Source organism: Actinomycetota bacterium, from assembly GCA_040881665.1.
GTDB lineage: Bacteria > Actinomycetota > UBA4738 > UBA4738 > HRBIN12 > JBBDWR01.
In genome coordinates, this window is sequence record JBBECT010000004.1 from 775937 (window position 1) to 831983 (window position 56047).

56 protein-coding genes and 3 tRNA genes (2 of these 59 cut by a window edge) are annotated in these 56047 nt (G+C 68.9%); 36 read left to right on the top strand and 23 right to left on the bottom strand.

The genetic code is table 11. The features are described 5' to 3' along the window. Positions 1–961, bottom strand: partial view of an FAD-dependent oxidoreductase gene (locus WEF05_04705; protein MEX1101195.1) — the 5' portion only. Its footprint begins 191 nt before the window's first position; only the first 961 of its 1152 coding nucleotides appear in the window; its start codon is at positions 959–961; the stop codon falls past the left edge of the window. A 71-nt stretch (positions 962–1032) separates the two neighbouring features. Here WEF05_04705 and WEF05_04710 point away from each other — a divergent pair, with 71 nt between their 5' ends. From WEF05_04710 to WEF05_04720, 3 genes are all read left to right on the top strand, one after another. Further along, positions 1033–2082, top strand: a complete 1050-nt coding sequence (locus WEF05_04710) for a C45 family peptidase (GenBank protein ID MEX1101196.1) — start codon at positions 1033–1035, stop codon at positions 2080–2082. 122 nt (positions 2083–2204) lie between these two features. After that, entirely contained in the window at positions 2205–3647 is a 1443-nt protein-coding gene (locus tag WEF05_04715; protein ID MEX1101197.1) for an ATP-binding protein, read from the top strand. Between the two features lie 45 nt (positions 3648–3692). Then, on the top strand, positions 3693–4898 hold the full coding sequence (locus tag WEF05_04720; protein MEX1101198.1) for an adenylate/guanylate cyclase domain-containing protein: 1206 nt from the start codon (positions 3693–3695) through the stop codon (positions 4896–4898). Positions 4899–4934: 36 nt separating this feature from the next. Here WEF05_04720 and WEF05_04725 read toward each other — a convergent pair whose 3' ends face one another. Next, positions 4935–5327 carry a hypothetical protein gene (locus tag WEF05_04725; protein MEX1101199.1) on the bottom strand — a complete coding sequence of 131 codons (393 nt, stop codon included), beginning with the start codon at positions 5325–5327 and terminating at the stop codon, positions 4935–4937. A gap of 245 nt (positions 5328–5572) precedes the next feature. Between WEF05_04725 and WEF05_04730 the strand changes: the two genes are divergently transcribed. After that, a complete protein-coding gene (locus tag WEF05_04730) occupies positions 5573–7411 on the top strand; it encodes a glycoside hydrolase family 15 protein (protein ID MEX1101200.1) in 1839 nt (612 codons plus the stop codon). A gap of 19 nt (positions 7412–7430) precedes the next feature. Further along, positions 7431–8852, top strand: a complete 1422-nt coding sequence (locus WEF05_04735; GenBank protein MEX1101201.1) for an MFS transporter — start codon at positions 7431–7433, stop codon at positions 8850–8852. Between the two features lie 167 nt (positions 8853–9019). On the opposite strand, the gene WEF05_04740 is transcribed toward WEF05_04735, so the two are convergent. After that, positions 9020–10219 (bottom strand): DUF5050 domain-containing protein, encoded by a 1200-nt coding sequence (locus WEF05_04740; protein MEX1101202.1) that lies wholly within the window; start codon positions 10217–10219, stop codon positions 9020–9022. Between the two features lie 496 nt (positions 10220–10715). Here WEF05_04740 and WEF05_04745 point away from each other — a divergent pair, with 496 nt between their 5' ends. Beyond that, positions 10716–11198, top strand: coding sequence for a hypothetical protein (locus WEF05_04745; GenBank protein MEX1101203.1), 483 nt, complete (start codon positions 10716–10718; stop codon positions 11196–11198). 151 nt (positions 11199–11349) lie between these two features. Here the strand turns inward: WEF05_04745 and WEF05_04750 are convergent, their stop codons facing one another. The 4 genes from WEF05_04750 to WEF05_04765 all read right to left on the bottom strand — a co-directional run bounded on the left by WEF05_04750 (position 11350) and on the right by WEF05_04765 (position 14510). Beyond that, on the bottom strand, positions 11350–12309 hold the full coding sequence (locus tag WEF05_04750) for a metallophosphoesterase (protein MEX1101204.1): 960 nt from the start codon (positions 12307–12309) through the stop codon (positions 11350–11352). Positions 12310–12652: 343 nt separating this feature from the next. Beyond that, positions 12653–13981, bottom strand: a complete 1329-nt coding sequence (locus WEF05_04755) for an alkaline phosphatase (GenBank protein ID MEX1101205.1) — start codon at positions 13979–13981, stop codon at positions 12653–12655. Between the two features lie 359 nt (positions 13982–14340). Then, a tRNA-Asp gene (locus WEF05_04760) sits at positions 14341–14416 on the bottom strand. 21 nt (positions 14417–14437) lie between these two features. Continuing rightward, a tRNA-Glu gene (locus WEF05_04765) sits at positions 14438–14510 on the bottom strand. Positions 14511–14630: 120 nt separating this feature from the next. Here WEF05_04765 and WEF05_04770 point away from each other — a divergent pair. Continuing rightward, the gene (locus tag WEF05_04770) at positions 14631–14798 is read left to right on the top strand and encodes a hypothetical protein (GenBank protein MEX1101206.1); all 168 of its coding nucleotides are present in this window, start codon (positions 14631–14633) and stop codon (positions 14796–14798) included. On the opposite strand, the gene WEF05_04775 is transcribed toward WEF05_04770, so the two are convergent. Both WEF05_04775 and WEF05_04780 read right to left on the bottom strand, forming a co-directional pair. Beyond that, positions 14759–15163, bottom strand: a complete 405-nt coding sequence (locus WEF05_04775) for a DUF192 domain-containing protein (GenBank protein ID MEX1101207.1) — start codon at positions 15161–15163, stop codon at positions 14759–14761. The two genes, WEF05_04770 and WEF05_04775, sit on opposite strands and share 40 nt — an antisense overlap. Before the next feature lie 40 nt (positions 15164–15203). Then, positions 15204–15641, bottom strand: a complete 438-nt coding sequence (locus WEF05_04780; protein ID MEX1101208.1) for a VOC family protein — start codon at positions 15639–15641, stop codon at positions 15204–15206. A gap of 157 nt (positions 15642–15798) precedes the next feature. Between WEF05_04780 and WEF05_04785 the strand changes: the two genes are divergently transcribed. From WEF05_04785 to WEF05_04795, 3 genes are all read left to right on the top strand, one after another. Next, positions 15799–16227: a hypothetical protein gene (locus WEF05_04785; protein ID MEX1101209.1), complete on the top strand. Its 429-nt coding sequence runs from the start codon at positions 15799–15801 to the stop codon at positions 16225–16227. A gap of 80 nt (positions 16228–16307) precedes the next feature. After that, positions 16308–17195 (top strand): EamA family transporter, encoded by an 888-nt coding sequence (locus WEF05_04790; GenBank protein MEX1101210.1) that lies wholly within the window; start codon positions 16308–16310, stop codon positions 17193–17195. A 49-nt stretch (positions 17196–17244) separates the two neighbouring features. Then, positions 17245–17796 carry a hypothetical protein gene (locus WEF05_04795; GenBank protein MEX1101211.1) on the top strand — a complete coding sequence of 184 codons (552 nt, stop codon included), beginning with the start codon at positions 17245–17247 and terminating at the stop codon, positions 17794–17796. Positions 17797–17843: 47 nt separating this feature from the next. Here WEF05_04795 and WEF05_04800 read toward each other — a convergent pair whose 3' ends face one another. Next, the gene (locus tag WEF05_04800) at positions 17844–19412 is read right to left on the bottom strand and encodes a sulfatase (protein ID MEX1101212.1); all 1569 of its coding nucleotides are present in this window, start codon (positions 19410–19412) and stop codon (positions 17844–17846) included. A 248-nt stretch (positions 19413–19660) separates the two neighbouring features. Between WEF05_04800 and WEF05_04805 the strand changes: the two genes are divergently transcribed. Beyond that, positions 19661–20326 (top strand): hypothetical protein, encoded by a 666-nt coding sequence (locus WEF05_04805; GenBank protein MEX1101213.1) that lies wholly within the window; start codon positions 19661–19663, stop codon positions 20324–20326. A 166-nt stretch (positions 20327–20492) separates the two neighbouring features. On the opposite strand, the gene WEF05_04810 is transcribed toward WEF05_04805, so the two are convergent. The 3 genes from WEF05_04810 to WEF05_04820 form a co-directional block, all read right to left on the bottom strand. Then, a tRNA-Lys gene (locus tag WEF05_04810) sits at positions 20493–20567 on the bottom strand. A 10-nt stretch (positions 20568–20577) separates the two neighbouring features. Further along, entirely contained in the window at positions 20578–20745 is a 168-nt protein-coding gene (locus tag WEF05_04815) for a VOC family protein (GenBank protein ID MEX1101214.1), read from the bottom strand. A gap of 11 nt (positions 20746–20756) precedes the next feature. Further along, on the bottom strand, positions 20757–22394 hold the full coding sequence (locus tag WEF05_04820) for an NAD+ synthase (protein ID MEX1101215.1): 1638 nt from the start codon (positions 22392–22394) through the stop codon (positions 20757–20759). A 36-nt stretch (positions 22395–22430) separates the two neighbouring features. On the opposite strand from WEF05_04820, the gene WEF05_04825 reads away from it, so the two are divergent. After that, positions 22431–24251, top strand: coding sequence for a glycoside hydrolase family 15 protein (locus WEF05_04825; protein ID MEX1101216.1), 1821 nt, complete (start codon positions 22431–22433; stop codon positions 24249–24251). Here the strand turns inward: WEF05_04825 and WEF05_04830 are convergent. After that, entirely contained in the window at positions 24248–24721 is a 474-nt protein-coding gene (locus WEF05_04830; GenBank protein MEX1101217.1) for a hypothetical protein, read from the bottom strand. The genes WEF05_04825 and WEF05_04830 overlap by 4 nt on opposite strands. Before the next feature lie 100 nt (positions 24722–24821). Continuing rightward, positions 24822–26150, bottom strand: coding sequence for a glutamine synthetase family protein (locus WEF05_04835; GenBank protein MEX1101218.1), 1329 nt, complete (start codon positions 26148–26150; stop codon positions 24822–24824). Positions 26151–26245: 95 nt separating this feature from the next. On the opposite strand from WEF05_04835, the gene WEF05_04840 reads away from it, so the two are divergent. After that, positions 26246–28900: a hypothetical protein gene (locus WEF05_04840; GenBank protein ID MEX1101219.1), complete on the top strand. Its 2655-nt coding sequence runs from the start codon at positions 26246–26248 to the stop codon at positions 28898–28900. Here the strand turns inward: WEF05_04840 and WEF05_04845 are convergent. Then, positions 28897–30435: a sulfatase gene (locus WEF05_04845; protein ID MEX1101220.1), complete on the bottom strand. Its 1539-nt coding sequence runs from the start codon at positions 30433–30435 to the stop codon at positions 28897–28899. The two genes, WEF05_04840 and WEF05_04845, sit on opposite strands and share 4 nt — an antisense overlap. Positions 30436–30567: 132 nt before the next feature. Here WEF05_04845 and mscL point away from each other — a divergent pair, with 132 nt between their 5' ends. Continuing rightward, entirely contained in the window at positions 30568–30927 is a 360-nt protein-coding gene (mscL, locus tag WEF05_04850) for a large conductance mechanosensitive channel protein MscL (GenBank protein ID MEX1101221.1), read from the top strand. Here mscL and WEF05_04855 read toward each other — a convergent pair. Both WEF05_04855 and WEF05_04860 read right to left on the bottom strand, forming a co-directional pair. Continuing rightward, positions 30924–31235: an antibiotic biosynthesis monooxygenase gene (locus WEF05_04855; GenBank protein MEX1101222.1), complete on the bottom strand. Its 312-nt coding sequence runs from the start codon at positions 31233–31235 to the stop codon at positions 30924–30926. The two genes, mscL and WEF05_04855, sit on opposite strands and share 4 nt — an antisense overlap. Positions 31236–31253: 18 nt before the next feature. Then, positions 31254–31415: a hypothetical protein gene (locus tag WEF05_04860; GenBank protein MEX1101223.1), complete on the bottom strand. Its 162-nt coding sequence runs from the start codon at positions 31413–31415 to the stop codon at positions 31254–31256. Positions 31416–31596: 181 nt separating this feature from the next. Between WEF05_04860 and WEF05_04865 the strand changes: the two genes are divergently transcribed. Then, positions 31597–32229 carry a CGNR zinc finger domain-containing protein gene (locus WEF05_04865; protein MEX1101224.1) on the top strand — a complete coding sequence of 211 codons (633 nt, stop codon included), beginning with the start codon at positions 31597–31599 and terminating at the stop codon, positions 32227–32229. Here the strand turns inward: WEF05_04865 and glnA are convergent. The 3 genes from glnA to WEF05_04880 all read right to left on the bottom strand — a co-directional run bounded on the left by glnA (position 32217) and on the right by WEF05_04880 (position 34906). Then, positions 32217–33638: a type I glutamate--ammonia ligase gene (glnA, locus tag WEF05_04870; GenBank protein ID MEX1101225.1), complete on the bottom strand. Its 1422-nt coding sequence runs from the start codon at positions 33636–33638 to the stop codon at positions 32217–32219. The genes WEF05_04865 and glnA overlap by 13 nt on opposite strands. A 192-nt stretch (positions 33639–33830) precedes the next feature. Beyond that, positions 33831–33989 carry a hypothetical protein gene (locus WEF05_04875; protein ID MEX1101226.1) on the bottom strand — a complete coding sequence of 53 codons (159 nt, stop codon included), beginning with the start codon at positions 33987–33989 and terminating at the stop codon, positions 33831–33833. 248 nt (positions 33990–34237) lie between these two features. Then, positions 34238–34906 (bottom strand): winged-helix domain-containing protein, encoded by a 669-nt coding sequence (locus WEF05_04880; GenBank protein MEX1101227.1) that lies wholly within the window; start codon positions 34904–34906, stop codon positions 34238–34240. 46 nt (positions 34907–34952) lie between these two features. Between WEF05_04880 and WEF05_04885 the strand changes: the two genes are divergently transcribed. Genes WEF05_04885 through WEF05_04895 form a run of 3 tightly spaced genes read left to right on the top strand, consistent with a single transcriptional unit; the run spans position 34953 to position 36986 of the window. Further along, positions 34953–35780, top strand: a complete 828-nt coding sequence (locus WEF05_04885; protein MEX1101228.1) for an alpha/beta fold hydrolase — start codon at positions 34953–34955, stop codon at positions 35778–35780. Continuing rightward, a complete protein-coding gene (locus WEF05_04890; GenBank protein MEX1101229.1) occupies positions 35780–36016 on the top strand; it encodes a MoaD/ThiS family protein in 237 nt (78 codons plus the stop codon). The genes WEF05_04885 and WEF05_04890 overlap by 1 nt, the downstream gene beginning before the upstream one ends. A gap of 52 nt (positions 36017–36068) precedes the next feature. Beyond that, positions 36069–36986: a diacylglycerol kinase family protein gene (locus tag WEF05_04895; GenBank protein ID MEX1101230.1), complete on the top strand. Its 918-nt coding sequence runs from the start codon at positions 36069–36071 to the stop codon at positions 36984–36986. Between the two features lie 12 nt (positions 36987–36998). Here the strand turns inward: WEF05_04895 and WEF05_04900 are convergent, their stop codons facing one another. After that, positions 36999–37766: a phosphoadenylyl-sulfate reductase gene (locus WEF05_04900; protein ID MEX1101231.1), complete on the bottom strand. Its 768-nt coding sequence runs from the start codon at positions 37764–37766 to the stop codon at positions 36999–37001. Between the two features lie 224 nt (positions 37767–37990). Here WEF05_04900 and sat point away from each other — a divergent pair, with 224 nt between their 5' ends. The 9 genes from sat (at position 37991) to WEF05_04945 (ending at position 45764) form a co-directional block, all read left to right on the top strand. Continuing rightward, the gene (gene sat / locus WEF05_04905; protein MEX1101232.1) at positions 37991–39157 is read left to right on the top strand and encodes a sulfate adenylyltransferase; all 1167 of its coding nucleotides are present in this window, start codon (positions 37991–37993) and stop codon (positions 39155–39157) included. Positions 39158–39211: 54 nt separating this feature from the next. Continuing rightward, positions 39212–39544 carry a helix-turn-helix transcriptional regulator gene (locus WEF05_04910; protein ID MEX1101233.1) on the top strand — a complete coding sequence of 111 codons (333 nt, stop codon included), beginning with the start codon at positions 39212–39214 and terminating at the stop codon, positions 39542–39544. Positions 39545–39550: 6 nt separating this feature from the next. Next, entirely contained in the window at positions 39551–40057 is a 507-nt protein-coding gene (locus WEF05_04915) for a hypothetical protein (protein ID MEX1101234.1), read from the top strand. Positions 40058–40207: 150 nt separating this feature from the next. Further along, positions 40208–41284 (top strand): peptidoglycan DD-metalloendopeptidase family protein, encoded by a 1077-nt coding sequence (locus tag WEF05_04920; protein ID MEX1101235.1) that lies wholly within the window; start codon positions 40208–40210, stop codon positions 41282–41284. A gap of 119 nt (positions 41285–41403) precedes the next feature. After that, positions 41404–41937, top strand: coding sequence for a hypothetical protein (locus WEF05_04925; protein MEX1101236.1), 534 nt, complete (start codon positions 41404–41406; stop codon positions 41935–41937). Between the two features lie 183 nt (positions 41938–42120). After that, the gene (locus tag WEF05_04930) at positions 42121–42879 is read left to right on the top strand and encodes an HD domain-containing phosphohydrolase (GenBank protein ID MEX1101237.1); all 759 of its coding nucleotides are present in this window, start codon (positions 42121–42123) and stop codon (positions 42877–42879) included. A gap of 80 nt (positions 42880–42959) precedes the next feature. After that, entirely contained in the window at positions 42960–44237 is a 1278-nt protein-coding gene (mshA, locus tag WEF05_04935; protein MEX1101238.1) for a D-inositol-3-phosphate glycosyltransferase, read from the top strand. Between the two features lie 519 nt (positions 44238–44756). Beyond that, positions 44757–45587: a pyrroline-5-carboxylate reductase gene (gene proC / locus WEF05_04940; GenBank protein MEX1101239.1), complete on the top strand. Its 831-nt coding sequence runs from the start codon at positions 44757–44759 to the stop codon at positions 45585–45587. A 54-nt stretch (positions 45588–45641) separates the two neighbouring features. Continuing rightward, positions 45642–45764, top strand: a complete 123-nt coding sequence (locus WEF05_04945) for a hypothetical protein (GenBank protein MEX1101240.1) — start codon at positions 45642–45644, stop codon at positions 45762–45764. On the opposite strand, the gene WEF05_04950 is transcribed toward WEF05_04945, so the two are convergent. Next, entirely contained in the window at positions 45765–46556 is a 792-nt protein-coding gene (locus tag WEF05_04950) for a fumarylacetoacetate hydrolase family protein (GenBank protein MEX1101241.1), read from the bottom strand. It lies immediately after the preceding gene. A 107-nt stretch (positions 46557–46663) separates the two neighbouring features. Between WEF05_04950 and WEF05_04955 the strand changes: the two genes are divergently transcribed. From WEF05_04955 to pyk, 9 genes are all read left to right on the top strand, one after another. Further along, a complete protein-coding gene (locus tag WEF05_04955) occupies positions 46664–48142 on the top strand; it encodes a diguanylate cyclase (protein ID MEX1101242.1) in 1479 nt (492 codons plus the stop codon). Between the two features lie 115 nt (positions 48143–48257). Further along, complete coding sequence (locus tag WEF05_04960; GenBank protein ID MEX1101243.1) at positions 48258–49823, top strand: aldehyde dehydrogenase family protein; 1566 nt, start codon at positions 48258–48260, stop codon at positions 49821–49823. Between the two features lie 20 nt (positions 49824–49843). Further along, positions 49844–51142 carry an aminotransferase class III-fold pyridoxal phosphate-dependent enzyme gene (locus tag WEF05_04965; protein MEX1101244.1) on the top strand — a complete coding sequence of 433 codons (1299 nt, stop codon included), beginning with the start codon at positions 49844–49846 and terminating at the stop codon, positions 51140–51142. Positions 51143–51205: 63 nt separating this feature from the next. Next, positions 51206–52105, top strand: a complete 900-nt coding sequence (locus WEF05_04970; protein ID MEX1101245.1) for a CoA-transferase — start codon at positions 51206–51208, stop codon at positions 52103–52105. After that, positions 52102–52878: a CoA-transferase gene (locus WEF05_04975; protein ID MEX1101246.1), complete on the top strand. Its 777-nt coding sequence runs from the start codon at positions 52102–52104 to the stop codon at positions 52876–52878. Before WEF05_04970 ends, WEF05_04975 begins: the two co-directional genes overlap by 4 nt. A gap of 33 nt (positions 52879–52911) precedes the next feature. Further along, entirely contained in the window at positions 52912–53223 is a 312-nt protein-coding gene (locus WEF05_04980) for a hypothetical protein (GenBank protein MEX1101247.1), read from the top strand. After that, positions 53220–54524 carry an aminotransferase class III-fold pyridoxal phosphate-dependent enzyme gene (locus WEF05_04985; GenBank protein ID MEX1101248.1) on the top strand — a complete coding sequence of 435 codons (1305 nt, stop codon included), beginning with the start codon at positions 53220–53222 and terminating at the stop codon, positions 54522–54524. The genes WEF05_04980 and WEF05_04985 overlap by 4 nt, the downstream gene beginning before the upstream one ends. Beyond that, a complete protein-coding gene (locus tag WEF05_04990) occupies positions 54521–55696 on the top strand; it encodes an acetoin utilization protein AcuC (protein MEX1101249.1) in 1176 nt (391 codons plus the stop codon). Before WEF05_04985 ends, WEF05_04990 begins: the two co-directional genes overlap by 4 nt. Before the next feature lie 10 nt (positions 55697–55706). Beyond that, positions 55707–56047, top strand: the 5' end (the start) of a protein-coding gene (gene pyk / locus WEF05_04995; GenBank protein MEX1101250.1) for a pyruvate kinase. Its footprint extends 1084 nt past the window's final position; the window shows 341 of its 1425 coding nt (coding positions 1–341); it begins with the start codon at positions 55707–55709; the stop codon falls past the right edge of the window.

The following is a 56047-nucleotide window of genomic DNA, read 5'->3' on the forward strand; positions in this document are numbered from 1 at the left end:
TCGCGAAGTCGCCGTCGGGGGTCATCGTCCAGGGGTGCCGCTGTGTGCGCTCGATACGCGGTTCGACGGTCGGCATCCGCGCGGCGAGCCACGCGATCATCCGCTCTTCCTCGGCCCGGTCGGGCGGCCACGCTTCGACGTCCGGGAGCCACGGTTGCGACGATCCGGCGTCGAACGCGACCTTGTAGCCGATCCCGGGGACCGGATGTCCGTATACGCCGACTCCGTCGTCCGCTAGCCAGTCGGCGAGACCCGGGCGATCGACGAGCTGTGGGGCGTCGAGGAACGTCACCTGCGCCACCGACGGTGCGAGGGGAAGGTCGATACCGACGGTCCGCAACAGGTCACCCGACCATGGGCCCGCCGAGACCACGACCTGGTCGGCCCGCACCCTCCGCCTGTCGGTTACCACTACTGCCTCATCCCCCTCGACCTCGATCTCGACGCACCGCTCCGGCATCGACAGCGTCGCCCCCGCCGCTGCCGCGTCGACGCAAAGCGCTCGCATCGCGATATCGGCGAGCACGGTTCCCGCCTCCGCGTGGAACAGCGCTCGTTCGCGCTCTCGCGTCGCGAGCTCGGGAAACCGCCTCCTGACCCCGGTCGCGTCGAGCTCGTCGAACGCAACGCCGGTCGCGTCCATCGCTGCAGCCAATGCGTCGAGCTTCGCGTCGGGTCCGAGGTCCACCTGGCCGGTCTCGACCAACAGCGTGACGTCCTGGGATGCCTCGATGCGTCGCCATCGCGCAAGTGCCTCCCGCGCGAGACGCACATACCCCTCGTCGTCATAGGCCACCCGGACGGATCGCGATGCGCCGGTCGACGACGTGACCGGATGGCCGGTCCCCCACCTATCGATGCCGACGACGGTGCGTCCTCTTCGTGCGAGGGCTCCGGCGGTGGAGATCCCAACCACGCCGAGTCCGACCACGACGACATCGGCGCGCTCTGTCACCCTCATTCGACCATCATGCACTTGGTCCATGCCCTCGCCCTGACCCACGGTTCGGCCCACGCCGGTAGGCTCGGTCCATGCGGATGATCAGATCGTCCGGCACACCGTTCGAGCGCGGACGCACCGTAGGCACAGAGCTTCGCGCGGAGATCGAGCGATCCGTCGCGTTCACCATGTCATGGGCAGACGGCCTCGGTGCCGACCGCTCGCGCGTCGAGCAGCTATTGGCCCCGTACGATCGCGCAAGCAACGCCGTCGTGCCCGACCTGATGGAGATTTTGGTCGGCATGGCGGCCGGCTCGGGCGTCGATCCCGCCGCGCTGCGAGCGGCCAACGCCTTCGAGGAGCTCTACGGCGTGCTCGACCCCGAGGCGATGGGCGCCCCCGTCGAGCGGTGTACCGACGCGCTCCTCCAGGGTTCCGACGGGCCGATCCTGGTGCATCAGGAACAGTGGTACGCAGGAGACGCGGACAGCGTCGCCATCGTGATCGATGAGCCCGATGACGGCATCGCGGTGGTCGCCCCCGTGGTGGCGTCCGGGCTACCGCTGGTCGGCATGAACGCCACCGGAGCTGCGCTCGGCGCGATGTCGCTCACGGCGAGCGACGAGCAGGCCGGCGTGCCTCGCATGTTCATCGCGCGCCGGGCGCTCGATGCTCGCGATCGCGACGATGCGTGGCGAACCGTGACGATGCCGGAACGAGCGGGCGGCTACAGCTGGTGCTACGCGTTCGCAGACGGCGACACGGCGATCTTCGAAACGACCGCCACCGCCGCCGCGGATCTGCGCGGCACAACCGCGCACTCGAACCACGCGCTCGACGACACCGTGGCTGTGGTGTGCCCGGCGAGTTCTGACGGTTCCCGAAGCCGGCTGGCCCGGATGCAGGCGCTCACAGCCGGCCGGGAAGAGTGGACCGTGGCGGAGGCTTGTGAGCTGCTGGGTGACCATGGCGCCGACGCGCAGAACATCTGCGTCCATCCCGATCCCACAGAAGGGCCTGAGGCGAGTGCGATCATGTTCGGCATGGTGGCCGAGGTCGCCAACCGCACGCTTTGGGTGGCACCCGGCAATCCGTGCGAGAACGCGTTCGAGCCTTACCGGCTCGACGAACTCCTCGGCTGAGCGAAAACGGGCGGACGTTCTTGCCGTTGAGCCCGCGGCCAACCTGGCCCGGCCGACCTAGGGTGTCGCCGCAGCGCGGTTGAGTGATTCGAAGGTACCCGGGAGCCGGTAGGCTGCACGCCATGTCCGGCTCGCAACAACCGACGCGGGAGGCAAGCGAGGCCGACCCGCAAGCATGGTCGGTCGACGGGCAGACGTTCGCGTTCCTCGCGCCACTCGGGGTCGATCTCCCGCTGGGTGCATTCGTCATCATCGACGTCAACGGCGCAGCCTGCCTCGGGCAGATCCTCGATCGTGAGGTGGCCGATGGCGACCACGGCGTTGCGCGTTCCGCGCGCGGGGTCGGACGCCTGTACATGCCTTCCGATGAAGTCCAAGCCGCGGGTTCCTCGGGATTCCCCGCGAGCCCGCTCCGCCTCGCGTCGATCGACGAGGTGCGGGAATGTGGGGTACTGGAGGCGGGGACCGCACTTGAGGTCGGATCCACCGATGTAGGGGCGGGATCCATCCCCACGCACATCAAGGCCGGGGGGTTCACACGGCATACCTTCCTCTGCGGACAGAGTGGTTCCGGCAAGACCTACGCGACCGGCGTCATCCTCGAGCGGCTGGCGGTCGAGACCTCGCTCCGCATGATCGTCATCGACCCCAACGGCGACTATCGCAGTCTGTCGGAATCCCGCGACGACGCAGACCCTGCCGCCGCCGCTCGGCTCGCTGAGATCGGCGACCGTATCCAGCTTCATGCTGAACGAGCGGAGCTCGGTCCCCCGAAGATCCGGATCGCCGATCTGACTCCGGCCGCCCAGCTTGCCCTGCTCCGCCTGGACCCCGTCGCCGACAGGGAGGAGCTCGCGACCCTGCTGACGCTGCACGAGCGACGATCTCTCGGTGAAGATCCCCAACTCTTGCAGGCCGCGCTGAACGATCCCGAGAACTCTGATCCTCTCGCGATGCGGATCCGCGCCCTGGGAATCGGAACCTGGCGCACATGGGCGCTCGGCCAACCTTCGATCCTCGACCGGCTCGATGGCCCGACTGATGTCACCGTGCTCGATGTCTCAGCCGTCGATCGTGCCGAAGAGATGTACGCGATGGCGGCAGCAACCCTCGATCGGCTGTGGGAGCGACGTTCGGACCGCATACCGACGCTCATCGCGATCGACGAGGCACACCACCTCTGCACCGCTCAGCCTGACGGGTTGCTCCAGGCCTACGTCACCGACCGGCTCGTGCAGATCGCCGGAGAGGGGCGCAAGTACGGACTGCACCTCCTTTTGGCGACGCAACGGCCCGCGAAGCTGCACCCCAACGTCATGTCCCAATGCGACAACTTGATCCTCCTGCGGATGAACTCGCTCGCCGACCTCGTCGACGTTCGGTCGATGTTCGGTTTCGCGCCGCATGGCCTCATCGCACAAGCGGTGAACTTTCGAAAGGGGGACGCCCTGATCGCCGGCGAGATCTCGCCCGTGCCCCAGCGCATGCGCTTCGGCGGTCGCGTCTCGGCGGAGGGCGGAAGCGATATCCCCACTGATTGGACTCGACCACGTGCGGACGCCTGATCGTTCGAGAGCCTGCGCGGGGGGACGGACTGCGATGATGTGGCCGTGACCGGGATCACACGCGAAGAGCTCGCACACCGCGTCGGCGCCGCCGTCAACGATATCGACCGGCTGGTCGATATCGGCATCATCACTCCCGGCGAACGGTCCGCCTTCTCCGGGGGAGACGTGTGGCGAGCACGATTCCTCCTTGGGATGGAGCAAGGCGGGCTGTCGCTGCAGGCGGTCGGCGCGGCGGTCCAAAGCGGCGACCTCTCGTTCGAGTTCTTCGATGCCCCCTACTGGGATCGGTTCGGCGGCCTGCGCGACGAAACGTTCGCGGACGTCAACAGGGAGACGGGTCTCAGTCTGCGTCTACTGGCATCCGTCCGGGAGGCGAGCGGTTACGCGAGCCCTTCGCCCGACGATCGGATACGGGTGGACGAACTTGCCGCGATCGAGCTGCTCAAGATGTCGATCGGGGCCGGGATAGCCCCCGACGCCATCGAGCGGCAGCTGCGCGTCTGGGGCGAAAGCATCGGCCGGATCGCGGATGCGGATGCGAACTTTTGGCACGAGCAGGTCGAGGTCCCGTTCTTGGAAGCCGGCCTCAGCCATTCACAGATGCTCGCCGCGGCGGGTGACGTGTCCGACGCGATGTCCCCGCTGCTCGACCCGGCGCTCCTGTCCACCTACCACGCTCAGTCGGAGCACACGTGGATGGCGGGCGTCATCGAGGCGGTCGAGGCGACCTTGGAGAAGGCGGGCCTGCACGAGAGCGAGGGACATCCGCCAGCGATGTGCTTCTTGGACGTGAGCGGCTATACGAGGTTGACGGAGGAGCGAGGCGACGCAGCCGCAGCCGATGTCTCCTCCCGGCTGGGTGAGCTCGTCGGTCGCAGTTCGCGCGACCGCGCCGGCCGACCCGTCAAATGGCTGGGCGACGGCGTTATGGTCCACTTCAAGGAGCCGGCCAAGGCGGTCGGGTTCGCCCTCGAGATGCGGGACGAGGTGCCAACCGCGGGCCTGCCCCCCGTGCACGTCGGGATCGCAGCCGGGCCGCTGATCTACCAGAGCGGCGACTATTTCGGAAGGACCGTGAACCTTGCCTCGCGCATCGCTGCGTACGCGACCGCCGACCAGGTCCTGGTCGACGACCAGACGACCCTGGCGACCACGGATCAGGACGTGGCATTCGACGAGATCGGGCCGGTGGAACTCAAGGGAGTCGCGCAGCCCGTCCGTCTCTCGGAAGCTCGTCGTCTCACCTGATCGGGTGCTCGGGGCGATGAGCCTGCGAGGTTGTATCTAGTCGATCTCGGCCGGCCGATACACACACAGCGCCCAGATGACCGCGATGTCGAGGGCGATCAGCAGGATCGACCACCAAGGTTGCACCGGGATGTGCATGAAGTTCACGAACGCCTGCGCGCCGACGACGATGATGCCGACCGCGCGGGCCCAGGTCTGCCCGGCGAGCAATCCCAGTCCGACCAGCACGACGATGGTGCCCCAGAGTAGGTGGAGCCATCCCCAGCTCGAGGTGCTGAGCTCCAACGTGTAGTTAGGCGTCGCGAGGAAGACCGGATCGTCGAGGATGGCGATCAAACCCATGAACGCCTGGAAGGCACCTACGAGGATCATGACCGTCGCGGCGAACAACACCCAACCCGCGCCGCGCTGGTTCCCTGAAGCTGCCATCTGAAGAACCTCCCTCCACGTGGCCGTCGTCGGCCTCGGGAGCAGACTACGCGTACCCGTAGAGGATTTTCGCTTATTGACTAGCGGACTCCGTCCGGGACCAGCCGGATAGTCGGCATCCTCACGGTAAGGGTACGCTGCGTTCTGCTGCCCGCCGTTCCCGACACACAGCCGGTTCGGCGGTCACTGACGCGGCTTCGTTGGAATCGCTTGTCGGCGGATGGTCGGAGGAGGAGGAGGGCTCGATGCGAGCGTACCCCGCGATCTCGGATCACGGACTGATCGGCGACCTGCAGACGGCGGCCCTGGTCGCGACCGACGGCACGATCGACTGGTTCTGTACGCCGCGTTTCGATTCTCCGAGCGTGTTCGCATCGCTATTGGATCAGGAGCGGGGAGGCCGGTTCCGGATCGCGCCCTCGAACGACGAGTTCGTGACAAAGCAACTCTACTTCCCCGACACGGCCATCTTGATCACGAGGTTCATGACGCCGGACGGCGTGGGTGAGGTCCTCGACTTCATGCCCATCTCGCATCCCGAGCGACCGACCGACCTTCATCGCATCGTGAGGCTCGTGCGCGTCGTCCGAGGGGAGATGGAGTTCGTGCTCGAGTGCGAGCCCCGACTCGACTACGGTCGCGTGTCCCATCACGTCGAGGAGACGGACCGAGGGGTCATCTTCCGCGCCGGGGAGCAGGAGCTCTCGCTCCGCGGCACCGTGCCGCTCGAGGTCGTCGGCAGTGACGCCCGTGCGACGTGGCGTGGCACACCGGACCAGGTCGGCGGGGTGGTCCTGGAATCGGTCGTTGGGGAGCTTCCGAGACTCGAGCCGAGCGAAGTGCTGGACATGTTCAATGCGACCGTGCGGTTCTGGCGTGAGTGGCTCGGACGCTCGACGTACCGTGGTCGCTGGCAGGAGGCCGTTCACCGTTCGGCGATGACGCTCAAGCTGATGACGTACGCGCCGACGGGAGCGCTCGTCGCAGCACCGACGACGAGCCTCCCGGAGCAGGTCGGCGGCGAACGGAACTGGGACTACCGCTTCACGTGGGTGCGCGACGGCTCGTTCTCCGTGTACGCCCTCCTCGGACTGGGATACACCGACGAGGCGGCGGCGTTCGGTCGGTGGTTGGTCGACCGTGCAAGCGATCGAGCCGGCGACGCCGCGGGGCCGCTGAAGATCATGTACAGGATCGACGGATCGCCCGATCTGCAGGAGGAGGTGCTGGACCACCTCGAGGGGTACCGCGGTTCGGGGCCGGTGCGGATCGGGAACGGTGCTTCCGACCAGCTTCAGCTCGACATCTACGGCGAGGCGATCGATTCGGTCGATCTCGCCGACCGCCGCGGCATCGTTCCGACCCACCAGGGATGGACGCAACTGGCGCGCGTCCTTGACTGGTTGTGCGACAACTGGGATCGAACCGACGAAGGCATCTGGGAGACGCGCGGAGGCCAGAAGGACTTCGTGTACGGCCGGGTGATGTCGTGGGTGGCGATGGACCGAGGCCTGCGCCTATCGGAACGTCGGGGGCGGCCTGCGGACGTCGAGCGGTGGAGGAGGACGCGGGACCAGATCTACGGCCAGGTGATGGAGAAGGGCTGGAGTAAGGAGCGAGCGGCTTTCGTGCAGCACTACGGATCCGACGTAGTCGATGCGTCGAACCTCCTCATGCCGCTCGTCGGGTTCATCGCTCCACGCGATCCGATGTGGTTGTCGACGCTCGATGCGATCGACGAAGAGCTCGTCTCGGACAGCCTCGTGTACCGCTACGACCCGAGCGCTTCACCGGACGGTCTGCGGGGGTCGGAGGGCACGTTCTCCATCTGCACGTTCTGGTACGTCGACGCGCTCGCCCGCTCGGGCCGACTCGAGCAGGCGCGACTCACGTTCGAGAAGATGCTCACGTACGGGAACCACCTCGGGCTGTATTCGGAGGAGATAGGCCCGACCGGCGAGCAGCTCGGGAACTTCCCGCAGGCGTTCACACATCTATCGCTGATCAATGCTGCGATGAACCTGGATTTTCAACTCGACCACGGTCCAGGCTGGGTCGACTTGGTCTCCCCGCCGCGTCGATAGGTCACGAGGAGCGCGAACCGTGACGGAAGGCCCTGTCGTGCCGGCAGCATCGACGGTCTCGCCACGACGACTCTTGGCTCCGCTCGCCCTGGCGCAGTTCATCTGCAGCTTCGCGGGCTCGAACATGAACGTGATGATCAACGACATCACGCATGACCTCGACACGACCGTGAAGGGTGTGCAGGCGACGATCACGCTGTTCCTGCTAACGATGGCCGTCCTCATGATCCCGTGCAGCAAGCTGACCGATCGGTGGGGACGCAAGCGATGCTTCATCGGAGGCCTCGCTCTCTACGGCGTCGGGGCGCTCCTCAGCGCGGTGTCACCCGGCCTCGGAGTGCTGATCCTCGGGAACTCCATCCTCGAAGGCGTTGGTACGGCGCTGTTGATTCCGCCCGTCTACATCCTCGCGACGCTGGCGTTCACCGATTTTGCATCACGTGCCCGGGCGTTCGGCGTGATCAGTGGTATGGGAGGGATCGGTGCAGCGGCGGGTCCTCTGATCGGTGGCGTGATCACGACGGCGATCAGCTGGCGAGCAGCGTTCATCTTCCAGGCCCTCGTCATCGTGGTCATCGTCCTTCTGAGCCGTCGTCGAGTGGTCGACCCGCTGGCGCCGGACCCGACCCGCCCCTTCGACGCGAAAGGAGCGCTGCTGTCGTCGGTCGGAATGTTCTTCGTGGTGTTCGGGATCCTCCAGGCCGACACGAATGCTGTGCTCATGGCGGTGTTGTTGACCGCTGGGGTCGCCATCCTGGTCGGTTTCTTCCTCTACATCCGCTCCAGGGAGCGCGCCGGGAAGGAAGCGCTCTTGTCTATGGGCCTGTTCAAGAACCGCACCTCGAACCTCGCCCTCGTCACGCAGAACCTCCAGTGGCTGCTGCTGATGGGAACGTCGTTCGTCGTCGCCGTCTTCCTGCAGACCGTTCGTGGGTACAACGCCATCGAGACAGGTGTCATCTTCACCGCGGCGACGCTCGGCGTGCTCGTCTCATCACTCGCGGCCGAACGTCTCGCCAAGAAGTATCCGCAGAAGACCCTTATATGGGTGGGCTTCGTCGTCACGGTGACGGGGATCGGGGTGCTGCTCGCCCTCGTCGGCGCTTCGTCCCGAGTGATCGCGTTCGCGCCCGGACTCCTGATGATCGGTTTGGGTTTGGGGGTGATGCTGACCCCGTCGGTCAATGTCGTGCAGTCCAGCTTCCCTGAGGAGCTGCAAGGTGAGATCTCGGGTCTGTCGCGCAGCGTGTCGAACCTGGGCTCGTCCTTCGGCACAGCGATCGCCGGCACGATCTTGGTGTCCGGTGTGGCAGCGGGAAATGGGTCCTACGTGCTCGCGATGATCACGCTCGCGGCGCTCGGCCTTGTCGGCCTCTTTGCCGCCCTTCGGCTTCCGGCTGCATCCGTGCCCGGGTCGACGGATCGTGGAGCGACACCCTGATTGCAAGTCCTCGGCTCAGCGACGGAGGGACAAGGAGGAGTACTGCAGCCGGACGTCAAGATTCTCGGATCCCGTTACCGGGGTGCTGTCTCTGTGGCTAGCTGTTCTACGCAGTGAGGGTGTGGCAGCCGAGGGCTCGCGCACCGGTTGGGTCGTCCGTCCTCGGTCTACGGGCAGTTCGCGCTCAGATCCTTGAGGTCGCGGATGCACCGGTCGATCTCGGCCCCACCGTTGATCGAATCGTTCCCCCTCACGCCGTCGAGCGAACTTAGCCGGTCGTTGCCCGGGCCACCCCGGTGGACGTCCTCGCCTGCTCCTCCGACGACCGTGTCCTCCCCGTCCCCGCCCCACAGCGAGTCGTTTCCCGACCCGCCGAAGATGGCATCGAAGCCGCCGCCGCCCTCGATGACGTCGCCGCCGCCGAGGCCGCAGATGAGGTCCGCTCCGCCGGTTCCGACCAGCGTGTCCGGGCCATCGGTTCCCATGAGCGTGCATTCCGGTTGCCAGTCCGGTGACCCGTCGGACGCGGGATCCGACGTCAGGTTCGTCTGCTCGGAGCCATCGGCGTTCATCGCGTAGATCTCGTGGTCGCCGTCGCGAGCGCTCGTGAAGGCGATCTGAGTACCATCGGGAGAGAAGGAAGGCGCGAAATCCCCGGTGTCATTCGTCGTCAGTCTCGTCTGCTCGGATCCATCCGCGTTCATCACGTAGATCTCGTCGTTGGCGTCGCGATTGCTGTTGAAGGCGATCCGCGTCCCGTCGGGGGAGAACGAGGGGTTGAAGCTCGACGATTGCGCGTTCGACGTGAGCCTCCTCGGCTCCGTGCCGTTCGCCTTCATGGAGAAGATCGCGAAGAAGCCAGGCCTGCCGCTCTCGAACACGATCCTCCTGCCGGACCAGGAGGGGTTCCCGTCCTCCGCGGGGTGCGTCGTCAGACGGGTCAGGCCGGTGCCGTCCACATCGATCGAGAAGATATCGGCGTTGCCAGCCTCGGGGATGCGAACAAAGGCGACTTTGGTGCCGTCGGGCGACCAGGTGGGGGCGGCGTCGAAAGCGGCACCCCTCGTGAGGATGCTCTGATCGGATCCGTCAGCGTTCATCGTGTAGAGCTTGAAGTGGCCGTTGCGGTCGCTCCGGAACACGATCTTCGAGCCGTCTGGGGACCAGACAGGCGCGTCGTTGAAGGCGAGGAAATCGGAGAGGTTCGTCGGATTGGAGCCGTCGGATTCCATTGAATAGATCTCGCCGCCGGCCCGGAACGCGATCTTCCCGTTCGATCCGGGGTACGAGGACCCGGCCGGCTGCCCCAGCAGGAGCATCCAGCAAAGGGCCGCAGCGAGCACTCCGATGCCGCGTCGGATCCGCAAATCAGGGTTCCTCTCTCCCTGGTCGATACGGTGCGAGGCTCGCCGGGCTCCGCTGTTGATCCCTCGACGATGGCTCGTCCGCCAGGGCGGGCATTCGCACGGATAGTCTCAGATCCCGTCCGCGGAGTCGAGACGACCGTGCCGGGTGTCCTGGCCTTCGCCCTGGCACCTGGCTCTCGCGCAGCGGGCCGCCAGTCAGCAGGACCAGTCAGCAGGAAGGGAGTTGGCGCGGGCGTTGACGCTGGTCGCGAGCAAGATCGCCGAGATGATCTGGGTGCCCGCGATCACGACGATCGCGATCGGCAGGACGGTCACAGGTCCACGAACCTCGTCCTTTCTGGTCCCCGACCGCTCGGCGGCCCCATGCGGAGCGGGTCCGGGTGGCAAGAGCAGTCGGCGGGTGGGTGGTTCGCCGTCGTGGCGAGCAGGCCGCCTGGACCGACCGATCGGCCCCCAGGCCGCTAGGCTCGGGGTCCTCAATCGAAGGAGGAAGCCGATGTCGTCGAGAACCGACTACACCGAGGAAGAGTGGGCCGCCCTGCGCCGCGCCCCGCTCGTGGCCGGGATGGGCATCTCACTCGCCGACCCCGGCGGCCCGATCGAGGCCACGAAGGAGACCTTGGCGGCGATGAAGGCCGTCTCCGCACCCGGCAGCGACGACGAGCTGCTCGTCGCCGTGTCGCAGGACGCCATGGCGATGAGCCAACAGCGGCAGAACCCCCTGGGCGACTTCAAGCTGCTCGGGGAGACTGCCGGTCAGCAGGTGCTGGACGAGATGCGCAAGGTCAACGGCATCCTCGCCGCGAAGGCGACCCCCGAGGAGACGGCGGCGTTCCGAAGCTGGCTCATGAGCGCCGCCCAAGCCGCCGCCGACGCCGCCAAAGAGGGCGGCTTCATGGGCTTCGGCGCCGAACGGGTAAGCGCCGGGGAGAAGACGATGCTCGACCAGCTGGCTGACGCCATGGGCGCGAAAGCCTAGGGCCGTCCGCTAGGCCTTATCACTCGTGAGGCCCAGCGCGCCGATCGGGCCCTGCGCCGCGGCGCGTCCGCTTCGCCCGCCACCGGGCCCCCGGAGGATCCACGTGAAGCCGACGGCGATGTGCCCGGAGGAGACACGGGGCGAACGACGACTAGTGACAGTCGGCCGAGCCCTGGTCGATGAAGTCGGGCTGGCCCCGCGCCGAGGTCCACCGGAAGTCCCACCCGCCGGTACGCAGGCGCAACTGCAGGAACCCGAACGCGTCGGCTTGGCCGCGGACGAAGATCTCGGGCCGGGTGTGGAAGTTGCCGAACTCGTTCAGGTTCCTCCCGCCGGTGCCCACGACGTACTGGGTGATCCCTCGTTGCGGATCGAACCGTCCGCGAGGGTCGGCCGGCATCCACCGTGAGTAGTTGTGGTTGTGCCCAGCGAGCAGGACATCCGCGTCGTTCCTATACAGCAGCTTGTACAGCGGAGCCGACCGTCGGAGCTCGTAGTCGTCGGTCCAGTCCGCGTTCTGGTACTTCAGCCAGTCCCAGCGCGGGTGGTGCCAGTAGGCGAGGGTGCATGCGGACGGATGGGCGGCCAGATCGGCCTCGAGCCACTCGTACTGCGCCGAGCCCGGCCGGCAGTCAACCCCGCCCGCGCTGCAGATCGTCGAGTCGAGCGAGACCACGTGCCAGCTCCCGAGGTCGTAGGAGTAGTACGGACCGGGTGCGCGATCGTCGAAGTACCGGAAGTACCCCGCCGCGTCGGCCGTCCCGTACTCGTGGTTCCCCGTGGCCGGCGACGTGATGTCCAGCAGGCGGCCGAAGTACACGTCGTAGTTCTCGACGAAGTTCACGTACTCCCCGTACTCGTACTGGATGTCGCCGAGCGGCAGGAACCGGTCGTAGTCGCGTGCGGCGATCGATGCGGCGACGTCGTCGTACTGGCACACGCTGGGGTTGTTGCCTGGCGGGTTCTTGCATGCGATGTCCCCGACCGCGGCGATCTTCGGCGCAGGGGAATCGCCACGCTGCGCCGAGTTCGCGAGCGGTGCGGATACGAGCAGGGAACAGATGAGCGCGACGCACAGGAGCGCAACGCCGAGTCCGAGCTTGCGATGCAATCGAGGCCTCCGGGGGGATCGATATTCCGTCGCGGCGGACCCTAGCCGGACGCCGTGCTCCCGGTCAACGGTGCGGTTCCGGTCAACGGGATCGTTCCTGGAACGGATCGGTGCTCGTGACTACGGCTCGTCGCGGGGAAACCGCACCTCCGCCGCGGCGATCCGTGCGCGGCGGGACAGCTGGGGCGCAAAGGGTCGTGTCTCGCCGAGTTCTGGTCGAGCCCTCTCCGGCTGGGGGATCCGTCGCAACGGGGCTGGGCCTCGGGAGGGAGTCACAACCGCGGCACGCGAAGCACGCCGGCGAGCTGACCGCCGGCGTGCTCGCGTTCGATGACGTCGTCGATCAGGGCACGTACGACAGGAGGTTCTGTCCTACGCGCTCGTTCGCATACGCCGTTCCCGCGAAGTCACCCGATCTCGGCCCCCACGCGTAGATCGGCACCGGGGCGCCGGTGTGGTCGCCCTCATCGGTGCCGCTCAACTCCCATCCGACCTTGAAGCGGGCGGCGAGCACGTCCGCGATACCCATCTCCTTGTTCGCTGCGATGAGGTTGCGCTCCGCGTTCGTGAGGTTGGTGATGCCGGCGTAGGTTGCGAGCGTCGCATCGATCGACGCCCCGTGCTTGATCGCCCCCCACATCCACTCCGTCGAGGCGGTCTGGCCACGGAGCCCGGCCGCGTTCGTCTTGTTGTTGACGACCAGGCCGCCCGTCTCGTGATCCGCCGTCACCACGATCAGGGTGTCGCTGCGGTTCTTGGCCCAGTCGTACGCCGCCTTGATGGCGGTGTCGAAGGCGAGCATCTCCGCCGCGGTCCACGCGCCGTCACGCGAGTGGCCCGCCCAGTCGATCTGTCCAGCCTCCACCATCAGGAAGAAGCCGTCGGGATCGGCCGACAGTACCTCGATCGCCGCTCTCGTCCCATCCGCGATCGTTGGGTGCTTGCCGACGGCGCCCTCTTCCTCGCGGTCGATCGCATACGCCATGGTCTGCGTGCCGATCAGCCCGTACATGGGCCCGGCGCCCGGACCGGCCGCATATGCGTTCAGCTCGCTCACGTTGTTCACGTACGTGACGCCGGGCTGGTTCTCGAGGGGAGCCACCGCTCCGCCTCCGCGCCCTCCGAGCAGGAACTCGGTGCCCTGCTCGTGCATCTGCCGGGCGACCTCTTCATCCTCCCCCCGGTCGGTCACGTGCGCGGCGAAGGCGCCGGCAGTGGCGTCGGGCAGGTCGCCGGTGCTGAACAGGCCGGTCGCCTTGCCTCGATCCTCGGAGCGTTCCAGGACCGACTCGACAGCCGTCGGTTCGGGCTCGGTCGGGATCATCGACAACCACCCGTTGTTGGTCTCGTGTCCCGTCGCCAGCGCCGTCGCGCCCGCGGCCGAGTCGGTCACACCCTCCAACGAATCGGTGTTCAAGGACCCGACCGCACCCCAGGGGATGCCGTCGATGAACAGGGCCGAGCCCTTCACGCGGCGCCCGATCTCAACCTGTTCTGGGCCCATGCCGTCGCCGATGAACAGGATGACGTTCTTCGGGTTGGCGCTCGGCTGCGGTTTCGGTGGCTTGCCGGCCGCGGGCGAGGACGTGAGGGCGAGCGCGAGCGCGCTCGTGGTCGTTACAGCAGCGATGGTGGTGACGAACCGCTTCCGCCTGCCTTCGACGTGTGCCATCGAGTGATCTCCTCCCCTGTCGGATGCGCCCTGTCGGATGCGACAGGACCGTACGACAGAGAGGCCTCTGCGGTCAACGGTTAACAGTCTGCAGCGCCCGCGCACAACTCACTGGCGTCCGCGGTATCCCACGCTCGTGGAATGATGATCGACCCGTCGGTCAGCTCCGGACGAGGCAGCTCAAGCGCATCCCGCTGGGTCCACGGGATGGGTCTAGAAGCCCGAAGGCGGTTCCTCGTTATCGCGATCGGAGCGAGGAGCGAGAGGTCGCATCCTCGTGCCGGGGTGGAACGCTCGCGAACTCGAACGCGGGAGAGAACGACACGTTCATGGCCTACCGGCCATGAACGTGTACTGAGCGCGCCCGACGGGCTTCGATCCCGCGATTTCCGCCTTGACAGGGCGGTGAGGACGGCCAGACTCCTCTACGGGCGCATGTTCTGTCGTTGTTGTCCGTGCCCCCAACGGGGTTCGAACCCGTGTCTCCGCCTTGAAAGGGCGACATCCTAGGCCACTGGACGATGGGGGCAGAAGACTGCTCCGACGGCCCCGGGCCCGGGGGCAGCCGACCGAGTATAGACCTTGGACCCTTGGCCTCCCCGTGCCCGCGTCGGGTCAAGGGGGGTCGGCTCGTGTCGATGACCCGAGCATGCGCGCGCTGCTGGAGTTCCTGGGCCTGGTCGAGCCCGAACGTGGACGGCGTGATCCGGTGGCGCTCCCGGCCTGGACGCCGGCCGTCCTTCTCGGCGTGGCGCTGGTTCTCGCGCTGCTCGCGGCCTACTGGGTGCGCGGGCTCGTGCTGCTGCTATTCCCGTAGCCGGCGGTCGCGTGCCGGTCGGACCAGGGAGCGACGCCTTCGACCGCATCGAGCGCCGAACCGTCGGGCAGCTCGACGGACGGCGCACACTCGAGCACGTGGCGCGCGCCGGGTGCCGACCACGCGATCCGCCCCGGAGCCAGCTCGCGCGTGCGCACGACCACGCCGCCGTCGTCGAGCCACGCGGCGAGGATCGGGAACCGCATGCCCACCGTGTGGATCGAGCGCGCGCCGGGGATCAGCAGGGCATGGTCCGGGGCCAGGCGATCGCGACCGAGGAGACCACGTGTGCGTTCGCGCGGGGTCGTGGCCACGGCCACGCGGAGCCGGGAACCACCCGGGGTGCGGAGGACGATCCGTTCCATCGGACGACCCTACGCGCGGCCACCGACACGCCCGATCCGGTCAGGGGATCGTGAGCTGTCCCTGTTCGTCTAGAGGGAAGCCGGGGTTGTAGGCGACCTCCCAAGCGTGGCCGTCCGGGTCGGCGAAGTACCCGGAGAACCCGTCGAACTCGGGCGCGTGGTGACCGGGTCGGATGATGCTCCCGCCGGCGCGTTCCGCGGTCGCGAGAGCCTCGGTCGCTTCCTCGGCGCTGCGCTCGTTGATCGCGAGCGTCACGCCGCCGAACGCGCCGCGAGCCGCGCCGGCCAGTCCCGCGTCGGCCGCGAGAGCATCGGAGCCGAACAGCCCGAGGTAGGTCCCGCCGGTGTCGAACCACACGATCGTTCCCTCGATCGAGGACGAGCAGCGACGCCATCCGAGGGCTGCGTAGAAGGCGGTCGACCGCGCGAGGTCGGCGACCCCGAGGGTGACGATGTTGATGCGTGCCGGAACACTCATCCGAACCCCTCCTGTCGGACCGGCTGCGAGCCCGATCGGCCTGCGGCGCCGACCGTAGGCTAGCCCGAGTCGACGACAGGACACGCAGCGCGACCTCCCCCGGGAGCCGCTCGGCCCATGCTATGAACAGGCAGGATCCGAGCCCGAAGGGGGAGACATGTCCGTGTCCGTTGCTCGCCGTCCCGGTGTCGTCACGTTCATCGGGATCATCCTCTATATCCAGGCGATCCTCGCCGTGGTTGCAGGGGTGGTCATGCTCGCGTTCAAGGATCGCATCAGCGACGCGCTCGAGCAGGGCGCCACCGCGTTGTCGAACGACTCGGTGCTCGTGTCGGGCATCGTGGAGCTGGTCGTCGCTGTCCTGCTGTTCGCGGTCGCGGCCGGGATCATGCGCGGGAGCCGCGGCTGGCGGGCCTTCGTCGGCGTTGTCGAGGCGGTCCGGATGGCGTCCGCGCTGTTCCTGATGATCTGGCACCACTCCGGTGGGATCGTCACGTCCGGTTTCGTCACGATCTTGATCGGTGTGTTCGTCCTGTGGGCTCTGTACGTGCACCCGGCCTCCGAGGAGTACTTCGAAAGCTCGTAGCGGTTCCGGCACCATCCGAGGGCCCGGAGCGCTCATGTGCTCCGGGCCTTCGTGCGTTCCGGACCGGGTAGCCTGCCGCGATGCTCCCGTTGCTGCTCGCGCTCGGCTCGGGACTGGCCTGGGGGTCGGCCGACTTCGTCGGCGGCCTGATGACCAAGCGTCTGGCTCCGACCACCGTGCTGGTCGTCTCGCAGACGGCGGGTCTCGCCTTCATGGTCGCGCTCGTCGTCGCGCTCGGCGAGCCGATGCCCGAGACGCACTTCCTCGCGTACGGCCTGATCGCGGGGCTCGCGGGGGCGGTCGGGCTCGCGGCGCTGTACAAGGGACTGGCGGTCGGACGGATGAGCATCGTCGCCCCGATCGCGGCGCTGTCGGGCGCGGTTCCGGTGGCGGCCGGGTTCCTGCAGGGGGAGCGCCCTGCGGGACTGCAGCTCGCGGGGATGGCGCTGGCGGGAGCCGGCGTGCTCCTTGCGGCGCGCGCTTCCGAGCCCGATGTCGCGACGCCCGGCGGGGCGGGTCCGGCGGTCGTCGCGGATGGAGCCGTACCGCGGAAGGGGGTCTCGGGGGTCGCGTATGGGCTGACCGCGGCACTGTTCCTCGGGCTGCTCGTGACCTTCCTCGATGCCTCCGGCGAGGGGAACCCCTACTGGGCGTCGTTCATGGTGCGCTGTGCATCGGTGCCGCTGTTCGCGATCGCGTGGTTCCTGCGGCGGGAACGAGGCCGCAGGCCGACGGTGCGGGAGCTGTGGGTCCTGGCGGTCGTCGGTCTGTTCGACAACGGCGCGAACGTGACGTTCGCGATCGCCGCGAGTCAGGGATTGCTCGCCGTCGTGTCGGTCCTCGGCTCGCTGTATCCCGTGTCGACGGTGCTCCTCGCGCGGTTCGTGTTGCACGAGCGGCTCGCGCCGCTACAGACGGCCGGTGTCGCGAGCGCGTTCGCCGGCGTCGCGCTGATCGCCTTGGGGTAGCCGGGTGTGGTAGCGGCGCGTAGGGTTGCGCTCCGAGGGGGTGGGCGGAGTGGAGCGGGTTGCAGCGCCGGGTGTTCGACGGGCCGGGGCGGTCGTCGCCGGCGTGGTGGTGCTCGGCGCCTTCGGGGCCGCCGCATGCGGGCTCGCGGTGCCGGGCGTGCCGCGACCGCTCGTTCCTGGTTCCTCCTCGTCTCCCGCGGACGAGACTGTCCAGGACTGTCGTCGTGAGAAGGCGGAGCTGTACGCGATCTTCCGGCGCGCCTCGCGCGTGGCGTCCTCGACCGTCGACCCGGCGGATCCACTCCGCAGGAACATCCGTGCTCTGGCCCGCGAGGAGCGGGAGCTCGCGGTCCTCGTCCGTCGTCTCGGCCGGGTCGAGGTCGGTCCCCGGCTCCAGGGGATCCTCGAGCTCGAGCGGTCGTGGCTCGGTCTGCTCCACGAGAGCGCCGAGGGATTCCTCGCGGCGTATCGAAGTCCCGGGGGAGGGGGCTATGTCCGGGCGCTCCGGCTCCACGGACGTGCGAACGAGCTACACACCCGGCTGAACCAAGAGCTTCCGTTCTTCGACCCGTGGACCTGCGCGGCCGAGGCCGGAGCATAGTGCGATCGACAGCGTTCCGGATCGCCTCGCGGCCTTCCCGGAAGAGTTCACGCGGGGAACCCGGGGATGTCGGCGAACGGACAGGTTTCGGACGCTCGCTGGCGGAGTTGTGTTAGCACGTTGCCACCCGTTCCGATCGCATTGCGGAGTTGGGCGGGATCTGTGCGCAGGTTGTAGAACTCCTCCTCGCCCGTCGCGTACCGGACGTAGATGCGCTCGCTGCGGTGTCGGATCGCGAAGTACGAGGGTGCGTCCGGCTTTTCGAATCGGAACTCCACGTGCTCGATCAGGAACTCGTTGCGCAGCTGCTCACTCGGGTCGTCGAAGGTCGGGATCAGGGAACGGCCGTCGACGACCTGCGACATGTGTGTCCCCGCGAGGTCGGCGAGCGTCGGTGCGACATCGATATTGAGCGCGAGCGCTGAGGTCCGTTGCGCCGGTGCGATCCCCGCATCCCAACGGACGACCATCGGGACGCGGATCGTCTCTTCGTAGGGAGCGAGCTTGTAGGTCCATCGATGTTCCCCGAGGCTCTGGCCGTTGTCCGAGGTGAACACGATGACGGTGTCGTGGAGCCGACCGCTCGCGTCCAGGGCGGCCAGGAGCTTGGCCACCGCTTCGTCCACCGCTTCCAGGGATTCGAGACGCATCCGACTGATTCGCTTGAAACGCCGTGCTGAGGTGGATGGGAAGCGAGGCAGCTCGCGGATGTAGCCGGGCTTGTCGGCGACATTCGCCTCGTTGTACGCGTCACCCAGCGCGACCGGAAGGTCCGCGAAGATGCCTTCGTGGCGTAGGGCCGGCGTGCTCACTCCGTGTGGGGCATACGTGGCGAGGAGGAGAAAGAGCGGGGCATCGGCCGGCGCCACTTCGACGAATGCGATCGCTCGTTGGGCAAGGACATCCGTGGAGTAGTCGCCCGCCTCGCCCGCGTGGGCTTCCATCGTCGGAGCGACGGCATCGGCGGTGTCGGTGTCGACGACGAGCTCGTAGTCGAAGTATCGGCCGTTGACTTCGTTGAAGGCGACCCAGGAGTCCCAACCGGCGGGCACCGGCGTGTCAACCGCGTTGTTCAGGTACTTGCCGACTAGGCCCGTGTGGTAGCCGGCATCGTCGAGCACCGCGGCGATCGTCCTCGACTCGTTCCCATTGCTCAGGAACGCTGGATAGCCGCCCAATTCCCCTCCCTCGTCTCCATTCGTCCACACGCCGGTGTGGTGGGAGTACAGACCGGTCAACAGCGATGCGCGGGCCGGGCAGCACAGCGGATTCGTGTTGAAGGCGCGCTCGAAGAGCAGACCGCGATCCACGAGCTCGGTTCTGACGGTGTCCATCTCGCGGAGCTCGTCCGCCCGTTGGTCGTCGGTCAGGATCACGACGATGTTCGGTCCTGCGGACTCCTGCGTCGGCGACGGCGAGGGGTCGGTCGGCGACGGCGAGGGGTCGGTCGGCGACGGCGAGGGGTCGAGGCCCAGTTGCGCGGGCTGCGGGGCGGCGGTCGCGGAGGAGCGATCGATCCGCGGCCCGACGGGCCAGGCGGCGGTCGCCGCGACGCCGAGCACGATCGACAGGGACGTGACGATGCCTGTGCGTCCCCAACCGCGGGGTGCCGACACGCGACTTCCCCCCGCGGGCAGCAGCGAACCGAAGGGTCGACCGTAGCATGGAAGTGGAACCGAGCGGAGGGCCCTGTTGTGCGAGCTGACCTTTGGATCCGAGCCGGGACGTTCAGCCTTCGGGCTGCGGGGCGGCGGAAGCCCTCGGTCGAGCTCTGGGAACCTAATGGGTTCCGAGCAGTCGAGGATTGTTTGTTGACGAGGCCAGACGCCCGGGTTGTGCTCTGCGCCATCGCGACCATATGGTGATGCAGCTGCCTATCCCGATGACTAGGCCGCCGCTGAGGCGGTCAGACTGGACTGCGAAGGAGATTGCCATGAGATGGATCACCGCGTCGATCGTGCTGGCGCTGATGACTCTCGGCGTGGCACCCGCACATGCCAACTCGCCTACCGGTCTCGAAACGGTGCAAGACGCCGACGACGTCGGCGAGAAGATGGTCGTCGATCTCAAGATGGTCCAGAGTCAGGTGTTCGGAATCGATGAGCCTGAAGGAACCTCTGCGTTCACCATCGAGGCGTGGGACGAGTTCTTCTTCACCGAGCTGTCCAGGACCGGGAAGAACAGGCTGGAGGTCCTCTTGCAGTTGACGAATCAACATCCCGGACCCGACTTCGTCTTCAAGGTCTACGACGACGGGGACTTTGGATTGCGATGGCAGGCGGTTGACCTCGTGACGGGTCTTACGGTCACGAACGGAGACACGATCCACTCTCCTGGCGATCCCTTTTCGCTCATCGACTCGTTCTCCATCGTCTACGACAACTCCATCATCCCCAAGGGAGACGGCTCGATCTTCAAGTGGAAGGTTCGGTCCGAACGGTACAGGAGACCTGCTGTGAATCCAGATCCGATCAATGTGGACCTCGCACCCGACCAGGGGTGGGCTTTCCAGAACGGCGTGGTGAACTAGGGACGAGACATCGGGCCCGTAGGAATGACCACCGTCGGGCGATCGAGGGGACGCGAAAAAGACCCGGCCGGTGCGTCTCTAAGCGCGGCCTTCCGCTCCTTACCGCCGCCGACCGCCGGTCAGCAGTTCTGCTGCGACGGAGGCGGAAACGCCTCCTTCAGTGGGGTGGGCCGGGCGGGATTCGAACCCACGACACGAGGGTTAAAAGCCCCCTGCTCTGACCAGGCTGAGCTACCGGCCCCGGGAGGAGTCTAGAGAGCTAGGACTTCGTCTCGCTGATCTCCAGCAGGTGGCCGTCGGGGTCTCGGAGGCTCGGCGCCGAGCACGTCGCGGTAGAAGCGGGTCGAGCGCTCGAGGTCGCGTACCACGTACAGGTGCGTCACCTCGAGACCCTCGGGAGGGAACGTTCCGTCGGGCATCTGCGTCCTCCTCAGCGGTACCGGTTCGTGATCGGCATCCGCCGATCGCGTCCGAACGCCTTCGGCGTGATCTTGATGCCCGGCGGCGACTGGCGGCGCTTGTACTCGGCGCGGTCGATCATCGCGATCACGCGATCGACCAGCGCGGGGTCGGCTCCCTGCGCGACGAGATCCTCCGGACTCCCGTCGTCTTCGACGTAGGCCTCGATGATCGGGTCGAGTTCCTCGTACGGCGGCAGGGAGTCGCTGTCCCGCTGGTTCGGGCGCAGTTCCGCCGAGGGCGGCTTGTCGAGCACGCGATCGGGGATCGGCGGCTCTCCGCCCGAGCCCGTCGCCTGTGCGTTGCGCCACCGACTCAGCTCGTAGACGAGGGTCTTCGGCACGTCCTTGATCGGTGCGAACCCGCCGGCCATGTCCCCGTACAAGGTGGAGTAGCCGACGGCGTACTCGGACTTGTTCCCGGTCGCGAGAACGAGGTCGCCGAACCGGTTCGAGATCGCGAACAGCAGGTTGCCGCGGATCCGCGCCTGGAGGTTCTCCTCCGCGAGCCCCGGTTCCGTTCCTTCGAACACGTCGGCGAGCGCCCGGCGGTAGGCGTCGAAGGTCTCGTCGATGCGGACCTCGTCGAGACGGATACCCAGGCGGCGAGCGACCTCCACCGCGTCCTCGATGCTGTGATCGCTCGAGTACGGGGAGGGCATCGCGAGCGCTCGAACGGCCGAAGCTCCGAGGGCGTCCCTGGCGAGCACGGCCACGAGCGACGAGTCGATCCCGCCCGACAGACCCAGGACGACCTCGCGGAACCCGTTCTTGCGCGCGTAGTCGCCGAGCCCGAGAACCAGGGCCCGATAGACCTCCTCGACGTCACCCGGCCACGCGGGGCGGGGCGGCTCGAGCGTGCGTGCCCGATCGTCGTCGCCGACCGGCAGATCGACGACGAGCAGATCCTCCTCGAACATCGCCGCGCGCCAGACGGGCTCCCCCGAAGGCGAAACGACCATGCTCCCGCCGTCGAACACCAGCTCGTCCTGACCGCCGACCGCGTTCACGTAGACGAACCACGACCCGGTCTCGCGGGCTCGCGCGGCGGCGATGCCGAGTCGCTCGTCGCTCTTGCCCCGGTGGTACGGAGACCCGTTGATGTTGACCACGACCGGTACGCCGGCGGACGCATACCCATCGAAGGGGAGGCCGGGCGCCCACGCGTCCTCGCACACGGAGACGCCGAACCCCACGTCCCCGGCGACGTCGACCGTGCCCGCGTCGCCGGGGGTGAAGTACCGTCGTTCGTCGAACACCCCGTAGTTCGGCAGTCGGATCTTCCGGTACCGGCTCCGAACCGTCCCTCCCGCGAGAACGGCGGCGGCATTGTGCAGGCCCCGGTCCGAGCGGTCCACGAACCCCGTCACGACCACGGGGCCATCGGCGACCTGCTTCGCGAGCCGGTCGAGCGCCTCGAGCTGGTCGTCGACGAACGCGCGACGCAGCACGAGATCCTCGGGCGGGTAGCCGGTCACGGCGAGCTCGGGGAAGCAGACGAGATCGGCGTCCGCGTCGGCGGAACGAGCGGTCCACTCGGTCATGCGCGCCACGTTCCCGTCGAGATCGCCGACGGTGGTGTTCAACTGGCCGAGCGCGATGCGAGGCACGTCCCCAGCCTACGGGTATCGACTAGCGTGCAGCGCGTGGCGCTGCGGATCGAGGACTACGGGTTCCTGGGGGACCGACGGGGGGCGGCCCTCGTCGGTCGCGACGGATCGGTCGATTGGTTGTGCGTGCCCCGGTTCGACTCCGGAGCGTGCTTCGCGGCGCTGCTCGGAACCCCCGACGACGGCCGGTGGAAGATCGCTCCGGCCGGCGGCGTGCGCCGGACCGAGCGGGTCTACGGCGAGGGTGATCTCGTGCTCTCGACGACGTTCGAGACCACGGACGGAACGGTCCGGGTCACCGACTGCATGCCGCTCGGGGACGGACCGCCGCGCCTGCTGCGACTGGTCGAGGGGGTCGCGGGCCGGGTCCCGATGGAGATGGACCTCACGATCCGCTTCGACCACGGCTCGGTCGTCCCGTGGGTGCGTCGCCGCGGCTGGGGGATCGCCGCGGTCGGGGGTCCGGACGCGCTGCGGATCGACCTCCCGGTCGACCATCACGGGGAGGACTTCCATACGGTGGCGCGGTTCGAGGTGGCTGCGGGCGCTCGGGTGCCGTTCGCGCTCGCGTGGCATCCCTCGCACGAGCCTGTGCCCGAGCCGGTGGACGTCGTCGCCACTATCGCCGACACGCGGGAGCGTTGGCGCACGTGGTCGGACCGGTGCACCAAGTTCGGCCTGCACGATGAAGAGGTCGAGCGCTCGCTGATCGTGTTGAAGGCGCTCACCTACGCCCCGACGGGCGGCATCGTCGCGGCGCCGACGACCTCGCTCCCGGAGGAACCCGGTGGGTCGCGCAACTGGGATTACCGCTACTGCTGGCTCCGGGACGCCACCCTGGCATTGGACGCGCTGATCTCTGCCGGCTACCTGGACGAGGCGCGGTCGTGGCGCGACTGGCTCGTGCGGGCGGTGGCAGGCGATCCCGAGGATCTGCAGATCATGTACGGCGTCGCGGGTGAGCGCCGGCTGACGGAGTTCGAGGCCGGATGGCTGCCCGGCTACGAGGGCTCGCGACCGGTTCGTCTGGGCAACGATGCGCACGAACAGCGCCAGCTCGACGTCTACGGGGAGGTCCTCGACCTGCTGCACCAGGCGGCGCGCAGCGATCTCGGGCCGGACGGAGACGCCTGGCGGGTGCAGCGCTCGATCATGAACTTCCTCGAGGGCGACTGGGATCGCCCGGACAACGGGCTGTGGGAGATGCGCGGCCCGCCACGCCAGTTCACGCACTCGAAGGTCATGGCCTGGGTGGCGGCCGACCGGGCGGTGCGCACGGTGGAGCTGTTCGGCGTGGACGGACCCCTCGATCGGTGGCGCGCGCTCCGCGACGAGATCCATGCGGACGTCTGCACGCAGGGCTACGACCCCGACCTCGAGTCCTTCGTCCTGCACTACGGGGCCCGGACCACCGACGCGGCGTTGCTCACGATCCCGCTCGTCGGGTTCCTCCCGGCCGACGACGAACGCGTTCTCGGGACGATCGCGGCGGTCGAACGTGAGCTGTCGGTCGACGGGCTGCTGCGTCGCTACGTCCCAGATGAGGACGTCGAGGGGATCCGCGGGGGCGAGGGGGCGTTCCTGTTGTGCTCGTTCTGGCTCGCCGACGCGTACGAGGTGTCGGGACGACGCGAGGACGCGGAGCGCCTGTTCGATCGCCTCTGCGGCTTGGCGAACGATCTCGGGCTGCTCTCGGAGGAGTACGACCCCGTCGCGCGTCGCCAGCTCGGGAACTTCCCGCAGGCGTTCTCGCACATCGGCCTCATCACCACTGCGCACAACCTCGCGGAACCGGAGACGGGAGCGGCAACGCACCGCTATGCCGAGGGTCCGGGCGCGCCTTCTGCGACGGGCTAGTCCATCCCGCCGATGTCGAGGTTGTAGGCCTCCCACACGAGGTCGGCGCCCCGTTGGCGGTGGCGCACGATCCGTCCGAGCAATCGCTGGGTCTCGTCGCGGACGTCCTCGAGCGGCCACTGGTCGCCGATCGCGTTCGCTCGCACCCGCCCGATCAGCTCGTTGGTCTGTTCGAGGATCAGCGGGTGCTCCTCACGGAGCCGCCGCACCTTGCCCGCGAGGCGGGGGGACAGGTCGAGCACCTCGTCGTAGAGCCCTTCGGGTTCCTCGGTCACGTAGACGTGCTCGTCCATCGCATCCCGGAGCTTCTGGAGCTGTGTGACCACGTTCGAGGTCCACGACTCGACGCGGCCGGGAGCCGGCCGGGAGATCGCCTGTTCGACGTCGTAGAGCTCGTCCCGGAGCTTGATCCTGCGCTTGCGCGCCGCATCGAGCGCCGGGGTGAACTCGGGCTGTGCGTGGGTCGTCATGGGATCCCTCCTCACGAACGAAACAACGGTACGACAGGTCCTGCCCCGGGCGCCAATCCGGGCTTGGCCATTCCGGCAGGCGTCGTTGGACGTTCCGGCCCTACAGCAGGGGCAGGTAGCGCTCGAGCTCGTAGGGGGTCACGTAGGTCTTGAACGCGTCCCACTCCTCGCGCTTGTTGCGGATCAGGAACTCGTGCACGTGCTCGCCGAGCGCCTCCCGGAGCACCTTGGACTCCTCGGCCGCGTGGATCGCCTCGTTGAGGTCCATCGGCAGCTGCGCGATCCCGGCGGCGCGGCGTTCGTCGGGAGTCATCTCGTAGATGTTGTTCGAGGCCTCGGGCGGAAGCTCGTAGCCCTGCGCGATCCCCTCGAGGCCGGCGGCCAGCATCGCCGCGAACGCTAGGTAGGGGTTGCACGCGGGGTCGGGGGAGCGCAGCTCGATCCGCGTCGCCCCTTCCTTGCCCGGCTTGTACATCGGCACGCGGACGAGCGCGGATCGGTTCCGTCGCGCCCAGCACACGTAGACGGGGGCCTCGAAGCCGGGAACCAAGCGCTTGTAGGAGTTCACCCACTGGTTCGTCAACAGCGTGAACTCGGGAGCGTGACGCAGGATGCCGGCGATGTAGTGCTTCGCCGTGCTCGACAGGTGGTACTCGTCGTCCGCGTCGAAGAACGCGTTGCGATCGCCGGTGAACAGGCTCTGGTGGGTGTGCATCCCGTTGCCGTTCACCCCCATCACGGGCTTGGGCATGAACGTCGCGTAGATGCCGAACTCCTGCGCGACCTCCTTCACGGTCAGCCGGTAGGTCATCACGTTGTCGGCCATCGTGAGCGCGTCGGTGTAGCGCAGGTCGATCTCGTGCTGGCTCGGTGCGACCTCGTGGTGCACGTACTCGACGGGGATCCCCATCGACTCGAGATAGGTGACGGTGCGCTTGCGCCAGTCGGTGGCCAGGTCCAGAGGCGTCTCGTCGAAGTAGCCGGCGCGGTCGAGGAACTCGGGCTCGTCGAGGCTCTTCAGGTAGAAGAACTCGAGTTCCGGTCCGACGTAGAACGTGAAACCGAGCTCGGCGGCGCGCGCGAGCTGACGTTTCAGCACCGCACGCGGATCGCCCTCGAACGGCGTGCCGTCGGGGTTGACCACGTCGCAGAACAGACGTGCCACTTCGGCCTCGGTCTTCCAGGGGATCAGCTGGAACGTCGCGGGGTCGGGGATCGCGACCATGTCCGATTCCTGGATCCGGCTGAACCCGTCGATCGACGAACCGTCGAAACCCATGCCTTCGGCGAACGCGCCCTCGAGCTCTTGCGAGGTGATCGTGAAGGCCTTCAGGAACCCGAGCACGTCGGTGAACCACAGGCGGATGAAGCGGATCCCCCGCTCCTCGATCGTGCGCAGCACGTACTCGGCTTCCGCGGTCAGCGCCATGTGAGCAGCCTACGGTGGCTCCTCGTCGTCACGGTTACGCGCCGGTTAACTCCCGGCTGCGTGACGATCGGTCCCGCCGGGGGGATGATCCGCGCGTGGTGACCCCGTCGACCCACGCGCTCGCTGCCGCACCCGATCCGGAACTGGCCCGGGTCGCGATCTCGCGCGTGGGTGAGGACCCGGGCGCGCGCGAGCTGCTCGATGCGCCCGGCTTGCTGGAGACGGCGATCCGCGTCCTCGGGTTCTCGACGGCCGCCGCGGACTTCCTCGTCGCCCACCCTTCCGAGACGGCGGCCCTGCTCGACGTCTCGCGTCGCGACCGCGGCTCGCTCGACGCCGAGCTCACCGGCGACCTCGACGGGCTCGGACCTGGACCGGGGCTGCGCCGGTTCCGTCGCCGCGCGATGCTACGCGTCGCCGCGCGCGACCTGGCGGGCGCCGACGTGCCGGACGTCGTGGCGGAGATCTCCGACATCGCCGAGGCGTGCCTCGTCGAGGCATCCGCTCGAGCCGGCGACGGCGGACGGGCGGTGCTCGCGCTCGGCAAGCTCGGTGGTCGCGAGCTGAACTACGCGTCGGACGTCGACCTGATCTTCGTTCACGACGGCACCGGAGCCGGTCGGCAGGACGCGGCCGAGCGCGCCGCGGGCCGGCTGATCCGCCTGCTGTCGGAGATCACGGCGGACGGCATCGCGTTGCGCGTCGACCCGGCCCTGCGTCCGGGCGGGCGCGCCGGCGCGCTGTCGCGTTCGCTCGAGGCAACGTTGGAGTACTACGACCGGCAGTCCGCCACCTGGGAGCGCCAAGCGCTGATCAAGGCCCGTCCGGTGGCGGGCGATCCCCTGCTCGGGGCGGCGTTCGTGGAGGGTGTCGCGCCGTTCGTGTACCCGGAGGAGCTGGCGCCCGGGGCGATCGACGAGGTCCGTCAGGTGAAGGTCCGTCTGGAGGAGTACGTCCGCGCGCGCGGCAAGGAGGCGATCGAGGTCAAGCGCGGTCGTGGGGGGATCCGCGACATCGAGTTCGCGGTGCAGTTGCTGCAGATCGTGCACGGGCGGCGCGACGAGCGGCTGCGCGACCCGAGCACGCTCGGTGCCCTCGCGGTCCTCGCCGCGGAGGGCTACGTCGCCGAGACCGATGCGCACGCGCTCGCCGGCGCGTACGCGTTCCTCCGGCGGCTCGAGCACCGGCTGCAGATCGTCCGGGATCTGCAGACCCACGATCTCCCGCAGGACCTCGCGTCGCAGACGACCCTCGCGCGATCGCTCGGCTATCGGGACGCGGCGGAGCTCCGCGAGACCTACGAGCGGCAGACCCAGCTCGTGCGGGGCCTGCACGAACGGCTCTTCTATCGCCCGCTGCTCGAGGCGTTCACCGGCCCCGAGCTGCCACGTCCGGGGACCGACCGCGCGGCCACCGAGGAGCTGCTCGCCGGGCTCGGGTTCGCGCAGCCCGCGGGCTCCTACGAGGTGCTCGACCGGCTCGTCGACCCCTCGACGCGACTGGGGAAGGTGCTCACGCACGTGTTCCCGGTGATGGCGCCGCCGCTCGCGCTCGCCGCGGCACCCGACGCGGCGCTGGTTCGTCTCGAGCGGGTGGCGCAGGCGATCGGTGACTCGGGCGAGCTGGCCGACCGGCTGGCGACCGACCCCGTGGCGGCGCGCCGGTTGGCGGCGCTCGTGGCGGCGAGCTCGTTCGCGACCGATCTGCTCGCCGCCACCCCGGATCGGCTCGACGCGCTGACGGATGCGGCCACCCCCGCCGAGCTCGACGCGGACGCCGCGCTCGTGGGCGTAGTCGCGAGAGCGGCGGGCCGCGAGCTCACCCCGAGGCAGGTGGGCGCTCGCCTGGCCGACGTGGCCGACCGGGTGGTCGCGGGAGCGCTCGAGAGCCGGCGCTCCCGCGCCGGGGGGGAGCCGGCCCTCGCGGTGATCGGTCTCGGCAAGCTGGGGGCGCGCGAGTTGAACTTCGCGTCGGACCTGGACGTGCTGTTCGTCTACGACGGGGAGGGAGCCGCGCCGTTCGCGCGCGCGGTCGAGACCGCCGAGGGCGTGCTCCGCAGCATCCGCGAGGCCGGCTGGGAGCCGGATGCCGACCTTCGGCCGGAGGGTCGCAGCGGGCCGCTCGCGCGATCGCTGACCGCGTTCCTGGAGTACTGGGAGCGGTGGGCCGAGCCCTGGGAGTTCCAGTCGCTGCTGCGCGCTCGGGTCGTCGCGGGCGACGCGGAGCTCGGCCGCCGGTTCCTGTCTCTGGCCACCGACGTGGCCTACCCCGAGCGTCTGACGATCGATCGCGTCGCAGACATGCGGCGCATGCGGGAACGGATCGAACGCGAGCGGGTGAAGCCCCCCGAGGCCGCGAAGTTCCATTTCAAGCTCGGGATCGGATCGCTCGCCGACGTGCAGTTCGCGGTCGAGCTCTCGCTGCTGCGCTTCGGCGCCGAGCGCCCGCAGGTCCGGACGACCGGAACGCTCGAGGCGATCGAGGCGCTCGCCTCCTCACGGTTGATCGAGGACAGCGTCGCGCTGGCTCTCGGTGAGGCGTTCGTGTTCCTGTCGGACGTGAAGAACGCTCTCGAGATCGATCGGCGCCTGCACGCGGAAGCGCTCCCGGCCTCGCCCGAGGAGCAGACCGCGCTCGCCCGGCGCCTCGGCTACGAGGAGTACCCGCGCCAGTCGATGCTCGACGACTACCTGCGGATCACCCGGCGCGCCCGGCGCGCGATGGAACGCGTCTTCTACGAAGAGGCTTAGCGCCCGATCCGCATGCCCGGCGGCGGGGGGCGGCAGCCTCGCACCATCGCCGCGCGCTCGGTCCGCAGCTGCTCGACGTAGGCGGGATCGTCGGCAAGGTTCTCGAGCTGGAACGGATCGAGCTGGAGGTCGTAGAGCTCCTCCTCGCCGGTGACGTAGCGGACGTAGACCCAGCGCTCACCGTGGACGCCGCAGTAGGTCGGCACGCGGGGCCTGAGTCCGATCTCGGGGCCGAGGTGCTCGACCACGAAGCGCTCGCGCCAGGCCGGCGCCTCTCCGCGCAGCAGGGGCAGCAGGCTCGCACCGTCGTCGCCCTCAAGTCGCAACCCCGCCGCCTCGGCGAACGTCGCGGCGAAGTCGATGTTGAGCGCGAGGCGGTCCTCCCGGCTCGCCGGGTCGGCGACGGCAGCGTCGTAGCGGACCACGAGCGGGATCCGGATCGCCTCCTCGTAGGGGGCGAGCTTCGTGCGGAGCCGGTGCTCGCCCCAGAACAGCCCGTTGTCGGAGGCGAACACGATCAGGCTCTCCTCGAGCTCACCTTGGCGATCGATCGCGGCGACGATCCTTCCGACCATCTCGTCGACCGACAGCAGTGTCTGCATGTTCTTGCGTTGGCGACCGTCGACGTGTTCGGCGATGCCTTGCTCGTTCAGCGGGCGCTGGCGCTGCACCCACCGCGGCTTGTCCGAGACGTCCTCCTCGTTGAAGTTGGGCGGGCGATGCGGCTGCAGTCCCGAGAGGAAGTCCTTCGCATGCTCGGGCGCGGGGATCGTCGGCGAGTGCGGCGTCGGGACGGCAAGGTAGAGGAAGAGCGGCCGCTCACGGGTCGTTCGGATCAACTCGAGCGAGCGCCGTTCGAGGACGTCGAGCGAGTACGAGGGTTCGTCGCCGCCGAATCGCTGTTCGTGTCCGTTGTTCGAGACGTCGAAACCGCGGTACGAACCGCCGAAGCCCTCGCTCGATCCCGTCAGGAACGCGAACCATTCGTCCCACCCGGGCGGAACGACGCTCGGGTCCTCGTAGCCGTTCAGGTACTTGCCGACCAGAGCGGTCCGGTACCCCGCGTCCTGCAGCCAGGTCGCGACCGTCGAGCGCGGATCGAACGACGGATACCCGCCGTGCGGCGGCGTGTTCCGCCACACGTTCGTGTGGTGGGAATACAGCCCCGTGAGGATGCTCGCCCGGCTCGGACAGCACAGCGGATTGACGACGTACGCGTTCGAGAACGTGACGCCCGGGGCACCCAGGCGCTGCTGCACCGCCGCCATCGCCCAGAGCGAATCCCAGCGCTGGTCGTCGGTGAGGATCAGGATGATGTTCTTCGCGGGTTCACCGCTCGCGGCGGGGTCGGCAACGGCGCGTGGGTGGCCTGGCCGTGTCGGCGTGCGCGGCGGCGGATCGCTCGGCGCGGCGGGGTCCGAGACCGTGGGGTCGGCGGCCGCGGGCGGTCGTGGGTCCGACGTCGGTGAGCACGCCGAGGCCGCGCCTGCGGCCAGCAGCAGTGAGAGAGCCAGGGCGGGGAAGCGGCGACCCATCGGTCCCGTGAGGCTACTCCCGCTGCCCTGTCCGGGAACGAAGGCCGGTCGCCCGCGTGGGGTTGCGCCCTCGAGAGAGGGCCGTCACGCTGGAGCGGTCCGAGCAGGCGGCATCGAGCGAGGGGGAGAGCCGTGCTGAAGGAATTCCGCGAGTTCATCATGAAGGGCAACCTGATCGAGCTGGCCACGGCGTTCATCCTCGGCCTGGCGTTCGCCGCCGTCGTGACCGCGTTCACGGGGGTCGTCCTCGATTCGATCGCGTACGTCCTCGGCGGTGACGTCTCGTTCGAGCAGCTCGCCGTGCATCGGGACGGTCAGCCGGTGATCTTCTACGGGCTCTTCATCACGGCCCTCGTTCAGTTCGTGTTGATCGCGTTCGTGCTGTTCCTCGTCGTCAAGGCCTACAACCGGTTCCGCAAGGAAACGCCTGGGGTGACGCCCGAGGAGGTCCTGGTGCTGCGCGAGATCCGCGACGAGCTGAAGCGGCGCTAGCCCGTCGGTGCGAGCGCCGGCGTCGTGACGATCTCCCAGTGCTCGAGCGTGGGGGTCTTCTCCAGCAGGAACTCGTCGTCCTGGGGGAAATAGCGCGCGATCTCCGGGCGCTGTCCCGCGAAGGCTTTGACGGCCTCCATCGAATCCCAGAGCGAGAGCACGCCGAAATGTGCGACCCCGCGATCGACGCGCCGGAGCACGAAGACGCCTCGGTTGCCGGGCGTCGATGAGAGCTCTGCGACTCCCGACCGGTCGAGGTAGTCCGCGTAGGCCTCGGCGTCGAGGGCGCCCGTCCGTCCGAACCACATGCGTGCGATCACGCTCTCTCACCGCCCCTTCGAGGCCGGGTCCGCGATCCGCAACGCGACCAGCGCCCCCGCGAGCCGCTTCGACACGACCACCGTTCGCCGCCGGCCGCGATGAACCTGCTCGGCGAGGCGGCGTGCCTCGGCCGCGTGATGGAGCTCGTCGTCCTTGGTCCGTGCCATCTCTGGGTTCGCGTTCGGCCACATCGCCGACCTCTCCTTCCGATCCGAGCTGTTGGATCCATCGCCTCGGCATCAGCTTGGCCACCTCCCGCGACACGCCCGTGCGGCGTATCCACGACCTCACCGGTGTTCAAGTTACACCGGTGACGAGTCACCTGTCAACCCGTATACTGGTGACGTCATGAGCACGGGAACGACCGACCCGACCAGCTCTCCGGAGCGACGCCCTCCCGCGCCGCCGCGTCTCGAACTGTTGCGGCGCTTCGTGAACACGCGCAACGTCGAGGAGGCCACCGATCGTCTCGACGACGTTCCCGGGCTGATCGCCTGGCTCGGGGAGGAGGGGTTCCCTCGGTCCGATCACCTCTCCCGTGCTGACCTGAACCGCGTCCGAGCGGTCCGCGAGGCGCTCCGCGCCGTCGCGCTCGCCAACAACGAGGGTGGCCGCGATCCCGAGGCAGAGGCGACGATGGACGAGGCGGCCCACCGCGCGGGTCTCACGATCCGGTTCCGCGACGGGGGGTCGGTCGTCGAGCCCGAACGTGCGGGCGTGGACGCAGCGATCGGATCCTTGCTGGCGATCGTGCACGACGCGATGCGCGACGGCACCTGGTCGCGGTTCAAGGCGTGCCGCTCCGACGAGTGTCAGTGGGCGTTCTACGACTCGTCACGCAACCGCGGTGGCCACTGGTGCACGATGGCGGTGTGCGGCAGCCGCATGAAGGCGCGCGCGTACCGCGACCGCAACGCGAAGAGCCGGCCGCAGCGGACCGGCTCTTCGGGGAGAGAACGCGGAGCGGCTCAGAGGTCGTAGTACAGGAAGAACTCCCAGGGGTGGGGTCGCAACCGCACCGGGTCGAGCTCGTGCTCGCGCTTGTACTCGATCCATGTGTCGATCACGTCCTGGGTGAAGACTCCTCCCTCGAGGAGGAACGAGTGGTCGGCCTCGAGCGCGTCGAGCACTTCCTCCAGGGACCCGGGGACCTGCTTGACGCCCGCCTTCTCCTCCGGCGGCAGGTCGTACAGATCCTTGTCCATCGGCTCGGGCGGTTCGATCTTGTTCTTGATGCCGTCCAGCCCCGCCATCAACATCGCCGGGAATGCCAGGTAGGGGTTGCAGGTCGGGTCGGGCGTGCGGAACTCCAGCCGTTTCTGCGCCGGCGTCTTGGAGAACACGGGGATCCGGATGCACGCGCTCCGGTTCCGCTGGCTGTACACGAGGTTGATCGGTGCCTCGTACCCGGGCACCAGCCGGCGATAGCTGTTCGTCGTCGGGTTCGTGAACGCCAGCAGCGACGGTGCGTGCTGCAGGAGCCCCCCGATGTACCAGCGCGCGGTGTCGCTGATCCCCGCATAGCCGACCTCGTCCCAGAACAGGTTCTCGTCGTCCTTCCACAGGCTCTGGTGGGTGTGCATCCCCGAACCGTTGTCCTGGAAGAGTGGCTTGGGCATGAACGTGACGGTCTTGCCGGCCTGGCGAGCCGTGTTCTTGACGACGTACTTGTACTTCATCACGTTGTCGGCCGTGGCGAGCAACGGTCCGTAGCGCATGTCGATCTCGGCCTGACCGGCGGTACCGACCTCGTGGTGGTGGACCTCGATGTCGATCCCCGTCTTCTCGAGGTTGATCACCATCTCCGACCGCAGGTCCTGGTAGTGATCCATGGGAGGCAGGGGGAAGTAGCCTTCCTTGGAGCGCACCTTGTAGCCGAGGTTGCGTCCGCCCTCGTCGGCGCCGGAGTTCCAGACGCCTTCGAGCGCATCGATGTGGTAGTAGCCCTCGTGCTGGTTCTGGTCGAACCGGATCGAGTCGAAGATGTAGAACTCGGCTTCGGGTCCCCAGTACGAGATGTCGGCGATGCCGGTCTGTTGCAGGTACAGCTCCGCCTTCTTCGCGATGCCGCGCGGGTCGCGCGAGTACATCTCGCCGGTGACCGGGTCTTTCACGAAGCAGTTGATGTTCAGGGTCGTGTGCTGGGTGAACGGATCGAGCCAGGCGGAGTCGGGGTCGGCCACCAGGAGCATGTCGGATTCCTGGATCTCCTGGAATCCGCGGATCGATGAGCCGTCGAACCCGATCCCGTCCTCGAACAGATCCTCGCGGAGCTCTTTCGCGGGGATCGAGAAGTGCTGCATCAGTCCCGGCAGGTCGCAGAACCGCAGATCGACGATCTCGGCTCCGGCGTCCTTCGCCATGGACAGGACGTCTTTCGGCGTGGCCATGCCCGTCTTCCCCCTTCGTGTCGACCGAACGGTCCGAGCCTAGTCGCGCCGCAGTCCCGGGGTGTTTCCGGGCTGTTAACAGCTCGTAACGCTCGGGGGAAGGGCCGCCCCGGGAGGGTGGAGGCCTCCCGGGGCGGTCGTGCCGGCGCTGAGGTTTCCTCCGCGTTCTAAGTCATCACGGGGGGAGCTGGATCAGCGCCGGCGTCGCCGTCCGGACGACTGGGGGGAGGTACCGGACGGCGAGGGGAACAGATGCAGGATCGGGTGCATCAAGGCGTGGCCGATCCGGAGGAGGGCGATGGCCGTCAGCACGAAGGCTGCAGAGCTGAGCACCGCGTTCGCTCCTGCCATGTCGTCTCCTCCTCCGGTCGGTCCGTGGATCCTCCGCACGGTCTGTATCGGGATTCGGGCCGCTCCGCGCGCAGAGCACCTATCGGCCATCTTGCGATGACACCGAATGACTAGGAGCACCCGAGTGGGGGAGGCCGCCGGGCGCGCCCGGCCTCGGACGGGGGGCCGGGGCCCGGCCCCGGCGGGTGGGGCCGCTCGACGGGTTCCCCGGAGGACCGCGGCACGATCCGACCAGGTGGCTGCCCTCGTCAGCTCTCCTCGGGCACGACCGCCCGGTAGCCCACGCCGCGGACCGTTCCGATCAGCTGCTCGTGTTCGGGGCCCAACTTGCTGCGCAGACGCCGGACGTGCACGTCGACGGTGCGGGTCCCTCCGTAGAAGTCGTAGCCCCACACCTCTCGGAGCAGCGCCGGCCGGGTGAACACGCGACCCGGCCGTTCGGCCAGGAACCGAAGGAGCTCGAACTCCTTGTAGGTGAGGTCCAACGGCCGGGTGGCGAGGGTCACGCGGTATGAGTCCAGGTCGAGGGCGAGCGGCCCGAGGTGGAGCACGCTCCCCCCGGCCGCGCCGTGGCGCCGTCGGAGCATCGTCAGGCGCAGGCGGATCTCGGCCGCGGGTGCACCCGGGAACAGCAGCTCCTCGGCGACCTCGTCCCAGGAGAAGCGTTCGAGGTCGGCCCGCTCGACGATCGCGATCGCGGGGACGCGTGCGTCGCGATCTCGGAGCATCCGCAGCAGGTGATGGCCCTGGCCGGGGTTCTCCGCGGCGTCGATGAACAGGGCGTCCGGCCCGAGGGCCAACGCGTGCTCGAGCCCCGCGGCGCTCAGTTCCTCGTGCTTGGGGTCGGCCACGGGCGCGGCGAGCGCAGGTAAGGCCTCGTCGGGTGTTCGATCGGACAGGAGCACGTAGATAGCCATGGAGCCTCCCGCATCCGAGCCTAGCAGCGGGCGCTACGCTGGGCGCATGGTCACGCTCCAGGCGCTCTTGTCGCACCGTTGGAACGTGCCCGCTCGTCCGTTCACCGTGCTCGCGGCCGACGGCACGAAGATCGCCGGTACGCGGATCGGTGACCCCAGCCGGGAACGCTCGGCGCTCGTGCTCTGTCACGGGCTGATGGGATGGCACCGCAAGCCACGGATCGCGCGGTTCGCCGAGGAGCTGTCGCGCTGGTGCACGGTGTACCTGCCCGACCTGCGCGGACACGGGGCGAGCGGAGGGACGTCCAGCTACGGCGTCGAGGAGATCGAGGACGTCGACGTGGTCGTCGGACTCGCGCGGGACGAGGGCCATGTTCGGGTAGCGACGGTCGGGACGTCGATGGGGGCGATCGCGGTCCTGCGTCACGCCGGTCTGCTCGGCGGGGTCGACGCGGTCGTGTCGATCTCCTCGCTCGCCCGGTGGGGGCCGCATGACGCCGATCCCCGCCGCGCGGAGGCGTGGCGCCGCATGCGCCGGGTCACCGACACCGATCGAGGCCGGACGTGGCTCGCGCGGTACGGGGCGCGGTTGCCGTCGACCTGGAGCTCCGCCGAGTCTCCCGAGGAGGTTGTCGGCAAGATCGCCCCGACCCCCGTGTTGATCGTGCACGGCAGGGACGACCACCTGTTCGGCGAGGAGGAGGCGATCCGGTTGTTCGAGGCGGCGGGAGAGCCCAAGAAGCTGCTCCTGGCCGACCGTTTCGGGCACGCGGAGGACGGTCTGACGCCCGCGGTCGCCCGGCGCATCGCCAAGGAGCTCTCGATCGGATGGGGCAGGCCGACCCCGGTCGCCCGGTCGGGGAGCGGGGCCTGATGCGCGTTCGACTGTTCGCCGCGCTCCGCGAGCTCGCCGGGGCGTCGGTGGTGGAGGTGGACGACGCCGGGACGGTGGCGGAGGTGCTCGAGGAGCTGGCCGGACGCTTCGGGCCGCGGTTCGCCACGATCGCGTCCGCGGGATCAGTGGTTATCGACGGCGAACGCGTCGACCGGGATCGCTCACTCAGCGGGAACGAGGAGATCGCGGTGCTGCCGCCGGTCTCGGGCGGCTGAGCCGCCCCCGGAACGGATGCCCGAGCGCCCTGCCATACTCGAGCCAGCCCCTATGCAGCGCATCAACCGTGTCCTGTTGCTCGTGAATCCCGTCGCCCGAACGGTCTCGAAACCGACGCTCGCGGTGATCGAGAAGGCGCTGTCGGCCGACTTCAAGCTCGACGTGATCGAAACCGTCGAACGCGGACATGCGACCGAGATCGCGCGGCGCGCGGTCGAAGACGGGATCGAGTTACTGATCGTGTTCTCCGGCGACGGAACGATCAACGAGGTGGTCAACGGGCTCGCCGGCAGCGAGGTCGCGCTCGGGGCGCTTCCCGGAGGCGCGACGAACATCTTCGTCCGCGCGCTGCAGCTGCCGACGGATCCGGTCGAGGCGACGGGCGTGCTGATCGGCAAGGCGTTCGGCGGCGAGGTCCGAAAGCTGCATCTGGGTCGCGCGGACGGCCGGTACTTCGCGGTCAACTGCGGGGCCGGCGTCGATGCCGCGGCGATGAAGCGGCTGGACACGAAGTTCCCGAAGACCCGTTCACGGTTCGAGCGTGCCGCGTTCCGCGCGGTGGCGGGAGAGCTTATGCTCGGCTACGCCGGACGCGCCGCCGACCTGACGGTACGGATCGACGACGGGGAACCGGTCGAGTCGCTCTCGGTGATGGTCGGTCGCACGGATCCGTACACCTACTACAAGGGGCGCGGCCTGCACGTGACACCCGACGCGTCGCTCGAGACCGGTCTCGACGTCCTGGCGATCCGTCGCCTTCCGCTGCGGCGTATCGCCGCGGTCGGGTGGCAGATCCTTGGCTCCGCGCGCCACGTCCAGGGCAAGGACATCGAGTACGTCCACGACGCATCGAGCGTCCAGATCGTCGCGGAGGAGCCGTTCCCGGTTCAGGTCGACGGCGACCTCATGGAGGACCGGCGCCGGCTCGACATCTCCTTGGCGCGTGACGCGTTATGGGTCGTCGCGTAGCGCGAACCCGGTTCAGGCGGTGGGAGCCGAGCCAATCTCGGTTCCGGGGGTGAGCTGGATCCCGCATTCCCACTTCGACTTGCCGGCCCAGCGTCCCGCGCGTTCGGGCTCGCCGGGGAGGCGCATCCGGGTGCACGGGGCGCAGCCGATCGACGCGTAGCCGAGGTCGTAGAGCGGGTTGTGCGGCAGATCGTATTCCTTCAGGTAGTCCCACACGTCGCGACGGGTCCACGCGGCCATCGGGTTGATCTTCAGGATCGGCCGACCGGGCTCGAGGTCGTACAGATCCAGGATCGGTGCGTCCGCGCGCGTGGGGGACGAATCCCGCCGGTACGCGGTCACCCACGCGGCCAGACCCCGGAGGGCTTCGAACATCGGACGGACCTTGTTCATCTCGCAGCAGCGTTCGGGGTTGCGTTCGTACAGCCGGGCACCGTGTGCGCGCTCCTGCTCCTCGACCGTGTGCTCGCCGACGAGATCGACGACGTTGAGATCGAGCCGCGCGACGAGTTGCTCCTTGAACGCGAGCGTCTCCGCGAACTGGAAGCCCGTCTCGAGGAACAGGATCGGAACGTCGGGGCGGATCGAGGTGGCCAGATGCATCGCGACGGTTCCGTCGGCCTGGAACGCCGACGCGATCGCGATCGGCTCCAGGCCCGAATCCTCGAGGGCCCAGCGAAGGATCTCGCTCGGATGGGCACTCTCGAACCGCTGGTTGAGCTCGCCGACCGTTGTCGGCGAGAGGCTTTCGGAGAGGCCTGAGGAGAGATCGCTCTGCATGCGCGCCTCCGGATGGGAGCCGGCTCCGGCTGGTCTCCGGAGCGGCGGGGGTCCGGAGTATAGCCCCCGCGCTCGGACCCCGCCGACGGCCCCCTGGTCGCACTATGCTGTGGGCCGCCGCGACGACCGGTCCGCTCGGCGTCCGGCCTCCGAGGAAAGACACAGATGACACCCGAGCCGTGCTGCGAGCCCGGCCGCTCCGAGAAGGAAGGCGAGGCCCCCTGATGACCGAGAACGACCCGATCGCCCCCCACGGCGGTACCCTGGTGAACCGCTTGAAGGAGGGCGCCGAGGCCGACGGGCTCCGCGCCGAGGCCGCGAACCTGCCGAAGGTCACGGTGAACGCTCGCGAGCTGGCCGACCTCGAGATGATCGCCGTGGGCGCGCTCTCGCCGCTCACCGGGTTCCAGGGCGAGGCGGACTACCGTTCGGTGCTGGAGTCGATGCACCTGTCCAACGGGCTCCCCTGGGCGATCCCGGTGACCCTGTCGCTGTCGGACGACGAGCTGAAGAGGGTCGGCGGCGCCGGCGCGGTGGCGCTCACCGCGAGCGACGGTGGCGACCCGTTGGCCGTTCTCCGGGTCGAGGGCACCTTCACGCGCGATCGCGAGAACGAGTCTCGGAGCGTGTACGGCACGACCGAGCTCGAGCATCCCGGCGTGAAGGCGGTCCACGAGGCCGGCGATCATTGCCTCGCCGGCGACCTCGACGTGATCGCTCTGCCCCCCCATGACGACTTCCAGCAGTACCGGTTGACGCCCGCGCAGACGCGAGCCGCGTTCAACGAGCGTGGATGGAAGACGGTCGTGGGGTTCCAGACCCGCAACCCGATCCACCGTGCGCACGAGTACATCCAGAAGTGCGCGCTCGAGATCGTCGACGGACTGCTCGTGCACCCGCTCGTCGGCGCCACGAAGGCCGACGACGTTCCCCCGGACGTTCGGATGCGTTGCTACGAGGCGCTGTTCGACGGCTACTACCCCAAGGATCGCGCGATGGTGTCGGTGTTCCCGGCCGCGATGCGCTACGCGGGCCCGAGGGAGGCAGTCTGGCACGCGATCTGCCGCAAGAACTACGGCTGCACGCACTTCATCGTGGGTCGCGATCACGCCGGCGTCGGGAGCTACTACGGCACCTACGACGCGCAGAAGATCTTCGAACGGTTCGAGCCCGGCGAGCTCGGCATCACGACGCTCAAGTTCGAGCATTCCTTCTGGTGCAATCGGTGCGAAGGCATGGCGTCGCCCAAGACCTGTCCCCACGGCGAGGAGGACCGGGTCTCCCTCTCGGGGACGAAGGTGCGCGAGATGCTTCGCGCCGGGCAGCGCCCGCCCGAGGAGTTCTCCCGCTCCGAGGTCGCCGACATCCTGATCGCAGCGATGAAGAGCTAGGTTGGCTGGCGATACATATCCGTATCGAGATACGGATATGCTATCATCAATCCCATGAGGCCTGGTGCACGGCTGTTGTGGACGGCCCGTCGACGGGCCGGTCTCTCCCAACGGGCCCTCTCGCGTCGGTCGGGGGTCCCCCAGCCCACGATCTCCAGGATCGAGCGTGAGCTGGAATCCCCGAGTGCCGATCTGCTCGCGCGGCTCGTCGACGCCTGCGGGATGGAGCTCGCCGTGATCGAGCGCGCCGGGCGGGGCGTCGACCGCACCCTGATCCTGGAGCAGCTGCGCGGTTCTCCCTCTCAGCGAGGGCGTGACGCAGCGCGCGGAGCCGAAGTCCTCGAGCGCCTGGGAGCGGCACGCCCCGTCGATCGCGAGGCGGGGTGATCGCTGATGCCATTCGATCCCTACCTGGCGCTCGCGACCCTTCAACGCCATGAGGTCCGCTTCGTCATGATCGGCGGGTTCGCGGGAGCGATCCTCGGCAGCGGCGTTCTCACGCAGGATCTGGACCTCTGCTATCGGCGCGACGACGAGAACCTCGAACGACTCGTGGCGGCGCTCGAGGAGCTCGATGCTCGACTCCGAGGCGTCGAGGAGGATGTGCCGTTCGTCCTGGACGCCGCCACGCTTCGCAACGGCGACTCCTTCACGTTCCAGACGACGGCGGGTCCGATCGACATCATCGGGACGCCGTCGGGAACCAACGGGTTCCACGATCTCGAGGCCGCAGCGCTGGACATGGATCTCGGCGATGGGGTCCGCGTGCGGGTCGCCTCGATCGACGATCTCATGCGGATGAAGCGGGCCGCGGCCCGGCCGAAGGATCTGATCCATCTGGAGCAGCTGGCTGCGCTCCGAGACCAGCTCGAGTCGAAGGAACCTCCTGCCGAGAGTTGACCCCCTCGCCATCGTGCGCCGGGAACGTATCTGCCCAGCTCAACAGGGGTTTGCCTTTCCCGGAAGGCCACTGGTAGCCTCGGCTACGAGCCCAGCACCGGCCGCACGAGCAACACCGGCCGCATCCTCGACCAGGAGGCAACGACGACCGTGAAGCGGGCCTTCACCCGAGCTTCGCTCGCACTCTTGTTCATCATCGGCCTCGCCGCCGCGTTGCCCGCGTCGGCCGACACCGAGGGTGAGCTCGGCGCTGCCGAGACGCAGCTGAACGCCGCCGAGGCAGACCTGCAGCGCGTCGCCGCGGCATGGAGTCAGGCGCAGTCCGACCTCGCGGAGACCCAGGACCAGATCGATCTCACCCGGGAGCGCGTGGATGACACACGCGCGCAGCTCCTCGCGATCCAGGTGCGGCTCGAGGGCCGAGCGATCGAGGCGTTCATGACCGGCGGCTCGGCCGCGGACCTCGGCGTGCTCCTCGCGTCCGACGACTTCGGTGACTTCTCCGACCGGCTCGAGTTCGTCGGCAGCGTCGTGGACAAGGACCTCGATCTCGCGACGGCCGCCGAGGTGCAGCGCGTCGAGCTCGAGCGGGCAGAGGCCGAGCTCCAGTCGCTCGAGGAACAGCTCTCAGACGAGCAGGCCGAGCTCGCGCGCCAGCGCGACTCCCTCGCTTCGGAGGTCGACCGGCTCGAGGCGCTGAAGCAGCAGCTCGAGGACAAGCTCGCCGCAGAACGCGAGGCGGCGCGCGAGGCCGCCGCGGAAGCAGCCGCGGCCGAGGCTGCCTCTACCGATACCAGCGGTGGCGGTGGCGGTGGTGGTGGGCCGGTCGGCTCGGGTGCGATCCAGGTCTGCCCCGTCCAGGGCGGCGCCTCGTTCACCGACACGTTCGGCGACCCCCGCTCGGGCGGACGCACTCACGCGGGCCAGGACCTCCTCGCGCCGGCCGGGACCCCGGTCGTCGCGGTCCACAGCGGGAGTGCCTCGCAGAGCACCAACTCGCTCGGAGGTCTGACGGTCGGCCTGAACCACGACGGGGGCGGCTGGACCTACTACGCCCACCTGTCGCGCTACGCGGCCGGGGGGCACGTCTCCGCGGGAACCGTGATCGGCTACGTCGGAAGCACCGGCAACGCCGGCAGCATCAACCACCTCCACTTCGAGTACCACCCCGGCGGGGCCGGCGCCGCCCCGGTCAACCCGTACTCGATGCTGACCGCCGTCTGCTGAGGTCCCCGCGAACGCGTCGCCGCGCCGCGACGACGCGCTAGGATGCGCGTCGTGGGCGAGACGATCCTCGCCGGCGGAACCACCGGCCGGATGCCGACACACCCAGGAACGGAGTCCCTGTGACCGACGAGCCCGGCAAGCGACGGATCGACCGGATCCGGGAGCCGTCGTTCGCGCAGTCGCTCGACGACCTCCCGCTCGAGGAGCTCCGTGAGCGACGTGACGACTGCCGGCTCGAGCTCGAGTACGTCTCGCTGTTGCGCCGCCTGCTCCAGGGCCGCGCCGAGATCCTGAAAGCGGAGATCGAGCGCCGCGACGACGACACCGGCGGAGCCTCGCTCGTCGAACGTCTCTCGGACGTCCTGTCCGGCGACGAACACCCCGTCAGTTCCCGGGGCGCGGCCGTCCAGGTGGGTGTGCCGGACGAGGAGCTCGCGCTCGCGCGACGCCGGATCGAACGCCTGTGGGCCGACGCCGGGGTCTCCGACCCGACCGACCAGGACCGAGACGAGCTCGAGAAGGCGATCGACGTGCTCGTCGCAGCGGAGAAGGACGTCTCGGCCGATCGAACCGACGTGATCGCGGTGCTCGACCGGCTCCAGGAGGAGCTGAAGCGCCGGTACCGGGACGATCCGTCATTGGTGCTCTCCTAGCCACCGCGCCGTACTCCCCGCGCCATCACCCGACCGGGGGATGCGCCTATGGGGACCATCGGTCGCGGGACCCGTCACCGGGCGAGACGGAAATGCATCGAGCGGCGTATGGCCGCCTGCTCAAGTTTCCACGAGACTTCCATCGTCGCCCCGTAAGGGCGGTGTAGATTCATCGGCCCCGACATGACCGACTTCCCTCCTGCCACGGGCACTGCCGCCACGGCGGTCGATCCCGAGAGCCCTGCGCTCCACGCGCAGCTCGTCGTCTTCGCGCGCGAGCTGGGCGAGCTCTACGCGCTCGAGCGCCAACGCAGCCGCGATCTCGAGCACGCGCTCGGGAGCCTGGAGGAGACCTACCTCGCGACGATGACCTCCCTCGCGCAGGTGGTCGAGGCGAAGGACGCCGCGACGCGCGGTCATCTCGACCGGACGACGAAGTACGGGATGGCGCTCGCCGAGCGGATCGATCCCGAACTGGCTCGGCGGCCCGAGCTCGCCCACGCCTTCTTCCTCCACGACATCGGGAAGGTCGGGATCCCCGAGAACATCCTCTGCAAGGCCGGTCCACTCGATGACGAGGAGTGGGGCGTGATGCGTTCCCACCCGATGATCGGAGCGCAGATCGTGGCGCCGATCCGGTTCCTCGATGGAGCGGTCGAGGTGATCCGCCACCACCACGAGCGGTTCGACGGACGCGGGTATCCGGAGGGGCTCAAGGGCGAACAGATCCCGATCGCCGCTCGGATATTCTCCGTCGCCGATTCGTTCGACGCGATGACGAGCGATCGCCCCTATCGGGGTGCGCTCGCGATCGAGCGGGCACTCGAGGAGATCTCCGGTGGTGCCGGAACCCAGTTCGACCCCGAGGTGGTCACCGGGTTCCTCGACCTGATGCGTGACCAGGATCTGGTCCACGAGGCGCACGAACACGCCCACGTCTGATCACGCCGCCGACCGATCCTCTCCTCGCGAATCCGAACGCATCAGCGACCTCCCAGTAGCATCGGTGTCGTGGGGTCCACATGACGATGACGGGGGCGATCGCGGAACGGTCGCGGGTCGCGGTGCTGAGCGTGCACACGTCGCCGGTGGACCAGCCGGGCACTGGGGACTCCGGCGGCATGAACGTCTACATCCGGGAGGTCGCCGAGCGGCTGGCCGCCCGCGGCGTCGGGGTCGATGTCTTCACACGGTCCCGTTCCGGCGAGGAGCTGCACTCCGAGGAGATCGCACCGGGCGCACGCGTCGTGCGGATCGATGCCGGACCGCCGACCCCGATCCCCAAACACGACCTGCCGCGGTTCCTGCCTCGGTTCCTCGGTGGGGTGCTCGACCGAGCTCGGACCGAGGGACGACGGTACGACCTGGTGCACAGCCATTATTGGTTGTCCGGGTGGGTGGGTCGCAGCCTCGCGCAGATATGGGGGACGCCGCTCGTGTCGTCGTTCCACACGCTCGGCAAGGTCAAGAACTACTCGCTCGCGAACGGGGAACCGCCCGAACCGGCCTCGCGACTGTCGGGGGAGACGAGCGTGATCGCGTCCTCCGATCGGATCCTGGCGCCGACCCCCGCCGAGGCGGCGCATCTCGTCGGGCTGTACGGCGCCGACGGGGCCGGCATCCGGGTCGTCCCTCCCGGCGTCGACCACGCGCTGTTCTCGCCGCGTGACGCGGAGGCGGCGAAGCAACGGTTGCACCTGACCCGCCTCCGGCTGGTGCTGTTCGTCGGCCGGCTCCAGACGCACAAGGGTCCCGACATCGCCATCCGTACCCTCGCCGAGGCCGTCGCGCGTGAGCCCGAGCGGACTCGCGACGTCGTCCTCGCCGTCGTCGGGGGGCCGAGCGGCGGTCTCGAGCACGGCGCGGATGTCGCCCGGTTGCTCGACCTGGCGACCGCCCTCGGCGTGGGGGAGCGCGTGATGTTCTTCCCGCCGCAGGAGCAGGCGCGGCTCGCCGACTTCTATGCTGCTGCGGACGCCCTGCTGGTCCCCTCCAGATCCGAGTCGTTCGGGCTCGTCGCGCTCGAGGCCCAGGCGTGCGGCACTCCCGTGATCGCCGCCGCCGTCGGAGGCCTCCGGTACATCGTGCACGACGGTGTCACAGGGCGCCTGGTCCCGGGCCACGACCCCGCGGATCACGCGGACCGGTTGCTGTTGCTGCTCGCCGACGAGCCCGCCCGGCGCGTGATGGGCGATCGCGCCCTCCGAGCGTCGCAGCGTTTCTCGTGGGACGCGACGGCCCGCGCGGTGCTCGATGTCTACGGCGAGCTCGTCCCGCGCCCGGTGGCCGCGTCTCCCTGAACCGTTTGCACCGCAGACACGACCCGGCGGCGGGGATCTTGTCACTCTATCTCCCGGTTCCCCGACCTGCGGATACATACCGTGACCTGCACGTTCGCCGTCTTGACCGCCCCGGGGGCCGCTCGTACTATCACCCTCGCTCCGAGCAGTCGGAGCAGCAGTCCAGGACCGGCGGGGTCCCCTGGGAAAGCCGTAAGGCCGACTGGGCGCACCTGCTCGTACGGTTGGGAAGGCCAACTAGCTGTGCGGGTGGAGAGGCTCGGAAGGCCCCAAAGCCCAACGAAAGGGACTACCGCGGAGTCCTCGTGACGCTGCCAGGTTGCTCGGAGCACTCGGAGCCCGAGGGGCCGACGGTGGTGGGGGGTTCGCCTCCCACGAGCCAGAGGTCCCTCGGGTTCTTTCTATCCTTCACTCGCCGCGTCTGACGTCCCTTCGTGCCCTGCCCCCGTTCCACCTGGCAAGATGATGGTCACCGGGCCGCATCCCGCCCGGGCGGACCATTCGGACAGGAGCAGCGAGATGACCGGACGCAAGGTCGCTTTCCTCGGCGGCGGCAGGATGGGCGAGGCCCTGGTTTCGGGTCTGATCCGCTCGGGTGGCCGGAGCGTCGACGAGATCATCATCACGACCCGTCGTGAGGAACGCGCGCAGGAACTGGCCGGCAAGTACGGGGTCAACGCCACTCTCACCGATCCGGCGGCGATCGAGTGGGCCGACACCCTCGTCCTGACGGTCAAGCCGCAGGACATGGACGATCTCCTCGGGCAGATCGCCCCGAACGTGCGCGAGGACCAGTTCGTCGTCAGCTTCGCCGCGGGGATCCGCACGAGCTTCGTGGAGAAACGTCTGGCCCCCGGCGTCCCGGTCGTCCGCGTGATGTCGAACGTCGCGGTGCTCGTCGACGAGGCGATGTCCGTCGTGTGCGCGGGAGCGCATGCCGACGACAAGCACCTCGCCGAGGCGGAGGAGCTGCTCGGATACGTCGGCAAGGTCGTGCGGCTGTCCGAGTCGAACCTGGACGCGATCACCGCGACGAGCGGCAGCGGGCCCGCGTATTTCTTCCTGCTGGCCGAGGCGATGATCGAGGCCTGCATCCTGCTGGGGCTCGCGCGCGACGTCGCGACGGAACTGATCGTTCAGACGATGCTCGGTTCGGCCAAGATGCTCCGGGACACCGGCATGCATCCCGTCGAGCTGCGCGAGATGGTGACCTCGCCCGGGGGGACCACGATCGCCGCGATCCGGATCCTCGAGGAGACCGGGGTGCGCGCGGCGTTCCTCAACGCGATCGACGCAGCGAGCAAGCGCTCTGCCGAGCTGGCACAGGGCGGCGACGAGGACGACGACTGACCGTTCGCCGCAGGCCGGCGGACGGACGATCCAACCGAGCGAGGAGACCCGACGATGGGACGAGGAGATCGACGCAAGGTGCGCTGGGCGCACGATCGGGAACGCAAGAAGAAGGAACGCGAGAAGCGCAAGGCGGCCGAGCGCGGCGCCGAGCGGAAGGCCGCGAAGAGGAAGTAGCTACGCGGCGACGGCGCGGGACAAGCGCGTCGTGAGGGTGCCGATGCCCTCCGCTTCGAGTTCCACCAGAGCGCCCGGCCACAGCTGCCGGTCGTAGTCGTGCGGACCGGCACCGAACGGGCCGGCAGCGAACGCCTCGCCCGGACCGAGCGCGTGGATCTTCGACGCACGAGCGATCGCGGCTGCCAGATGGTGCGTCGTACCGTTGAGGCTGCTGCGGAGCCGCTGTTCCCCGTCGACGCGCACCGTGAGGATGGTTCCCTGCGGATCGAGCTCGTCGGCGGTGACGACGCACGGTCCCACCGCGACGGGCAGGGGTGAGGCGGCCGGGGCGGGCATACCCGTGGCATCGTGCGCCGCCCAGTCGCTGACGAGCGTGTAGCCGAAGATCGCGTCGGGGACTTCTTCGGAGGACAGTCCGCGAACCGACCTGCGCACGATCGCGGCAATCTTCGGTCGGTACTCCAGCCATCCTGCCCCGCGGGGCCAGCCGACCTCGGCGCCGGAGCCGACGAGTGCCCGGACCCCGTCCATCGCGTCGTCGCTGCGGAGCGACTCGGGGTAGACGGGTGGGAGCAGCGTGGCGTCGCGGACGACGAAGCGTGCTGCCTCGTCCCGCGCTAGGGCTTCCCGGGCCGCATCGAGGACGGTGCCGCCGTTCCTCGACACGAGGGCTTCCAAGGTGGCGGGGAAGGCCGGGTGCCCGACGAGATCAGGCAGATCGACCACCCCTCCTCCGAGGATCGCGCCCAGCCGCCGGTGCCCCCTCCGGTCGAATGTCACGAGCCTCACGGGGACGCCGATGGTACACCCGGGCCCCCGCCGAATCTCGACTTCTCCGGGCCGGGAGGCCCCCTCCTTCAGCCACCACGGGCGCCGGTCGATACCCCAGGAAGCTGATGTCTGTTCCTGCTGCGCCCGAGGGCGACCGGGTGATCATGGCCGTGGCCTCCGCGGCCCGGGTGCTGGCGCACACCCCCTCGTGGGCGGAGGCACTTCCGGACGTTCTCGAGGAGCTGGCTCACGCCACGGGGGCCCGGCACGCCTGCGCATGCGAGAACGTCGAGGACGATGACGGCCGGGTGTGGATGCTCCGTCGCGCGGTCTGGTCCGAACCCTCGCCCGCGCGCCCCGTCGAGGTATGGGGGGAGCGCCACGCGTACGAGGACGGATACGCTCGCTGGGCCACGATGCTCGGACGTGGCGAGCCGATCCACGGCGTGGTCGATTCCTTGCCCGAGGCCGAGCGCACCCACCTCGCGTCCCACGGTGTGGGGTCGGTCCTCGTCGTACCCGTCGATCGGCTGCATGAGTGGTGGGGCTCGCTGATCCTCGCCCACGACGACGAGCACCCGTGGACCGGAGGGGAGCGGGCTGCGCTCACCGCCGTCGCACAGATGCTCGGCGCGGCCGTCGACCGAGAGGAACAGGCTCGCTTGCTGCATGAGACCGAACGCCGGCACCGCGCGCACATCGAGTCGATCCCGGCGATCACCTACATCGAGGACGTCGATCCGGACGAGCCCGCCGGATACGGCGAGGTCTACGTCAGCCCGCAGGTGGAGACGATGCTCGGCTACACCCCGGAGACCTGGCTCGCCGACGGCGGACATTGGCAGCGGGTGATCCACCCCGACGACTACCAGCGGGTCTGGGACGAGAGCGCGCGGACGACCGAGACCGGCGAGCCGTTCATGGAGGAGTACCGGGTGCGCACCGCATGGGACGAGTGGAAGTGGGTGCGCGACGAGTCCCAGCTGGTGTTGGACGACGGGGGCAAGCCTGTGTTCTGGCACGGAGTCCTGACCGACGTCACCGCGCGGAAGGAAGCGGAAGCGCAGGTGGCGTTCCTCGCCTACCACGACCCCTTGACCGGACTCGCCAACCGGGCGTTGTTCGAGGAGATGCTCGAAGCGGCGCTCGCGCGGGCACGCCGTGCCGGCTCGGCGGTCGCGGTCCTGTTCGGCGATCTCGACGGGTTCAAGGATGTGAACGACACGCTCGGTCACCACGCCGGGGACGTGCTGTTGCGTGCGATCGCGGACCGGTTGGAGCCGATCACGCGCGATACCGACGTGATCGCACGCCAAGGCGGCGACGAGTTCCTCGTCCTGATGTCCGACCTGCCGGTCGAGGACGGCGAGCGGTTCGGCGCCGTGGCCACCGCGCGGATGATGGCCGATCGGATCCGGGCCTCGCTCCAGGAACCGTTCGCGATCGCGGGTACCGAGGTCACGACCTCGATGAGCATCGGGTCGAGCATCTATCCGCTGGAGGCCGACGACATGCGCTCCCTGCTCGCGCGCGCCGACGCGGCGATGTACGAGGGCAAGCGCTCGAACGGTCGGATCGACCTCGAGCGCCGCGACGCGGGCTGAGCCCGGCTGCCGGATGTCCTGCGGTCAAAGCGCTCCCTTGGGGGGATCCGTTCGGCTCGGATAGCATGGAGGCTGATGAGGTTCGGTTTCGGGTACCTGGGAGGGGGCCTTTCCCATGGCTGAGCAGTTCCGCGTGACCTACGCCACGATGTCTGCGGACAACGAACAGCTCCACGAGGGGTACGAGGAGGGGATCGAGCAGGCCAAGGCCGAGCTCGGCAGGACGATCCCGGTCGTGGTCAACGGCGAGGAGCGACCGGGCGAGGGCAGCTACGACATCCACTCTCCGACCGACTCCGACCTCAAGCTCGCCACGATCTCGATGGCGACCACCCAAGACGTGCAGGACGCGATCGCCTCGGCGAAGGCCTCCGCCCTCGAGTGGGACCGGATGGGGTGGCGCAAGCGCGTGGAGATCATGCGCGCGGCGGCCGACCTGATCACCGAGCGACGCAACCTGCTCTCGGCGCTGATGGCGATGGAGGTCGGAAAGAACCGCCTCGAGGCCCTCGGCGATGTCGAGGAAACCGCCGACCTGATCCGGTGGAACGCCAAGGAGATGGAGGATCACGAAGGCTTCAAGGTCCCGATGCAATCGATGGGTGCGGGGGGGGAGTACTACGACGTGCTCCGTCCCTACGGGGTGTGGGCCGTGATCAGCCCGTTCAACTTCCCGATGGCCCTGTCGGGCGGTCCGTCGTCGGGGGCGCTCGTCGCCGGGAACACCGTCGTGTTCAAGCCGGCGAACCAGGGTGCGCTGCTCGGATGGAAGCTCTACGAGATCTATCGGGACGCGGGCGTGCCACCGGGCGCGTTCCACTACCTCCCGGGTCGCGGATCGATCGTCGGCGACGCGATCGTGCACCACAAGGACGTCCAGGGGATCACCTTCACCGGCTCGTACGAGGTCGGGATGGGCATCTACAAGACGTTCGCCTCGGACTACCCGAAGCCCGCGATCTGCGAGATGGGTGGCAAGAACCCGACGATCGTCACGAAGAACGCCGACCTCGACGCGGCCACCGACGGAGTGATGCGGTCCGCGTTCGGGTTCGGCGGGCAGAAGTGTTCCGCGTGTTCGCGCGTCTACGTCGAGCGCGAGGTCCACGACGAGTTCGTCTCGCTGCTCAGCTCCAAGACCGAGCAGATCGAGGTCGGCAACCCGCTCGACCGGGGCGTCTTCCTCGGCCCGGTGATCAATGACGCGGCGGTCCAGACCTACGAGAAGGCCTCGGACGAGGCGCGCAAGAACGGCGAGATCGTCACCGGCGGCGAGCGGATCACCGAGGGCGATCTGGGCCGCGGCACGTTCGTGAAGCCGACGGTCGCGACGGTGCCGCTCGATTCCTGGCTCTGGAACACCGAGCTGTTCGTGCCGTTCGTGACCGTCGCCCCGTTCGAGGAGCTCGACGAGGCGATCGACCTGGCCAACGACACCGAGTACGGCCTGACGGCCGGGTTCTTCAGCGAGGACGAAGCCGAACAGCAGGAGTGGCTCGATCGGATCCAGGCCGGTGTGATCTACGTGAACCGCCGGGCGGGCTCCACCACGGGCGCGTGGCCGGGTGTTCAGCCCTTCGGCGGCTGGAAGGGCTCGGGCACGACGGGCAAGGCCGGCGGTGGTCCCTACTACGTCACCCAGTACATGCGGGAACAGTCCCGCACGGTGATCGAGGACTAGCGAGGGAAGGAACGGGAGTCGTGAGCGTGCAGCAGAGCGAACTGACCTACGACGGCTTGTCCGCCGTCACCACCCCGAAGCTCGTGACCGAGGTCCCGGGCCCCGAGGCGATGGCGCGGATCGAGCGCGACCGGAAGGTCACCTCTCCCTCGCTGCCGCGTGCGTATCCGTTCGTCCCCCGTCGGGGCGCGGGGTCGGTCGTCGAAGACGTCGACGGGAACCTGTTCCTCGACCTGAACGCGGGGATCGCGGTGACCTCCACGGGGCACTGCCACCCGCGGGTGACCGAGGCCGTGCAGCGGCAGGCCTCCGAGCTGCTGCACTACTCGGCGTCGGACTTCTACCTGCCGATCTATTCGGACGTGTGCGAGCGCCTCGACGCGATCGCACCGTTCGACAAGCCGGCCCGCAGCTTCCTGACGAACTCGGGCACCGAGGCCGTCGAGGCTTCGATCAAGCTCGCGCGCTACGCGACCGGACGGCAGTACCTGATCGGCTTCTTCCAGTCGTTCCACGGCCGTTCGATGGGCTCGGTCACGCTGACGGCCTCGAAGGCGCTGTATCGGACGAACTTCGGTCCCATGCTGCCGAGCGTCTATCACGCGTTCTACGGGGACTTCGACTACCTCGAGGAGGTCGTGTTCAAGCGGCTCGTGTCGCCGACCGAGGTCGCGGCGATCGTCGTGGAGTCGATGCTCGGTGAGGGCGGCTACATCGTGCCGCCCGACGGATGGTTCGCCTATCTGCGCGAGTTGTGTGACCGGCACGGGATCCTGCTGATCTGCGACGAGGTGCAATCGGGCATGGGTCGTACCGGGAAGATGTGGGCGGTCGAGCATGCCGGCGTGCGGCCGGACGTCGTCGTGGCCGGCAAGGGGATCGCGAGCGGACTGCCGCTCGGGGCGATGATCGCCCGCGAGGACCTCATGGTCTGGGAGCTCGGGGCCCACGGGTCGACCTACGGAGGCTCGCCGGTCTCGTGCGCGGCAGCGCTCGCGACCCTCGACGTCCTCGAGGAGGAGAACCTGCTGGAGAACGCCTCGACGGTCGGTGAGGTGTTCCTCCAGGGGTGCCGGGACATCGCCTCTCGCCATCCCGGGATCGTCGAGGTGCGGGGCACCGCCCTGTGGATCGGGTTGCAGTTCGTCGACCACGAGCAGGCGGCGGCCGTCGAGCACGCCGCGTTCCGGCGGGGCCTGCTGATGCTGACCTGCGGGGACGACGCGATCCGGATCTCCCCGCCGCTGGTGTTCCGCGAGGACCAGGCTCGTGCCGCTCTCGGCGTGTTCGAGGAGGCCGTCGCCGAGGTCCTCGGGTAGCCTCGCTGCCACGTCCGAACGCGGTGGGGGGAGGGGCCGGTGCCTGAGTCGAAGCTCGCGTCGATGCGCGACGCGGTCGCCGGACTGGTCCGCGACGGCGACACGGTCGCGATCGAGGGCTTCACGCACCTGATCTGCTTCGCCGCGGGACACGAGATCATCCGTCAGCGACGCCGAGACCTGACGCTCGCGCGGATGACCCCGGACGTGATCTACGACCAGATGATCGGCGCCGGCGTCGCCTCGAAGCTGATCTTCAGCTGGCTCGGCAACCCGGGGGTCGGATCGCTGCACGCGGTTCGTCGCCGGGTCGAGCACGACGACCCGGCACCACTCGAGGTCGAGGAATACTCGCACTTCGGCATGGTGTGCCGCTACATGGCCGGCGCGTCGAACCTCCCGTTCTTCCCGCTGCGTTCGTACTACGAGAGCGACATCCCGAAGGTGAACCCTCGGATCCGCCCGATCACGAGCCCGTACGAGGACGGCACGGAGGTCTACGTCGTTCCGCCGCTGAAGCCGGACGTGTCGATCGTGCACGCTCAGCGTGCCGACGCCGAGGGGAACGCGCAGATCTGGGGTCTGCTCGGCTGCCAGAAGGAAGCGGCCTTCGCCGCCGAGCGCGTGATCGTGGTCGTCGAGGAACTCGTCGACGAGGCCACGATCCGGCGCGACCCCAACCGCACGTTGATCCCCGGCGCGGTCGTCGACGCCGTCGTCGTCGAGCCCTTCGCCTGTCACCCGAGCTTCGCGCAGGGCTACTACGACCGCGACAATCGCTTCTACCTCGACTGGGATGCGATCGCGCGCGATCCCGACACGCTCGAGGCATGGCTGCGCGAGTGGGTCTACGACCTGTCGAGCCACGCCGAGTACGTCGAGAAGTTCGGCGACGCGTACTGGGACGGTCTGCGTCCCGAGCCCGCTCCGTCGGGCGAGGTCGACTACGGGAGGTACTCGTGAACCGCGCGCAGCCGGGGTGGAGCAGCTCCGAGCTGATGATCGCGGCCTCGTCGCGAACGCTCGGCGGGGTCGAGAACTGCTTCGTGGGGGTCGGCCTGCCGAACATCGTGTGCAACCTCGCACAGCGCACCGTCGCACCCGATCTGCAGCTCGTGTACGAGTCCGGCGTGTTCGGCGCGCGGCCGGAGCGGCTTCCGCTCTCGATCGGGGACCCGACGCTGGCAACCGGCGCGACGGCGATCACGAGCATGTTCGAGCTGTTCGCGTTCTACCTCCAGGCGGGCCTGATCGATGTCGCTTTCCTCGGTGGCGCCCAGATCGATCGGTTCGGGAACCTCAACACGACCGTGATCGGCGATTACGCGAAGCCGAAGGTGCGGCTGCCCGGGTCCGGCGGGGCGTGCGAGATCGCGATCCACGCGCGGCAGATCCTCGTGATCATGCGACAGGGCACGCGCTCGTTCGTGGACGAGCTCGACTTCCGCACCTCTCCCGGGCACTCGGGCGATGCGGAACGCGATCGGCAGCGTGGCTGGTGGGGCAGCGGGCCGACGAGCGTGGTGACCGACCTCGGCACCTATGGGTTCGACGAGGCGACCGGGGAGATGACGCTGCTGACCCTGCACCCGGGCATCACGCTCGAGCGCATCCGCGAGAACATGGGCTGGGAGCCGAAGCTCTCCGAGACCCTCGACGAGACGCCGCCGCCGACGGACGAGGAGTTGCGGTTGATCCGCGACGAGCTCGATCCCGGCGGTGTGTACACGAAGTGACCGCGGCGGAGGGTCTGCACTAGGGTGTGCGCCATGCCCGAGCGTCGTCCGCCCGAGCAGCGCCGCCGGCCGCCCGAGGGCGAGCCGGACCCGTTCCTCGACGAGTCCGAGCCCGACTGGGTCGCGCGTCTGCGGGAGAACCGCAAGGCCCAGGTCAAGCAGTGGGAGGAGGTGTTCGGGACCGGCGAGGAACAGGCGGAGGCTCCCGAGGGCGAGCAGGCGGCACGCAGGCCCACCCCCTCGGACGCGCCCTCCACCCCGGCGCGCCGCAAGCTGCGGCGCACGGGCGAGGCCGAGCGCAGGACCACCCCCGCCTTCTACGATCAGGACGAGGAAGGTCCGTGACGCGATCGCCGACCCACCTCTGGCGGCGCGTCCTCGATCGGGAGCTGCCGGTCGCGGTCGGCGCGCAGGGAGCGTGGATCGAGACGGCCGACGGGACCCGCTACATGGACGGTTCGGGCGGCGCGATCGTCGTCAACGTCGGCCACGGGGACCGGGCGTTGCTCGACGCGATGCGGGCCCAGACCGACACGGTGCAGTACGTGCATGGATCGATGTTCACGACCGAAGCGGTGGAGCGCTACGCCGACGAGGTCGCCGGTCTCCTGCCGATCGACGACGCGCGGATCTATCCGGTCTCAGGAGGAAGCGAGGCGGTCGAGACCGCGTTGAAGATCGCGCGGGCCTACCACCTCGCGCGGGGGGAGCCGGACCGATCGGTGGTGCTCGCGAGAGAGACGAGCTATCACGGCAACACCCTCGGAGCGCTCGATGCCTCGGGCAAGCTCCCTCTGCGGCGCCCGTACGACCCGTGGCTCGGCCGCGCGGTGCACGTTCCGGCCGCCTATCCGTACCGCAACCCGATGACCGGGGCCGAGCATGCGGCCAAGCTGGAGGCGGCGATCGCCGAGGTGGGCCCGGGCCGGGTCGCTGCGTTCATCGCCGAGCCGGTGGCGGGGGCGACGCTGGGGGCGGCCGTTCCGGACGAGGACTACTGGCCCGCGGTCGCCCAGGTATGCCGGGATCACGGCGCGCTGTTGATCGCCGACGAGGTGATGACGGGGTTCGGCCGCACGGGACGGTGGTTCGGGATCGAGCACTGGGGCGTGCGCCCGGACGTGCTCACGGCGGGGAAGGGCTCGACGAGCGGATACGTGCCGTTCGGCTTCGCGGCCGCGAGCGGTGAGGTGTTCGCGACCGTCACCGATGCCGGACCCTTCGTCCACGGGTTCACGTGGTCGCATAACGGGCTCGGTGCGGCGGTGGGCAGCGCGGTGATCGCCCGTCTGCGGGCCGGGCTACTCGATCGGTCGGCCGAGCTCGGGGAGCGGGTCCGGCGCGATCTCGACGCCGCCCTCGCCGACGAGCCGTCCGTCGGACAGGTGCGAGGTCTCGGACTGATGGTCGGCATCGAGCTCGTGCGCGATCGCGAGACGAAGGCGCCGTTCCCACGAGCGCAGCGCCGGACCGAGCGGGTCGTGGCCGCCGCCCGGGAGCGCGCGCTGCTCGTGTACTCGAGTACCGGGCACGTCGACGGGACCGACGGCGATCTCGTGATGCTCGGCCCCCCCTTCTGTCTGACCGACGCGGAGGCGGCGACGCTCGTGGAGCGCACGGTCGACGCGGTGCGCGCGGTCGCGTGACCGGCTCCGCCGGCCTCGTCCGCTGCGACGAGGCCGGGCTCTACGATCTCGGACCCCAGCACCCGCTCCGCCCGGAGCGCGTGCTGCTCACCTGGGACCTGATCGATGCGTACGGGCTCTCGGCGGCCGACGGCGTCGAGACCCTCCGGTGCGCCCCCGCGACCGACGAGGATCTGCTGCGGGTGCATACGGAGGCGTTCCTCGATGCGACCCGCCGCGCGGGCGGGGGGGAACCGGGTCCGTGGGCGCGGTTCGGGTACGGACCGGGTGACAACCCGATCTTCCCGCGGATGCACGAGGCGGGAGCGATCGTGGCCGGCGCCTCGGTGACCGCGGCGCGTGCGGTTCGTCGCGGCGAGGTCGCGCACGCCTTCAACGCCGCGGGCGGCCTGCACCATGCGATGCCCGAGCGCGCGTCGGGGTTCTGCGTGTACGACGATCCCGCGATCGCGATCGCATGGCTGCTGGCCGACGGCGTGGAGCGCGTGGCCTACGTCGATGTCGACGTCCACCACGGTGACGGGCCGCAGGCGATCTTCGACGACGATCCGCGCGTGCACACGATCTCGCTGCACGAGTCGGGGCGGTTCCTGTTCCCCGGGACGGGGTTCGTCGAAGACGCCGGCCGGGGCGCGGCCGTGGGAACGAAGGTGAACGTGCCGCTGCCGCCCGCGACGGGCGACGATGCGTGGCAGGCGGCGTTCGCGACGATCGTCCCGCCGCTGGTCCGCGCCTTCGACCCGGAGGTGCTCGTGACCCAGCTCGGATGCGACACGCACGCGAGCGACCCGCTGGCGCACCTGCTCCTGACGACGGCCACCTATCGCCGGACGGCGGCTGCGCTGCACGCGCTCGCACATGAGTGCGCCGGAGGGCGGTGGGTGGCGACCGGTGGGGGTGGCTACCAGTGGGCGCGTGTCGTTCCGCGCGCGTGGACGATCGCGTTCGCCGAGATGGCGGGGGTCGAGCTCGACGACACCCTCCCGGCGTCGTGGGTGCAGGGGGCCGGACGGCAGCTGGGGGCCGGGGTTCCGGGAACGTTGTCCGAGCCGGAGCTGGAGTCCGATCCGGTGGCCGCGGCGGCCGCGGCCGAGGTGGTCGAGGACGTTCGCCGGGCGTTCCTGTCCGGCTCCCACGAGGGTTCCGACCCCGGCGGGATGCGGCTCGGGTAGGGTGCGGCCCGTGGATCTGCGGGAGCGCCGATGCAAGCTCGTGTGCACGCTCGGTCCGGCGTCCTCGGGTGTCGAGGGTGTGCGGGCGCTCGTCCGCGCCGGGGCAGACGTGTTCCGGATCAACTTCTCCCACGGCGACGCCGCGACCCACGCGGCACTCGTCGAGGCGGTGCGCGCCGTTGACGACGAGTACGAGACCGATCTGGCCGTGCTCGTCGATCTCCCGGGTCCGAAGATCCGCCTCGGCCGGCTCGCACGAGAACCGCTGGAACTCCTTGCGGAACAGCCGCTCGTGCTGGACCCGGAGGTCACCGTCGGCGACGCCCAGCGCGTCGCGACGACCTACCGGGG

Excerpts from the sequence above, each read along its gene's own strand:
- WEF05_04710 (MEX1101196.1), top strand. The coding sequence starts at position 1,033 with ATGCGGATGATCAGATCGTCCGGCACACCGTTCGAGCGCGGACGCACC.
- WEF05_04715 (MEX1101197.1), top strand. The coding sequence starts at position 2,205 with ATGTCCGGCTCGCAACAACCGACGCGGGAGGCAAGCGAGGCCGACCCG.
- WEF05_04725 (MEX1101199.1), bottom strand. The coding sequence starts at position 5,327 with ATGGCAGCTTCAGGGAACCAGCGCGGCGCGGGTTGGGTGTTGTTCGCC.
- WEF05_04730 (MEX1101200.1), top strand. The coding sequence starts at position 5,573 with ATGCGAGCGTACCCCGCGATCTCGGATCACGGACTGATCGGCGACCTG.
- WEF05_04745 (MEX1101203.1), top strand. The coding sequence starts at position 10,716 with ATGTCGTCGAGAACCGACTACACCGAGGAAGAGTGGGCCGCCCTGCGC.
- WEF05_04755 (MEX1101205.1), bottom strand. The coding sequence starts at position 13,981 with ATGGCACACGTCGAAGGCAGGCGGAAGCGGTTCGTCACCACCATCGCT.
- WEF05_04770 (MEX1101206.1), top strand. The coding sequence starts at position 14,631 with ATGCGCGCGCTGCTGGAGTTCCTGGGCCTGGTCGAGCCCGAACGTGGA.
- WEF05_04775 (MEX1101207.1), bottom strand. The coding sequence starts at position 15,163 with ATGGAACGGATCGTCCTCCGCACCCCGGGTGGTTCCCGGCTCCGCGTG.
- WEF05_04780 (MEX1101208.1), bottom strand. The coding sequence starts at position 15,641 with ATGAGTGTTCCGGCACGCATCAACATCGTCACCCTCGGGGTCGCCGAC.
- WEF05_04785 (MEX1101209.1), top strand. The coding sequence starts at position 15,799 with ATGTCCGTGTCCGTTGCTCGCCGTCCCGGTGTCGTCACGTTCATCGGG.
- WEF05_04790 (MEX1101210.1), top strand. The coding sequence starts at position 16,308 with ATGCTCCCGTTGCTGCTCGCGCTCGGCTCGGGACTGGCCTGGGGGTCG.
- WEF05_04805 (MEX1101213.1), top strand. The coding sequence starts at position 19,661 with ATGCAGCTGCCTATCCCGATGACTAGGCCGCCGCTGAGGCGGTCAGAC.
- WEF05_04815 (MEX1101214.1), bottom strand. The coding sequence starts at position 20,745 with ATGCCCGACGGAACGTTCCCTCCCGAGGGTCTCGAGGTGACGCACCTG.
- WEF05_04830 (MEX1101217.1), bottom strand. The coding sequence starts at position 24,721 with ATGACGACCCACGCACAGCCCGAGTTCACCCCGGCGCTCGATGCGGCG.
- WEF05_04835 (MEX1101218.1), bottom strand. The coding sequence starts at position 26,150 with ATGGCGCTGACCGCGGAAGCCGAGTACGTGCTGCGCACGATCGAGGAG.
- WEF05_04845 (MEX1101220.1), bottom strand. The coding sequence starts at position 30,435 with ATGGGTCGCCGCTTCCCCGCCCTGGCTCTCTCACTGCTGCTGGCCGCA.
- WEF05_04855 (MEX1101222.1), bottom strand. The coding sequence starts at position 31,235 with ATGTGGTTCGGACGGACGGGCGCCCTCGACGCCGAGGCCTACGCGGAC.
- WEF05_04860 (MEX1101223.1), bottom strand. The coding sequence starts at position 31,415 with ATGGCACGGACCAAGGACGACGAGCTCCATCACGCGGCCGAGGCACGC.
- WEF05_04865 (MEX1101224.1), top strand. The coding sequence starts at position 31,597 with ATGAGCACGGGAACGACCGACCCGACCAGCTCTCCGGAGCGACGCCCT.
- glnA (MEX1101225.1), bottom strand. The coding sequence starts at position 33,638 with ATGGCCACGCCGAAAGACGTCCTGTCCATGGCGAAGGACGCCGGAGCC.
- WEF05_04875 (MEX1101226.1), bottom strand. The coding sequence starts at position 33,989 with ATGGCAGGAGCGAACGCGGTGCTCAGCTCTGCAGCCTTCGTGCTGACG.
- WEF05_04880 (MEX1101227.1), bottom strand. The coding sequence starts at position 34,906 with ATGGCTATCTACGTGCTCCTGTCCGATCGAACACCCGACGAGGCCTTA.
- WEF05_04885 (MEX1101228.1), top strand. The coding sequence starts at position 34,953 with ATGGTCACGCTCCAGGCGCTCTTGTCGCACCGTTGGAACGTGCCCGCT.
- WEF05_04890 (MEX1101229.1), top strand. The coding sequence starts at position 35,780 with ATGCGCGTTCGACTGTTCGCCGCGCTCCGCGAGCTCGCCGGGGCGTCG.
- WEF05_04895 (MEX1101230.1), top strand. The coding sequence starts at position 36,069 with ATGCAGCGCATCAACCGTGTCCTGTTGCTCGTGAATCCCGTCGCCCGA.
- WEF05_04900 (MEX1101231.1), bottom strand. The coding sequence starts at position 37,766 with ATGCAGAGCGATCTCTCCTCAGGCCTCTCCGAAAGCCTCTCGCCGACA.
- sat (MEX1101232.1), top strand. The coding sequence starts at position 37,991 with ATGACCGAGAACGACCCGATCGCCCCCCACGGCGGTACCCTGGTGAAC.
- WEF05_04910 (MEX1101233.1), top strand. The coding sequence starts at position 39,212 with ATGAGGCCTGGTGCACGGCTGTTGTGGACGGCCCGTCGACGGGCCGGT.
- WEF05_04915 (MEX1101234.1), top strand. The coding sequence starts at position 39,551 with ATGCCATTCGATCCCTACCTGGCGCTCGCGACCCTTCAACGCCATGAG.
- WEF05_04930 (MEX1101237.1), top strand. The coding sequence starts at position 42,121 with ATGACCGACTTCCCTCCTGCCACGGGCACTGCCGCCACGGCGGTCGAT.
- mshA (MEX1101238.1), top strand. The coding sequence starts at position 42,960 with ATGACGATGACGGGGGCGATCGCGGAACGGTCGCGGGTCGCGGTGCTG.
- proC (MEX1101239.1), top strand. The coding sequence starts at position 44,757 with ATGACCGGACGCAAGGTCGCTTTCCTCGGCGGCGGCAGGATGGGCGAG.
- WEF05_04945 (MEX1101240.1), top strand. The coding sequence starts at position 45,642 with ATGGGACGAGGAGATCGACGCAAGGTGCGCTGGGCGCACGATCGGGAA.
- WEF05_04955 (MEX1101242.1), top strand. The coding sequence starts at position 46,664 with ATGTCTGTTCCTGCTGCGCCCGAGGGCGACCGGGTGATCATGGCCGTG.
- WEF05_04960 (MEX1101243.1), top strand. The coding sequence starts at position 48,258 with ATGGCTGAGCAGTTCCGCGTGACCTACGCCACGATGTCTGCGGACAAC.
- WEF05_04970 (MEX1101245.1), top strand. The coding sequence starts at position 51,206 with ATGCGCGACGCGGTCGCCGGACTGGTCCGCGACGGCGACACGGTCGCG.
- WEF05_04980 (MEX1101247.1), top strand. The coding sequence starts at position 52,912 with ATGCCCGAGCGTCGTCCGCCCGAGCAGCGCCGCCGGCCGCCCGAGGGC.